The organism is Leptolyngbya sp. FACHB-261 (assembly GCF_014696065.1).
GTDB lineage: Bacteria > Cyanobacteriota > Cyanobacteriia > FACHB-261 > FACHB-261 > FACHB-261.
In genome coordinates this window covers 1-55,121 of sequence record NZ_JACJPL010000036.1, presented here as the reverse complement: position 1 = coordinate 55,121, position 55,121 = coordinate 1, and the positions used below count along the sequence as shown (strand labels likewise).

Below are 55,121 nucleotides of genomic sequence, written 5' to 3'. Positions count from 1 at the left end.
CAACACCCAATCCAGTCATTCAGAATCCTGATGCCATTGATGAAGAATTAATTGATAATACAAATCGCGTTCTGAGCAACGCAGTTGAGCTGATCCGGGTTCTGGTGGGAGCCCATCAATCGGCAATCGCGATTGTGGTACAGGAGGACTGGAATTCAATTCGCAAATTCTTTTCGCTTTCCGAAAAGTATGAATCCTGGGCGGACTATAAGACACCTGCTACTGGCTATGGCACTCATGGCTGGTTATTGCGCCACAATAAGCCAGTACGCATGACCCAAGCGGAATTAGAAGCGCACCCTGAGTGGAAGGGCTTTGGTAATGAAGCAGGCAAGCACCCGCCCATGCGTGGTTGGCTTGCCGCACCGCTTGTAGGGCGAAATGGAACTAACTGGGGATTACCACAGCTCTCCGATAAGTACGAGGGTGACTTTACAGAGGAAGATGAGAAGCACTTTATCAAGTTTGCAGAACTAGTCTCATCAACTCTTGAAGCCTTATGGGAGGTTCGAAATCTCCGAAAGAGTACAACATCTATTGAGCAAAAGGTTGTCGGCTAAGCTCGACTAACACCATTTTTAGCTAAGCTTTCCCAGCCAAGTTTTCCATGTATCATTCCAGCACAATTAAACTTGCTGCGGTTGAGAGACTGGTAGCGAGAGACGGCTTTGCAGAGCATTATCACAGAGTCACATTTGAACTAATCTCCGAAGGGATTCCAAACAGCCAAATTGCCGTTTGGGTCCATCCATCCTGGCCGGAAAATGATTTCATTCGTGTTGCTCAAACCTTTGCTTGGCGTCGATTACTCGATTGGTCAGAAGCAGCCCAGGAAGGCGCATTCTCCGAAGAAGAAATTCAAGACCTTTGGGAACAGGTGAAGCCAGCCAGAGGGCTCTAGAGACTAATGCCTCTACTCCCTCAGCTACTGAGTGCCTCCAGGGATAGGCAAGCTAGAAACGGCAGCGTCGAGTCTCACCTGAAGTCACTAGACTGATCCAGTCGCCTGCGCTGCCGATTGCTGCCAAGATATTCAACGTGACTGAACCCATCCCTACCCCTAACCCCACCCGCCCCGTCATCCGGCTGGGCTGGAAGAAAATCTTGGCGCTAGTTGTTAGCCTGGTCTTGCTGGGCCTGATCTTTAAGAACCTGAATTTCGCTGCGTTTCAGGCTTACTTCGCCCGGCTCAACTGGGGCTTTTTGGGCTTGGCCTCCACCTTCTTTGTGATTACCGCTCTAGTTAGCGCTGAGCGCTGGCGCTGGATGCTACTGGGCCTGGTTGAGTTGCCACGCTGGACCGCTCTCAAGATTTTTCTGGCCGCCGGAGCTCTCAACATCATCACCAAGGCAGGCGATATGGTGAAAGCCTATTTCCTCAACGTGGAAGGCATCACCGGTCTAGGACAGGGGCTCAACAGCGTCATTGTTGAGAAACTGCTGGACATGGCAGGGCTGTGTGTGGTCTTCCTGTTGGGTGTCACGCTCATGGGTCGCTTCGACCCGCTGGTAGGCGCGGTCATGGTCTTTGCCTTTAGCGTGCTCACCGTGACCTTGCTCCTGCTAACCCTCGATAGTCCCAGCAATCGCCTGTTCGCTGCCCTGCTCAAGCTCACACAGGGCCTAGCCAAAGGCAAGATTACTCGTTCCTTGCTGGAAGCACAGAGCTTCATCGCACACCTCAAACGTAATCCCTGGCGCTTCTGGGGCATCATTGGGGCGTCCTTGGGAGTGTGGTTTCTGCACCTGACCCAGATCTATTTGTTCTTTCGCACCTTGAATCTAGACTTGCCAGTGCCCCTGGTGTTTGGGCTGGCCCCAATTGCCATTCTGGCTGGTCTGCTACCTGTCACTTTAGGTGGCATGGGCACCCGTGATGCTGCGCTCATTGCCATCTTTGCCCCCTATGCCCCTCCCGAACAACTAGCCGGTATTGGCCTGCTGATCTCCACCCGCTATTGGGTGCCCACCTTGATCGGGTTGCCATTTCTCCAGCGTTATTTAGTTCTAGGCCGGACTCAGGCATAGCCCAGAAACCTTGAGTCTCAGGCATCATGGAGGTACTGGCCCATTACCCATGATGTGCATGACCCTCTCACTTCCTCGCTCTGCTGCTCCGGCGCCAACTGTGCAGCAGCTTGATAACGGTGTCACGATCATCGCTGAACAGATGCCAGTGGACGCCGTCAACCTGAGCCTTTGGCTGAATGTTGGCTCTGCCCAGGAAAGTGATGACATCAACGGTATGGCTCACTATCTAGAGCACATGGTATTCAAAGGCACAGACCGCTTGGCCCTAGGCGAGTTTGAGCGTCTGATCGAGCAGCGCGGAGGAGCAACCAATGCTGCCACTAGCCAGGACTACACCCAGTACTACATCACTACTGCCCCAGCTGATTTTGCCGACCTAGCCCCACACCAGTTGGATGTTGTGCTCAATGCCAGCATTGATGATGAGGCTTTTGAGCGCGAACGCTCGGTCATCCTAGAAGAAATCCGCCGCTCTGAAGATAATCCCCGCCGTCGCCTGTTCTACCAGGCGATGGACTTGACCTTTGCTCAGTTGCCCTATCGTCGCCCCGTGCTTGGGCCCACGACCGTGATTGAGGAGTTGCAGGCTCAGCAGATGCGAGACTTTCACCAGCACTGGTACAATCCTGCCAACCTCACAGCGGTAGTCGTTGGCAATCTACCCACTGAGAAGCTCATAGGCATCCTGGAAGCGCAATTTGCCGCAGCGCCCAGTCGGCCTAGACCGCGCCATTCAAACTGGACACCTGAGACTCCATTCACCACGGTTGAGCGCCAGGAAGTCACAGATAGCAGCTTGAAGCAAGCCCGGCTGATGATGACCTGGCGGGTGCCCGGAGCCGATGATCTGAATGCCACCTATCCCCTAGATGTGATCGCCAGTATTCTGGCAACTGGGCGTACGTCGCGGCTGGTTCGAGACCTGCGCGAAGAGCGAGGCTTGGTCGATCAGATCTCAGTTAGCAACATGACCCAAGCGCTGCAAGGCACCTTCTATGTAGCGGCACAATGCCCAACCGAGAATATAGGGGCAGTTGAGACAGCGATCACCGAGCATTTACAGCGCTTGCAGGATGAATTAGTCTCGGAAACCGAAGTAGAGCGGGTACGGACTCAGGTTGCCAATCGCTTTATCTTCAGCAACGAAAGCCCCAGTAATCGCGCGGGCCTTTATGGCTACTACCATACCGTGATTGGCGATTTGGAGCCTGCCCTGGACTATCCAGAACGCATTCGCTCTGTGAGTGCGGCTCAGATGCGCCAAGCGGCTCAGGCTTTCTTGAATCCCCAAGCCTACGGCATTGTGGTCATGCGTCCTACGGAGGCTTAGCTAGTTCGGCTTCTCAAGCCTCCCTCAAACTAATGACCTGAAGCCTCTGAGGCTCCAGGTCATTAGTCAAAAGTTATTCAGTTGTCTCAGTATAAAATCCCTTCGGTGTCAGTAGCATCCATACCCTTGTAACGCTGGCTTAGGTCTACTGATTTGCGCCCTGTCCTTTCGGAGCAGGTTGCCATTTTCGGGGACTCTGGGCTATACGGGGGGATTAGGATAGCCCTTCCTAATGAGTACAGGTTAGACCAGCCTCCTTGGATGCGCAAGGGGGGACAACCTCAAATTTGCGGAGCTTTAACATCAAATCTTGACAAATAAGTCACTGTACGCAGGCTCGTTGGTGATTGCAGATTATTACAAAGCAGCTGGAGTAAGCACAATCTGCCCAGGACAAGCAGACCGTTACGGTAAGCTGAATGGGAACTTCTGCCTTTGCTCATTCACTTGATCTGACTTCGACAGTCAGTTTTGGATTTATCATGTCTCCGGTTTCCAGCCCTACCCGTGTGATTCGCATCGGTTCTCGCAAGAGCCAACTGGCCCTAGTTCAAACCTATTGGGTTCAGGAGCAGCTCCAGAAGGCTCACCCTGACATTCACTTTGAAGTTCACACCATGAGCACCCACGGCGATAAGGTGCTGGATGTGGCTCTGGCCAAGATTGGCGATAAGGGTCTCTTCACTAAAGAACTCGAAGTGGGGATGCTGAATCAAGAGATTGATTTTGCGGTGCATTCGCTCAAAGATTTGCCCACTCGCTTACCTGAGGGGCTGATGCTGGGGGCGGTTTCAGAGCGCGAAAACCCTGCAGATGCTCTGGTGCTCCATGAAAAGCATGCTGGCAAGCAAATCGATACGCTGCCCGAAGGGGCTGTGATCGGCACGTCCTCGCTGCGACGGTTGGCTCAGTTGCGCCATCACTTTCCTCACTTGAGCTTTAAGGATGTTCGGGGTAATCTCAACACCCGATTAGCCAAGCTAGATGCCGGGGAGTATGACGCTCTGATTCTGGCTGTGGCAGGTCTAGAACGGCTGGGAATGGCCGATCGTGTTCATCAAGTCCTGCCCTCTGAGATTTCCCTTCATGCGGTCGGCCAGGGTGCTTTGGGCATTGAGTGCCGATCGGGTGATAGCGAAGTCCTGTCAGTGATTCGAGCTATTGAGCACCTACCTACCACCCGCCGTTGTCTGGCTGAGCGAGCCTTCCTGCGCTCTTTAGAAGGTGGCTGTCAGGTGCCCATCGGCGTGAACACCGTTCTTGAGGGAGACAGCTTAATCCTGACCGGCGTTGTCGCTAGTCTAGATGGGAAAACCGTGGTCAAAGACCAAGTCAGCGGTCCTGCAGAAGATCCAGAAACCTTGGGCAACACCCTAGCAGCACGCCTACGTGAACAGGGCGCTCAAGAGATTCTCAATAGCATCTTCCAAGAGGTTGGCAGAGCCTAAGGGCACCCAGCTTGTGTGACCAATGGGGATAGGTACTAAAAAGGGAGTCTGAGTAGACTCCCTTTTTAAGCTTCTTAGGTTTTATGAGTCGACCTTTATGAGGCGGCTAGCTCAGGCGAAGCTAGCAGGGACTCAACAGTCTGCCGCAGATTGCCCAGGGCCTGTTGCTGATTCTGACTGGCCTGATCCAAGTGAAGCAGGGTCTCAGCAGTGGTTTGCAGCTGACTCCGCAAAGCATCTACCCCATCCTGGAGTGGGCGAAGCAGCTCTTGATAAGTATTGACCTTGCCCCAGAGTTCAGCAACTGAGCGCATCTGGTTGCGGTGTTGGTTCTCCAGTTCCTTCAACTCGTTGCGCCGATGCTCTTGGTCGGTTGCTTGCTGAGAGAGCGTACCCTGCATCTGTCCAATCGTGCTGCGCAACTGTTCTAGTTGACCCTCTAGCTTTTCAAGGGCCTGAGCTTGTTGCTGCTTTTGCCCTTCTAGTTGAGTTAGCACAGGACTCAGGTCAATTTGAGGTTTTTGGCTCTCCCCTGAGATCTTGCCTTGACGGCGTGCCAGGATATTTTGGTGCTGAGTCAGCAACTCCTCCCGCTCTCGTAGGCTGCGACGCTGGCCTACCAAAGTTTCTTCGAGCATTTGGTAACGCTGCTGCTCGAAGTCCATGTTGCTCTCAAGCTCGATTCGCTCGAAGCCTTCATGGTTCTCTAGCTGCTGCAGCAACTCATCAATCGCCTCTTGCTGTAGCTTTAGCTCCTCTTCTTGATCATTGACAAAGTGCGAGAGCTTGCGGAAGTCTCGCTCCAAATCATTGACCAGAGTTTGCAGCTCTTCGATTGACAGTTTCTCCAGGGCTTGACTATCAATAGACTGGCTAACCTTGGCGCCATCAGTGGATTCGGCTAGCTGGTAGGTCTGTTGATATAGCTCTTCATAGTTCTGGATCTGCAGCGTCAGCATCCGGGCTTGTTCTTCCTTCAGGTTCAAGCTGTGTTGCTGTACCTTAAGTTCCGCCTGGGCTTTCTCCAGTGATGCCTGCGCTTCATGCCACTGTTGCCAGCGCTGATGTAGGTCTTGGCCGCCTCGATCTACCTCACCTTGCTGCTGCTCAGCGTTAACCCGCAGGTGCTCTAATTCCTGCCAATGCTGCGTAAGTTCAGCCTGACGCTGCTCTAACAGACCGAAAGTATCATCAATTGAGCTACGGATTGGCTGACTGTTGATCAGCGCCGCTCCAATCTGATCGATCAGAGACTGAAGGTAATGAGCTTGTTCTGTGTCCAGCGCTGTTGTTTGTACGCTCTCCTGACGCTCTGCGAAGCGACGTTGCTCGCCGCGCAGATGCGCCCAGGCCCCTTCTAGCTCGGCCCGGTTGCGCTCCATTTCCTCGCGTAGCTGATTGATTTCAGTACGGCTCGACTCAACCTCTAAACGTTGCGCCTCCAGCTGCTCAAAGTCCTCTTCGAGTTGCTGAAGCTGTTCGCGACGCGCCTCCATCTCCATCTCGCGGCGGTTCAGCTCCTGACTTTGATAGGTCAAGGACTGCTTCCACTGCTCAATTTCTTCCTCTTGAGTCCGGAACTTCTCTTGGAGCCGAGAGAAGTTTTGCAGAATGCTCACAAGCTGACGTGAAGCTTCCTGCACGCGCTGGACCTGTCGATTGCCCGCGATATCTACCAGGACCAAGGCACCCGAGTTAAACGCACTGGCCTCCTCGGAGCTAAGCCACTCCTCACCAGTAATGGCCACCCAACTCTGCTCCGACTGCTGGCGCGCCAGCAGTCGTAACTCGGTTCTGGCGCCCATGAAACTGCCCTTCTTTTGTACTTCTGCTAGGTACAGCACGCTGTGTCCTCTTGATGGGTGCTAGGTACTTCTTGCTGGGGTCAACCAGTCTGTCCAGATGACCATTCAATTCACACTTTATTGTTTTGTATAGGGTTATCTAAGGATTGATGCAGCAGCTTGGTGCTGAAGCCGCCGATCATGACACTAGAAACTCTACTTAGGATAAATATACTGGGCCTACCCAAGCCCGGTTCTGTACCCTGATCTGTACTTAGACAGCCACAGACGCAACGCATCTGCACCCCACTCATGCATCCCACCTAGTTTACTCCCAGGCTATCCAAAGGCTACTCAGTGCGGCTCAACCATGTCTAGGCTTTCGGGGTAGATCTTCAAGGGGCTTAGAGCTTCGGCTGCGGCAGGACTCTTTATTTGACGCTGGCGGGTTCCGGAGTTAAATGGTGGTCAGGGATGCGGTCATTCTGCTCACCGGCCCGGTCATCATGCAGGGAAAACTTTACGAGATTGATATTCGCAGCATCCTGCAGTTGATTGAGCTGGGGCAACGCACTGGCGAACTGTTTGTGGAAGCAGGGTCTGGACAGTTTTGGTTCGTCTTCTTTTCTAACGGCCAACTGGTCTATGCGGCTGATACTGAGCGCAGCGTGACCCGGCTACAAGATTTCCTGCGCCGCTATCGCTTAGAAAACGCGCTTGAGCAGATTGAGTCTGACCTCAACGTGGCTTCCTTTAGCGCACCGGAATATGGTTATCTGTGGGCATTGCTCGAGCGTCGCATTCTAACCGCTGCCCAGGGTCGAGAAATTATTCAGGGCATGGTGCAGGAAGTTTTGTTCGACCTGCTTAGCCTGCATCAGGGGTCATTCATTTTTGAACTAGGACCGTCACTGGCACCGCAGTTGACGACCCTAGCGATTGATCCACTGGTTGCAGAAATCATGACCAAGGTTCAAGAGTGGAAGAAGTTTCATCCGCTCATTCATTCACCAGACCAGTGCCCATTGTTGACTGAGCCAGAACATCTGCGGGCGTTGCTACCTGAGACAGTGGCCGCAACTTTGGAGCGGTGGGCAGTAGGCAAGGCAAGCATTCGGCAACTGTCCCGTTATCTAGGACGAGATATTCTGTCCGTAGCCCGTGCCATCTATCCCTACGTTCAGAAGGGGTGGATTCAAATGATTTATCCACCTGGAGTTGCTGCGCATCATACCCCTCATGACCCTTGGTCTCAGGCGACGGAGCGTCCGCCTCGTGTGGTTTGTATTGACGATGGAGCTGCCATTCGCCGCACTGTGGAGTACATCCTGAGCCGTCATGGTTATGAAGTTACATCAATCGCCAATCCTCTTAAGGCATTGAGTTTAGTATTTGCCCTTAAGCCCGACCTCATACTCTGCGACATCGCTATGCCAGAGTTAGATGGCTATGAGCTTTGTGCAATGCTGCGCCGCTCTGCTGTTTTTCAGCGAACCCCCATCATCATGCTTACGGGCAAAGATGGTTTTATTGATCGGGTGAGAGCTCGTATGGTAGGCGCAACTGAATACCTGACCAAGCCATTTGGTGAAAGCGAATTGCTAACCGTTGTTGAGAAATACGTTGGCGTGGGGCACCTTGAAGGACGAAAATAGCACCGGACTGCTGTAAGTCTCTTGCTTTTCAGACAGGGAGGTTATCAGGAAGTCTCAGGAGTTCAAGCTCAGATTCGCCCAGGTTTTGTCCGGGATCTATAGAATCAATAGTAAGCGTGGCAGTAGAAATAGCAGGCGTCAATCGTAATGGCTCTTGTGGTTGCCCAACCAAATCGCCCATCGATAATCTACGCGTAATCCATGGAATATTGAGGAGTAGCCGCTTTAACAGCTATGCTCATTCGAAACTGGAGTTTCAAGCGAGGTTCTGACTAGATCCAGATAACCGGCACATTGACCAACGATGAGAAGTGGGTCAGAAGTGGGTAAGTTACGGTTTGAGGTTTCTCCGGTAGACCCGCAGCTTCAGTGCTTAGGTGTGCCGAGTGTAACCCTAAAAACCCGGATTTTGGCGCCCACTGTAGAAACCTGTAGGGGAACCATAAGCGATGGAAGGGCTACCGAGATGAGGATGGGCGAACCATGAGCAAAGTTTTGGTGGTAGAGGATAGTGTCACCCAGCGCGAGATGATCACTGACCTGCTTAAGGACAGTGGGCTGAGTGTCAGCGTCGCCACCGATGGCGTTGAAGCCCTTGAGCGGATCCAGGGACACCGACCGGATCTAGTGGTCCTCGATATTGTCATGCCCCGTATGAATGGGTATGAAGTCTGTCGACGCATTAAAGCTGACCCTAAAACGCAGAGTGTACCGGTAGTGATGTGTTCATCTAAGGGTGAGGAATTCGACCGTTACTGGGGCATGAAGCAGGGAGCCGATGCTTACATCGCTAAACCCTTTGAACCTCAGGAGCTAGTTGGTACCGTCAAACAGCTGCTCCGTGGCTAGACTAACGGTAGACTTGAAGCCCGTGACCACTTCAGGAGGATGCAGGAAGAGATATCCATGGTAGGTAACCCGGACTTTCTGACCCGCTCGGGTCAGGGTCAAGAGCCAGAGCTTCAGGAACTCGAATCCCCCGAGGGCGAACTCCATCTGCGCTTTTATGTCGCCTCGGGCAGTGAATTTGCCCTGCCCGCCACCGGAATTCGGGAAGTCATCGCTCATCCTCCCGACCGGATTACCCCTATGCCCAATGTTTCACCATTGTTATTGGGCACCTTAAATCTGCGCGGTCAAGTGGTGTGGGTAGCCGACTTAGGACAGTTTCTGGGGGACAGCGCCCCGCTCAACACAGATCGGGCTGAAATTCCTGTCATTGCTGTAGAGGACCAGAACCTAACCCTAGGATTGGCTGTCGACCGGATTGCCGATATGGATTGGCTAGACCCTGATGAGATTCGAGTTTCAACAGCAGCGCCAGACAGTATGGCGCCGTTTTTGCGTGGGGAGTGGCTTAGTGAACAGACAGGTAAGGCACTACGCCTGCTAGATCAGATTGCAATTTTGAGATCGGCCCGATGGGCCACCTAGCGAGCAGGTAAGCGATGATTTTGGTTCTGGCACATCAACAAGCAGCAAGCAGAGGCTCAGCTAACGGCAGCTGAGGCAGGCGGGTAGAGGAGACAACCCTATGGCATCAAGTACCCAGTACGAGCAGGATTATCAGAGGGCATTCCAGGCTTACATGCAGTCCAGTTATCAGGAGGCCGCAGACCTTACTGATCAACTGGTGCGAGACTATCCAGACGATCCGCACGTTCGCCTGCTGCGGGGTCACGTCTTCTGCTACGGTCTGGGTCAATACACTGCTGCGCGTGAGCAGTACGAGTGGGTGCTAGACCGTAGCACCAACCCGGAGTTAGTGGACTGCGTGAACAACGCTCTAGTAGATGTGTCAGCAGGGGAGAGTAGTGTAGGGTACACGACCAGCACTCAACAGAACTCTCGAGACTACCAGGACAGTAACAGCGCTTTTGGTTTCTCTAACGGTAACGGTAGCTCCGAGGCAGAGGATGTCTACGCCTCAGGTAGTTCTGGCGTTGGCTCAACTGAGACTGTCGACAACCATTTTGACCTGGACGACGGTTTAGATAGCGGTTTAAAGGATTTTGGGGATCAGAACTTTGGGGATCAAGATTTTGAAAATCCCTTTAGCTTAGATGACTACCTCAGCCAGCACTCTGACTCACCTCCAGTAGATGAAGCTTTTCAGAGTGAAAACTTCCAGGGCGATAACTTCGAAGACAGTGCCTTCGATGCTTTTTCATCTCCCTTTGAGGCTGGTTCTACCTCGGGGGAAAACGCTTTCTTTGAAGAGGAGATGGGGCCTGAGGCTGCCTTCGGAGCCGACTTTGGCACGGAAAATGCCTTTGCCGGCGGTTTAGATCAGTTCAGCTTCGATGATGAGACCGCAGTAATAAGGTCTCAGGACCCGCGTAGCACCCCAACATCAGCTGGAGCACCCACGGGCGGTGCCTTTGGCAGTAGCAACAGTAGCAGTGAAGATTTTACGTTTGTTGACTCCGCCTTCGCCGACAACTCTTTCCCTGAGATTGATTCGGCTTTTGGAGATGCGACAGACGATAGCTTCGACTTAAATGCTCTAGACAGTGCCCTGGACAGTGGTTTTGCCAATGGCTCAACCTCAGGTAATCCCAACCCTCCCGCCGACCTCTCCAGTGGCTTCGGCTCAAACAATCATCAGCGTCGGCCGAGGACCTCGGCTTACAGTGAGCAGGACATTACATTTCCAGAGGAAGCTCCCGCTCTTGATGAGCCGCCCACAGCGGGTTCAGGCAACCGGATGGGCTTTTTAGACGAGTTCGACGAGTTCGATGACTTTTCTGGTGAAATGCCAGACTTTGGGAGCAGCCTCAACAGTGGCGGTAGCCGAGAGCGCGACACGACCAGTGGAGCATCAGGTCAAACGGGGACCCTTGCCGAAAGTGGCTTTGTCACCGAGCCGGCCACTGCCGTTCATCCTCTAGTAAATGACGAGGACGAACTGTTTGGTCTGTCTAGCGCAGTGGAGAATCTCCCAGCCTTCACTCAGACTGATAGCAGTCCAGCAGAGGCTACTGCTTCGGTTGAGCAGGGGAGCTGGGGTTGGTTTGAGAACATGCCTTTTGGTAACAAGCAGTTGGTTACCTCAGCGGCAACCGGTGTGGCTGCGATGCTGGCAGTAGGTGTAGTCAGCTTTGTGAGCGCTAACCAAGCAGGGGATGCTGGCACGGTTAAAACCGTTCGCAACACGGGTTTGCTCATGGCACTGGTCTCCGGGGTGGCTGCGGCAGGAGGCAGTCTAGCCGTGGGCAAAGCGACGACCAACCACTTCAAGAAATCTACAGACAACCTCAAATCTCAGTTTGATGCTGTGACGCGAGGGGACCTCAGTGTCCGGGCAACGGTCTACGCCGAAGATGAACTGGGGCAGTTGGCTGCAGGCTTCAACCAGATGGCCCGTGTGATCTTCACCGCCACTACCGAAGCGCAACGCAAAGCGGAAGAGCAAGAGCAAGCCAAGGAAGATCTCCAGCGCCAAGTCATTCGTCTGCTTGACGACGTGGAAGGGGCAGCGCGAGGTGACCTCACAGTTCAGGCTGAAGTCACAGCCGACGTGCTGGGTGCTGTTGCCGACTCGTTCAACCTGACCATTCAAAATCTGCGCGAGATCGTGCAGCAGGTGAAAGCCGCAGCAACCCAGGTCAACCGGGGCGCGACCGAAAACGAGGTGTTTGCTCGTAGCCTTTCCTCTGATGCTCTGCGTCAAGCTGAGGAACTGGCCGTTACGCTCAACTCAGTGCAGATGATGACCGACTCTATTCAGCGAGTGGCGGAGAGCGCTCGTGAAGCGGAAGAGGTGGCTCGCACTGCATCTGAAACCGCGCTCAGAGGTGGTGAAGCCGTAGAGCGCACCGTGGCCGGTATTCTGGACATCCGGGAGACAGTGGCGGAGACAACGCGCAAAGTGAAGCGGTTAGCAGAGTCCTCACAGGAGATTTCCAAGATCGTCGCTTTGATTTCTCAAATTGCCTCGCGGACCAATTTGCTAGCGCTGAATGCCAGTATTGAGGCCGCCCGTGCTGGTGAGTCAGGACGAGGCTTCGCCATTGTGGCGGACGAGGTTCGCCAGCTAGCCGACCGAGCCGCTAAATCTTCTAAGGAAATTGAGCAGATTGTGCTCCAAATCCAGAGTGAGACAGGCTCGGTGATGACTGCTATGGAGGAAGGCACCCAGCAGGTCATCGAAGGCACTCGCCTCGCTGAGCAGGCCAAGCGCTCACTCGACGACATTATTCAGGTGTCTCAGCGCATTGATACTCTGGTCCGCTCCATCACCGCTGCCACCGTTGAGCAAACGGAGACCTCCCGAGCTGTTGCCCAGGTTATGCAATCAGTAGAGCTTACTGCTCAAGAGACTTCCCAAGAGTCGCAGCGAGTGTCGGGCTCTCTACAAAACCTGGTGTCCGTGGCCCGTGACCTTCAGTCCTCTGTGGAACGTTTCCGTGTTGAAGGCGGAAACAAGACGAAAGCCTAACTCACTTACCTTGATGGTTCCCCTGGCACATCGAGTTCCCCCTTGTGTCACCCCTGCTGCCCCGCCCGTTTTAGCCGAAGGACACGTTTGCTATGAACCCTGATCAGCAACAGCGCATTCTTGGCTACTTCATTGAAGAAGCAAAGGATCATCTCAATACGATGGAGCAGGGGTTGCTGAATCTCCAGAACACCCTAGCCGATCAAGAGCTAATCAACGAGCTATTTCGGGCAGCCCACTCGGTCAAGGGTGGGGCAGCAATGCTGGGGATCCGCAGCATCCAACACATTTCTCACCGCTTAGAGGATTTCTTCAAGGTCCTCAAGGATTCCCCCAATCTCCAGGTCGATCAGCAGCTGGAATCCTTGCTGTTGCGCTGCTTCGATCCCCTCAACGAGTTGCTCGAACATCTTCAGCAGCCGTTCGGCTTGACGGAAGATGCCTCCACTGCTGCCCTAACAGAAGTTGAGCCAGTCTTCAACGAGTTGCAGTCGCATCTGGATCGCTTGGTTGCTTCTAGTAGTGCTGAAGTTTTGGCCCCACCAGTGCCAGTAGCCACCCCCATCGCTGTTGTTGCTGCCACTAGTGCTCCTGTTGCTCAGCCCCAAGAGGAACTCAGTGCACTGCACTTGGTATTCCGTTCGGATATCACCCGCAAGTTGCGAGAGATGCTGGGGCTGTTCAAGCAACCCGACAGCCAGGAGAACCGCGCTCAGTTGCACAGCTTCTGTGAAGAGTTGCGGGCTTTGGGAGAACAGTTTGATTTGACAGGTTGGTGTGAGCTATGTGCTGCTTGTGCCGAAGCAGTTGCCAATACGGACAATGCCTATCGCAACTTGGCGATGGTGGTGATTAAAGAGCTCAAACTGGCTCAAGACCAAGTCCTAAACGGCTCACAAACCGAGGTCACTGTCTCTAGCCAAGTTCAAGCCCTCCTACCAGTGCCGGTTGAACCCGAACCTGAACTTGAACTAGCCGATCTTGACCGTGAGTTGCTGCTGGCGGCTGAGTTGGATCTCTCTATGAGTGAAGCCGAAGCGCTGATTGCAGGAGCTACTGAATTTACAGAGACCGAGCTAGAGCCAGGTTTTGCGGTAGTGCAAGACGAGCTTGAGTTCGCGGTTGAGGCAGGAGATGACCTAGCAGCATTTGAAATTGCGGAGAGTGTGCCCGAGTCAGCCGCCCGCGCCGAGTGGGAGAGCTTGTCCTTCGATGATGAGATTGTGGTTGCGGTTCCGCAGCGGCAAGAAGTGAACCGATACAGCCCACCGTCAACTCCTGAGGTTTTCGAAATCGACCTATCGGATGCTGTTGAGCCAGCGAGTGGCTCAACAGAACAGGCTATAGGTGACGATGAGCCTTGGAATCTTCTGGCTGGTCCCCGGGTTGGGGAAACCGAACTGAACTCTCTGGCTGAGCTATTTGGCAGCGACAATCTGGAGTTGGGAGATGTTTGGGGCAATAGTGGCGCTAGTACAACGGAGAACCAAGCAGCAGACGAGGAGCTGGCCGATTTCTCCGACCTCCTTGAGTCCGATTTACTGGATACTGATCCCAGCCTAGACCGACAGACGAGCGGGGATAACATTCTCGATCAGCAACTGGATGCCGAAGCACTTCAGGCTGAGGCTCTCTCAGCGTTATTTGAGAATGCAGATCCAGATCTAGAAAGCCTTTTTGCCTTCGAGGACACTGGCTCTGTAGGTGCCTCTTCAACCGATGATTTGGATTACAGCTTGCTGGAGGACCTATCTGAAGCTCCTTCCGACGATCCGTTCACAGGCCCTGACTTCTTCGAAGAGACTCAGAACCAGGAAGCTGCTGGGGCGACCCGGTCTACGGTTGACATTGCTCCAGATAGCTTGCCGCCTGACATTGATACCGAGTTTGATTCTCTATTTGATGCTGAGCCTGAGGCAGAGACTATCTATGAAGGCTGGGACCTTGAAGAAGTTGATCCTTGGACTGGCGCCAATGACCTGAGTTCGATACCTCCTGAAGCCTTCACGCCGACAGCCGGAAGCGATCCGGTGGAGGTCGATAACTTTAGTGATTTTGAAGCTGCAGGTGGTTTTGAAACTGCATTGGAAGGGCCAGAACAATCGTCAGTAGATGAGCCTGCAGATGAGCCAGCGGATGAGGAGGCTGAGTGGCTTGACTTGCTTTCCTCAGAAGCGAATGCAACTAGCGTAGAACCTTTCGCTGAGGCAGGGGCTGATGAGCTAGTCAATGAGGAAACAGAACCCGTATCTGTTCCTGAAGCTGACTTCAGTGCTTTTCTCGACGCAGAGACAGAACTTGATGCAGAGACAGTTCAAGAAGACTGGAACCGAGAAGATTGGAACGTAGAAGAAGCCGATCTATGGTCCAACCAACTTGAAGCTGAAATAGACCAGCCAGAGGCTGAAATAGACCAGCTAGAGGTAGCAGTCTCAGAGTTGACAAACCCTCTGGGAACGGTCCTAGAAGAAAACGAATTGGCCGAGGTTGCCCCTGGGGAGTTTTCTGGGGACGATGATTCGGAATGGCTGGACTTGCTCTCCGCAGATACAGTTCTTGAACCGCTCAATGAGGAAACATCGCCCTTCGGAGAGAACGAGTTCAGCAGTTCAGAAGGACTGGATGAGGTTTTTCTAGAAGATGGCGACAGTAGTGAAGCATGGCTCGATCTGCTGTCCTCCGATAACTCAGAAGATCCGTTTGAGGCAGCATCGACGACTGAGATGACGGACGAGAGCGGCGCCTCAAATGGGTTAGACGAGCTAGGCGGTGAAGTTCTAACCGAGGGCGACGATTCAGAATGGCTCAGCCTTCTGTCCCCTGAGTTTAGCGAAGAGGTAGGTCCGGAGGTTACTAGCTTCGGCGTTGAGGCGAATAGCCTGACTGAGGCCAGCGATGACGCTATGTTCTTGGCGGACGACAGTGATGTCGAGGAGGTCGAGGAGATAGAAGGACTCGACTTACTGTTTGAAGCCACCCCAGACGTTGATTCAGTGCAAGAGTTCGATCCCTTCTTGGGCCTTGAAGCAAGCGAGCAGGACCTATCCTCGCTAGAGGACAGTTCACTAGCTAGCGATGATTCAGAATGGCTGGACTTGCTAACGCCACAGACCGCCTTTGAGGAGCAGGACACGGCCTCTATAGAGGAAAGCACTGAAGGTAACGAGGCAGCCATAGAGGAACTCGACTTACTGTTAGAGCCCGTATCAGGCTTTGAACAAGAGCAAGAGCCTGATGCCTTCTTGGATCTCGAATCCAGCGATCAAGATACAGCCTCTATGGAGGAGAGTTCCGAGGGTAGCGAGGCAGGTGTAGAAGGGCTTGATCTACTGTTTGCCACGACGCCGAACTTAGAGGAAGTGCCAGAGCCAGAGCTGGAACCCCTATTTGGTCTTGAAACCAGCGAGCAGACTAGTGCCTCAGCAGTAAGCAGCTCGGAGAGCCGCGATGATTCTGAGTGGTTGGACTTGCTAATCTCAGATGAGTCAGACGCAGCAGCGATTGCAGGACTTACCGAAGCTAGTACAGAAGCTAGTACGGCCGATCCCGGTCCAGATGAACTGGACTTCGACGACTTATTTAACGATCAACCCTCAGAATCGGATGCCGAGAACACCGAAGCCGAGCTAGATTTAGCAGACTTCATGGGCGAGTTGGAAGCATCAGCAGCCAACCAAGACCTGATGCTGCTACTGGAGGAACCTGCAGGCTCGGATGAACTAGACACTGACACCGACCCCTTTGGTTTTGATGCAAGTGCTCCAGACTGGTCCAGCGGGGCAACTGACCAGGAACAGCCAGATAACGCTTCCCCTGATTTGCTGCTAACAGATGAGGAAGAGGACGCCTCAGAGTTTGAGTCAGCCTTCGAGACAGAAGCGTCCACTGCATTCCCCGACTTCGAAGTAGACACTAACCTAGCTGAGGAAGAAGCTTCGGACAGTGTTGAGACCATTGCTGGTCTAGTAGACTTTTTCGGGGGTGCAGGGGATGAATTTGAGGCAGAATTCCCTGAAGCTGAGACTGAGTTGGACTTGGGGGGCACAGAAGACTTCCAATTAACTGACAGCCCGTTCGATCTGGTTGAGAACTTAGCCCAAGACCAACAAGAGTTTGTCGAGGAAAGCTCAGCCGATGAATTAGACAGCCCGCTAGAAGAATTGGACGAGCTCTTGGCCGGTGACAGTGAAGAAGCTAGTGATGCTCTGGCACTGATGGACGCCAACAGCTCCATGGTTGACACTTCCCTAGATGTTTCTCTGGACGATCTAGGTGAGTTAGACGCCTTGCTAGAGGACGTGCCAGAAGACAGCTTGCCAGATTTCGTAGAGCCAGAGCCGGATTTCCAAGAGTTAGAAGCTTTATTGGGTGAAGTCGAGCAGCCAGACATAACAAGATTCGCAGCTGCCATCCCGTTGATGTCAATGCCAGTTGCCTCAACCCCAGTTTCGGTTCCTCAGCCTGACGCTCAGGATGAGGGTGAATTTGCAGACCTTGAGAAGATGCTGGAGGAGGCTGACCAAACAATCGGTGGGCCACCAACCGTTACAGGCACAGCTTGGACCCGTCCTGGCCCTGCCTCTCGGATGACCACCCGGCGGCAGACTGCGGGTTATGGCAACCAAACCATGCGAGTTGAGGTCAAACACCTTGACAACCTCAACAACCTCGTCGGCGAACTAGTTGTCAATCGCAACAGCCTAGAGCAGGACCAAGATCGCCTGCGTCAGTCCCTGGATAACCTACTGCACCAGGTTCAGCAACTCAGTGATGTCGGCCAGCGCCTTCAAGATCAGTATGAGCGCTCTCTGCTGGAAAGTTCTCTGTTGGCTAGCCGTCAGGGCCAGCCTTCGGTTCCAAGCTTCAGTGAGCGCTTAGGCCGGGAGGTGCTACCTCAGAGCAATCACTCAATGGGGGCTAACTTTGACGCCCTGGAGATGGACCGCTTTACCAGCTTCCACACCCTATCCCAGGAAATCATTGAGCTGATTGTACGGGTACGGGAGTCTGCCTCCGATATTGAGTTCATCGTTGACGAAACTGAGGTGGTAACCCGGCAGTTCCGTCAAGTCACTACGCAGTTGCAAGAGGGGCTGACCCGTTCACGCATGGTGCCCTTTGCGCAGATTGCAGATCGGCTGCCCCGTGCAGTTCGAGACATCGCAATCAAAGCAGGCAAGAAGGCCAACATCGAGATCGAAGGACGCGAGACTCTAATTGACAAAGCAATTTTGGAGCAGCTCTACGATCCGATGACCCACTTGGTCAACAATGCTCTTACCCACGGGATTGAGGATCCGCAAACGCGGCAGGCCGCTGGGAAGTCTCCTACGGGCCGGATTATGGTGCGTGCTTTCCACCAAGGCAACCAGACTGTGATTTCTGTCTCTGACGATGGGGCAGGCATTGACGCTAAACGCGTCAAAGACAAGGCCGTTGAGAAGCGGCTGCTGAATTCAGCCCAAGCAGCCAGCATGACGGACCTAGATGTGTATGACCTGCTCTTCCACCCTGGCTTCAGCACCGCCGACAAGGTAGATGACCTCAAGGGCCGAGGCGTTGGTATGGATGTGGTACGGACTAGCCTCAATGACATTCGGGGCAGCATTGGTACCGACTCTAGCCTTAACAAGGGCACTACCTTTACCATCCGCCTGCCTCTGACTCTAAGCATTTCCAAAGCAATGGTCTGCGTCAGCAACCATGCCCGGATTGCTTTCCCGATGGATGGGGTTGAGGACATGTTGGATGTGCCTAGAGAGCGGGTACAAACCGATCTAGAGGGCCGTCCCACGATTATCTGGCGTGACGCCCCGCTACCCTTCTGTCCACTCTCTGACCTACTAAGCTATAACCGCTATCTCAGCCGAGGCAGCATCTACGGGGCCGGTCAGGAAGAAGACATTATCTCGGTCGTGATTCTGCGCAGTGCCGGTAATTTCGTGGCAATCGCTGTTGACCAAGTAGTGGGTGAGCAGGAGATCGTGATCAAGCAGCTGGAGGGACCAGTTCCCAAACCCATTGGTATCGCTGGTGCAACGGTGCTTGGGGATGGTCGGGTGATGCCGATTGCCGATGTTCTAGAACTGATTGACTTGGCGACCGGTCGGGTCCGCCGCGAAACCAGTCAGCTCTGGGACAACAACGTGATAGTTGAGGAGCCCAAGAGCGTTAGCGAACCTACCGTATTGATCGTCGATGACTCAATTACGGTACGGGAACTCCTGTCTATGACCTTTAACAAGGTTGGTTATCGAGTGGAGCAAGCTCGTGACGGTCAGGAAGCCTGGGAGAAATTACGAGGCGGTATGCCCTGTAATTTAGTCTTCTGCGACATCGAGATGCCTCGCATGGATGGCCTGGAGTTGCTCTCACGCCTACAAAAGGATGAAACCCTGAGTCAGCTCCCGATAGCCATGCTGACCTCGCGCGGCGCCGACCGGCACCGGCAAATGGCAGTGCAGCTGGGAGCCAGTGGTTACTTCACGAAACCCTACCTGGAAGAAGAACTGCTCCATGCCGCTTCTCGGATGCTCAACGGTGAACGGCTAGTGTCCTAGGGTTGGAGCGTTTAAAGTAAAGAAGTATATCGCTGGCAACTCTCCTGTGATGACTTCTCCTGCTAGCTGCCCGGAAGCAAGTGCAGTCTCTCTGCCTGCAACCTTCCGGGTCTCGCCCTTGATTCGCTACACACTGTTGCTGCTATTTGTGGCTCTAACCCTACCGCTACCAGTATTCTCTGTACTGCAGGGAGAGCCAATGCCCCTGTGGCTGTTGTTAGGGGGGCTGGCAATTGGTCTATCAGCTCTACTGGGCGCCTTAAGTGAGCAGGTCACACTCGATCAAGTGGGTATCCAGGTAACCTACGCAGGCTGGGTACCCGCTTGGTTTCGCTCTGGCTGGAGTTTAGCTTGGTCATCGATTACAGCTTTGAAACCACGCTCTACAGGGCAGGGGGGGCTTGTGTACTATTTAGTGGCGCAGAGCGAACAAGGCGACCAGGGCTATTTGCTACCGATGCGAGTTGTAGGTTTTGCTCGCATGCTACGGCTAATTGAAGCCTGTAGCGGTATCGACACTAGTGCTGTCAAGCCCCTAGCACAGCCCTGGATGTATTCTGTGCTGCTTGGCTGTACGCTGCTGTTGCTCTTGGTCGATGCTTGGGTGTTGTGGACAGCTCTCAACCTACAGAGTTTGGCGTGAGTTCTGAGCTGCTACGTCTGGAGCAAGTGAGCCTCAGCACTCGCTATGGTTCAGTCTTACAGGACCTTTCCGGTTCAGTTCAAGTAGGTGCCCGCGTGGCATTGGTGGGTCGTTCTGGGGCTGGCAAGACTTCACTGCTTCGCTTACTTAACCGGCTGGCTGATCCCTCAAGCGGAGCAATCTATTTGGGAGGTCAGGAGCTACGTCAGTTACCGATCCCTCAAGTTCGACGACAGGTCATTCTGGTGCAGCAGGAGACCCGGCTGTTGGGCATGACAGTGCGCGAGGCAATTACTTACCCCCTGCGTCTACGCAACCTCACAGCCAAAGAGAGTGAGCACCAACTACAGACTTGGGTCGAGCGACTGAGCTTAGAAACAGATTTGCTGGAGAGAACCGAAGTTCAACTTTCTTTGGGAGAACGGCAGCGAGTAAGTTGGCTGCGGGCATTAGTTAGCCAGCCCAGTCTGTTACTGCTCGACGAACCTTTCTCCGCTCAAGACGCTGGGCAAATCCAACAACTACTTTATTGGTTGCAGAAGTTGAGTTGCGATGAGGGGATGACCGTAATCTTGGTGAGTCACCAGCTTGAAGTGGCTCATCAGTTCTGTAATCACCTTTTAGAGCTTCAAAATGGCAGGTTAGTTCAGAATGCTATTGCCCCTGAGATCGACTGGAACAGGGCAAAGGAGCGTTTAGAAAACGCTAGCGCCGTAGGGGATTGGGGGGAGTTTGAAGATTAGCGGTGCTGTGATTGAGCAGTGAGGGGAGAATAGTAGGTTGGATTGCGATTGAGTCCACCATTGAGGGTACTGCTCTGGCTGTTGCTGCTTGGATCCGTTAGCCGTAGGTTCTGAGCTGAGTTTGCAGCACCGTCTTGACGAGCTTGAAACTGCTTAAACCCTTCTAGATTGAAGCAGTAACCAACGTTACGCACAGTTTGAATCAAGCTGGGCTGACGTGGATTGGTTTCAATCTTTTTGCGTAACGACAGGATGTGGGTATCTACAGTACGGGGGTTGTCGATCTCATCCGGCCAAGCCCGTTGCAGCAATTCTGTACGGCTTAGAGCCTGCCCTGCTGCTTGTGCCAGAACATAGAGCAAGCTGAATTCTTGAGGAGTCAAGTCAATAAGAGCACCATTGAAGCGAACCCGACGCTGAACTAGATCAATCTTGAGATTGCCATAGTCCAAGAAGGCTGGAGGCGAGGTGTTTTTAGTGCGACGAGAGAGCGCTTCAACTCGAGCTAGAAACTCCTGCATGCCGAAGGGCTTGGTCAAATAATCGTCAGCTCCAGCCCGGAGCCCCTCAACGATATCTGCCTCCATATTGCGAGCTGAGAGAACAAAAATCAGTGTCTTTTGCTGCCGATGCAACCAACTACAAAACTCCAAACCGTTACCATCCGGCAATTCTGAGTCCAGAATCACTAGGCTGGGGTGATGTTGCTGAAAAACAGCCTTGGCTTGCTGAATCCCAGCTGATTGGTAAACGGTGTAGCCGACCTGCTGCAGGTGCCAGGCAAGCAGGGAGCGCAGATGAGGATTGCCTTCGATGATCTGAAGATGAACAGGTCCCACTCAGAGCCATCCCACTGTCAAAGTGATGACAATGTAACAAACCCTCCCGCATAGGTTTTGTAACTGGGACTACCCGAAGTCTTGACAAGGGTGAGAAGGTCTCATTGCAGCCCAAACAAAAGCTCATCAGCGCTGAGCAAAGTCCGGATCTACCGATAGTGAGATGCACCTGCTGCCAAGATCTACCTGAGGTGACAGCTTCAAGCTCTAAGAGATTAGCCACAGGAAGGACGGTTAATTTGTCAATTCCTTGTTATCTTTTGTAATGTAGAGTAGATGGCCAAGCCTACTTGTAGGTTAGGCTCTAAACAAGACCCCTCTAAACACCAGACCTAGTGCTGTTGGAACCGAGGTCAGTCTTACACCAACCGGTATTCATCGGTGAGTGTGAATCCCCTACAGTTCATCCCGGAGTGAATCATGAACGATCCCATCGAGTTGTCTCTAGAACAGCAGTTCAGTCTCCGCTCTTTCGAAACTCAGGTCGAGATGATGAGCCGTGAGCAAGCTCAAGAGTTCCTAGTCAAGCTCTACCAGCAAATGATGATGAAGGAAAAGCTGTACCAGCACTTCCTGCGTCAACATTGGGGGATTGGCCAGTCGGAGTCGCCTTGGGCACCCGAGCTAGGCAGCTGACCTAAAGTTGCCAGCTGAAGCTCAGAGGGCGGCCTCCATCTCTTGTTTGATTCTCCAAGACGGGGAAGAGCAGGGGAAGCGGGGCGTCACCTGAACTCCAGACTTAAGGCTTTTACTGCAATTTAAATTGTTTCAAGATTTGCTTGCGTTTAAAGACTTGCTCACATAGAAACCTTTCACAGATTCACTTTCACAAACTCGTTGGTATTGAAATCAACCTACTGAAAACTTCTAAAGACATCAAAAATCCTACTTAGATTGACCCAGGCCCTATACAGGCTTGGGTCAATTTCAAAAGCTAGATTTTAAGGCTTGTTCAACTGCATTGGCGCGCATTTAAGCCAATGCACTAAGGTCTAGCGCTGGCGTGACTCAGTGAAGTAGAGACGATAAGGATTACCAGAGCTATTGCCTTGATGGTCACCAACATACACCCTATATGTCCCCACAGGCCAAGGGCCAGTGAGCTGAGGGTTCTTGCCGTTGTAGTTATCAGAGCAGTAGCGACCGTCAGGTCCTTCAATGAGTAAAGTTGTGTCTCCTGAACTCTCAACATAGACCCGCATGTAAGGAATGCTGCCCTGAGCGACGTTCAAGGTGTGATTAGGTTGACGGCTGATAAAGCCGCAGTCACTGCTGGCGACAGCTCCGCCCGATTGCCCCGAGACTGAAGTGCCCTCTGAAAAGCCAGGACGTAGCGTTAAAGCCTCACTGTGTGCAACTTCAGCGCCGGTTAACAACAGACCGGCAGCTAAAGGCAGTGCCGCTACCCAACGTGCTAGTGTCAGCCCGGTTTTCAATCTGTTCATTTTCTTTTCTGCCTCAAGTCACGACATTCGGCAGACTCGCTCACTAGAGGTCTTGAAGATCTGTGAGTTGTGTACCTCCGATGTTTCCAGTATGAGTCGGTAAAGCAGAGCTAGGGGACTCCAAGAGACAGTTTCGAGAGTGTCTCGCTACTCTTGATATTGAGCTAGCAAAACGCTCAGATGCTCGTAACCTTCTGGGCCAATAACGGCTTGAATTTGGGGTTGATTTTGGGCTAGGAGAGCCTGAAATTGGTCCATGCCCAATTTACCTTCCAGAACGGTAAGCAGCCCAGCTGGTTGCCGCCAATCTCGAGAGCCTGCCTGCTCAAGTAGGTACATGCCCAAGCTCGCGTAACGGATGGCTTTTTCAGGTTGCTCAAGGCGGTAGTAAGCCTCTCCCAAGTTGGCAAGGTTGAGACTGTACAGGTAGAGATCGCCAGCAAACTGTGCAGCCTGCATCCCTCCCTCTAGGTACGCGAGTGCTGCCTGGGGGTCCTCCAAAGCCAGCTGGGCAAGCCCCAGGCTACTCAAGCAGATTGCTTGAATTTGTCGGTCTCCCAAGCGCTCTGTGATCTTCAACCCTTGTTGCAGGTAAGCAATCGCACTCTCTAGTGTTTCAGGCTCTGAACGTTCTAGGAAACGGGCGTTGAGGACTTCCGCGTAGCCAAGATTTGCTAGAGCATTTGCTTCACCAGGACGGTCGCCATACTGGCGGCTCAGAACTAGAGCACGTTGACTGGATTGAATGGCGCTGCCATACTCCTGCCGACTCAGAGCGAGACGGCTGAGGTGGTTGAGATTAGCGATCTGGCAAGCAAAATCTCCTACACTCGTGGCCAAGCTCAGAGATTGTTGGTGTAAGTCATGGGAGCGCTCATACTGACCCTGAGCACGAGCAGAGAAACCTAATAGGTTGAGGATGCGGCCCTTCTCACGATTGCCTTCAGATTGTTTCAGCGGTTCATCGAGATAGGTCAGAGCATCCCGTAGCGCGGCTCCAGTGAAGGAAGCAAACAAGCCTCCGTACAACGGAAAGTAATCCCGACCAGCAAAGGTGCGTAAAGTTTGCAGTGAGGCCCGAAAAGAACCGTTCACAAACTGAGAGCGCCGACTCAGTGGGAGCAAGTTAGCGCGCGCGAAACCATCGGCTAGCTGGGACCACAGCACAGCGAACATCAAGAATGTAGAAACTGAGAGCCGAGAGCCGACGCGTGAGTCGTAGACCAGTTGATCGAACCAGGCGACCAAGCCCTGTTCGAGATAGACCAGCAGCACCGCTAACTCAGCCCAACCGGCTAGGTCCAACTCGTGCCCCCGAGCTTGAGCAACTGTTGTTCCTGCCTCGCCTGTAGCTAGAGTTTTAAACAAAGTTTGCACAAACGGACTCGTGACCTGTTTAGACCAGAGTTGCCAGGGTCCCTTACTACCAGGTGTACTTTCAAAGCCAATAGCCTGGTCTTGGTCATAAACCCAGCTCACTAAGCAGTCTTCTAGTCGAGCCCAAGTTTGCAGACCCCTTTCAATACCCACTGCTAAGTCTTGTAACTCTGCCTGACGTACCTCCGGCCAGCTTGTCTGAACAGCCTTGAGGTTTTTGGCCAACTGGCGAAGCTGTTTCCGGCTTTGTGGGCCATTCACCTCACTTGGATCGAGGGTAGCCAGCAAACTGCTCAGGAGTTCGGAATCAGGTGCGGTTGCTAAGCTCTGAACCTGTTGATTCACTGCATCACTGGCTTGGTGCTGCTCTTGAATTCGCTTCCATTCACTGTCTATGGTGTTTAGGGCTCGCAGCCTGCGCATCACCTTAGCTAAACCTAACTCGTCGGTTTCTATCTCCTTGCGGCGGTTCTCGACTGCTAGTTGATCACTCAAGCAGCGCTCGAAGATCTCGCCGGTACCAGGAGCAACCTGTTGTTTGAGAGTTTCACCGACCTGTTCCTTAGCTCGAATTTTGCCCTGCAACGTGTCTTGAATAATTTGTTGAACCAGGTTGGCGTACTGGTCACGCAGAATAGAGGAGTCAGTCATTGCGAGTCGGCTACAGGGCTAATTACAGTTCTACAGATCTAGGCAAATTTCAGCTATCTTCAGCCACACAGGATCCAGTCCCTCCAACATCCAGAAATTATGAGTGATTTTAACGACCCAAAATTGCAGGAACGCCTCCGCCAGCTTGAAGCCGAACTGCCACAAACCCCTCAATCCTCTTTGCAAGCGCAGTCACAAACCCCATCTCCCTCAGCTTCTAGCAGATCCTCAGCTTCTAGCAAGTTCAGCATTCAGAAGCTAGGGCAATGGTTTAATGGCCTAAGCGGCGGCGCTCGCACCGTCGTTGCTTTGGGCGGTGTCGTGGCTGGGTTAATGGTTCTAGGGGCTCTTCTGAAGCTAGTAACCCAGGCAGTTTCGCTTGCCCTACTATTGGGTGGACTTTATCTGGTCTACCAACTGTTCTTTCGACGCGATCAGACCCCTCAGTGATCTGGCGCACTCACCAATGTCGGCTATCAATGTTCTTGCTCTGAGCAATGAAAGATACCACCGCATCCTTGGTGTCTAAGGCAGCTTAGAGTAGTCAAAATCCCCTACTTCTGGCGTACGGGGGAGCTTATGCGCTACTGTATCCAAAGTTAAGTTGATAAGTTTTTTGCGCTTGCGCTTTGACTACTGGTAAGCCTAATGTCAGCTAATTTGGGTAAGGTTTATGCACCAAGTTCACAGAATTTTGCACCAGCCACTCTGTCCAGTATTCTTGGGCAGCACTTTAATAGCACTTGGAGTCACAGCTATCTCCCAACCTGCTCAGGCACAGGCAGCCTACGGTAGTTACATCGGTGGAGGTGCTGCCTTTGGAGTTACTAGTGGTGAGGGCGGAGCGGAGGACAACGCAACTTACGGCTTGGTTACGGCTCGCTATCGCTTTCTCCAGATCCCCATTTCCCTACGCACACAGGTATTGATCGGCCGTAACACAGCGATTGTGCCGACTGTTTCCTACGATTTCCCCTTAAGCTGGAATGCTGATGCTTATGTCGGCGTTGGCGCATCCTTATCTGATGGCGACATCGCTTCCCCTCTGGGCAACAAGAACAGCTTTGCCATTCAACCCGGAATTGACTATTCCTTACCAAACAGCAACCTAGTCCTGTTTGGTAACGCCATTTTCGCCCTAGACGCTTACCGTAATGATGGCGGCGCAGCTATATCCCTGCAAACAGGCGTCGGCCTTCGCTTCTAGATTTCTAGAAGTAGATGTCCTTAAACTGTTGCTGCTTCAGGGCCGGACTCAGCTAGCTCTTGCAGACGCTCTCTCTGGTCCTGAGCAATACAAGCTTGAACTACATCATCAATGCCACCCTCCAAAACGGAGTTTAGAGGGAAGTTCTGGTTCAAGCGGTGGTCGGTTAGGCGGTTATCTTTGTAGTTGTAAGTACGAATTTTTTCTGAGCGAGAGCCGCTGCCAATTTGTCCACGACGAGCCGAGGAAATCTCTTCCTGCTGTTTACGCAGCTCCATCTCGTAGAGTTTGGCACGCAAAATTTGCATGGCTCGCTCCTTGTTCTGAAGCTGTGAGCGTTCTTCAGTACAAAAAATGCGAATGCCAGTAGGCTTGTGGATTAGATCCACTGCAGTCTCTACCTTGTTGACATTTTGACCACCCGCTCCCCCAGACCGGGCAGTAGTCATTTCAATGTCTTTGGGGTCAATGTAAATTTCAACCTCATCCACTTCAGGCATCACTGCAACTGTAGCGGTGGATGTATGAACACGACCCTGAGCTTCGGTCGCGGGCACACGCTGCACCCGGTGTACTCCTGCTTCAAACTTGAGTTGGCTGTAGACCCGATCTCCCTGAATCTCCAGCACCACTTCCCGGAAACCACCGAGATCAGCGACGGACTCACTTACTAGCTTGACTCGCCAACCTTTGCGCTCGGCATAGCGGGAGTAAAGGCGCAATAGATCCCCTGCCCAAATGGCAGCCTCATCTCCTCCTGTACCTGCACGAATTTCCAGCATGATGTTTTTATCATCATTAGGATCGCGAGGTAGCAGCAGGAGCTTGAGTTGATCCTCCAAGAACCCCAATCGTTGGGAGAGAGATTCGACTTCTGAGGTTGCCATGCCCTGCAACTCTGGGTCACTTGTCTCCTTCAGGATCAGCCTTGCTTCCTCTAACTCATCCTGAACTGAGCGCCACTCCACAAAAGTCTGGACCGTTTCCTCTAAAGAGGAACGTGCCATGGCAATACGTTGAAATTCTGACGGGTCGGTAGCCACGTCAGGATCGGCCATCCGACGCGTCAGTTCGTTGAAGGTCTGCTCAACGGTTTTCAGTTTTTCAACCAGGTAGGGAGCGGCCATAAAGAAAGACAGGGAGACAAGTTAGATTCAGACGGCCTAGCAACCAACGGCTACTATTTCTTTTTCTGGTTGCCGTCTTGCTGGTCGGCGCCTTCCTCCAGCATGCCGTATTTGCGGAGAAAGCGTTCGACCCGACCTTCGGTGTCAATGATCTTTTGGGTGCCCGTAAAGTAGGGATGGTTCCCTGACCAGACATCTACGTGAAGCTCCGGCTTAGTAGAACCGACGGTCATCACTACTTCACCGTTGCAGTAAACCTTGGCTTCAGGGTACCAAGTGGGATGAATTTCTGGTTTAGCCATGATTTTAAAACGTGATAAGGGTTAACGCTTGGAGTATTGAGGAGCCTTACGAGCTTTACGCAGACCGTATTTCTTACGCTCTTTGGCTCGTGGGTCGCGGGTTAGATACCCCTCAATCTTCAGGGGCTTACGATTCTCGGGATCAAGCTGGCACAGCGCACGGGCAACACCTAGGCGAATTGCATCTGCTTGAGCAGATAGGCCACCACCGTGGACGTTGACCAACACGTCGTACTCTGCTTCTAAACCCAAGGTTTCTAAAGGAGCCTTGGCACTGATTAGACGCTCAGGAATAAATTGCAGATACAGATCACCAGGATGACCATTAATTTGGAGTGTACCGGTGCCTGGTACCAGACGAACCCGGGCAACAGCAGTTTTACGACGGCCTGTACCAAGGTACACAGCTTTGCCATCTTGCTGGGCGCGAACGGGAGATTCAGTTGCTTGCATAGTTAGCCTTCACTTCCAGGAATCGTGTTCAGCACTAAAGGTTCAGGTCTCTGGGCCTGATGGGGATGGTCGTTGCCTGCGTAAACCTTGAGCTTAGTAAAGAGCTGGCGCCCTAAGCTATTCTTCGGCAGCATACCCTTCACAGCCTGTTCAATGATGCGTTCTGGCATCCGCGCCTGAAGCTTGCTAAAAGTCTCAGTCTTCATACCACCAGGACGCCCAGAATGTCTGCGGTAGACCTTTTGCTCCCGCTTTTTCCCAGTGACAACAATCTTCTCAGCATTGACAATCACAACAAAGTCACCCGTATCCATGTGAGGTGTGAAAGTCGGCTTATTTTTGCCTCGCAACACCTGAGCGACCTCACTAGCGAGGCGCCCTAAACGTTGTCCCTCGGCATCTACGAGGTACCAACGACGATCGAGTGAGGCAACAGAAGGGACGTGAGTTTTTTCCATGATCTTGGATCTACAGTTCAGAAACAGTAATGGCAGCAAATTGCCATTTAGGCAGCAAAGGTTGGCTTAGGCATCGCGCCCTCTACCACATCCGACGCGAAGGGATTTTCAGGATACCCTACACTGAGCAGGCACAAACCTCGGGCAGGAGCGGCATACTTAACTTCTGACTTGCGCTCTTCTCGCCAAATGCGCCTAAAGTCTTCTGAGCTCAAGTTGCCACGGCCTAGCTCTACAAGCAAGCCAACCAGAAGGCGCATCATGCCATATAGAAAACCGCTGGCTTGAACTTCAATGTGGATGAATGGTCCTTCTTGTTGGCAGTGGACTTTTTGAATATCTACCCAGGAGTGGGGGCGACTAGATCCACTGCGCCGGAAAGCGCTCAGATGGTGGTATCCTAGCAATTCCTCTAGAGCAACCCGTATCGCTATCACATCCAGGGTTTTGTGATAGTGGTGCCAGACCCAAGGACTGACGAACAGGTTGGGAACCGGATCGGTATAAAGGGTGTAGCGGTAGCGACGCCAGCTAGCTGAAAAGCGAGCGTGCCAGTCAAGACCAACTGGAGCTGAGGCCCGAACCAAGATGTCTTCCGGCAAACGAGTGTTGAGTACGCTTGCCCATCGATTGCCTGGGATCCGGGTGACAGCAGTAAAGTGAGCAACCTGACCCGCGGCATGGACTCCTGTGTCTGTTCTACCAGCACCATGTAAAATCACAGGTTGCCCCAGGACTTTTGCCAACGTATCTTCAACATCCTGCTGGACACTACGCTCGCGGGGTTGCCGTTGCCAGCCATGGAAGCCTTCCCCCCGGTACTGGAGGAGAAGGGCAACGCGCTGAGGCTGACTAGCAACAACTGAGGTCATAGCTGAATCCAATCGTTAGACCAGCTCAATAATTGCCATCTGAGCGTTATCCCCTCGACGGCTAACCGTACGCAGAATACGGGTATAGCCTCCTTGCCGACCACCATACCGATCACCCACCTGCTCGAACAAGGCGTGAACTAGCTGTTTGTCATACAGATAGCCGATAGCTTGACGACGGGCAGCAAGAGAGCCATCCTTGGCCAGGGCAATCATTTTCTCAGCTTCAGACCGAATCGCCTTGGCACGGGCCTTAGTTGTAGTGATTCGACCATTACGGATCAACTCAGTTGTAAGAGCCCGCATCAACGCTTTACGTTGATCGGCAGGCAGGCTCAATTGCGGAACACGGCAACGGTGACGCATGATCGGTTTTTCTCACTAACCTCTTAGATTCAGATGCAAACGAAATACGGTTAGCCTGCCTTGGGCATCTAACCGTTCTTAGAAGGCTTTTCCTGAGGCAGGGTGATGCCTAGATGCTTCTGTAATGCCTCAATAACTTCTTCAGCGGATTTCTGGCCAAAGTTTTTGATCTCTAGTAAATCTTCTTCGGTGTAATCCAATAAGTCAGCCACTGAGTTGATTTGAGCACGCTTCAGGCAGTTGTAAGCCCGAACTGACAGTTGAAGCTCTTCGATGGGGATTTGATTCTGCTCACCACTAGAACCGCTGCCATCATCAAGATCAGTTGGTTCAATAACAATGTTTTGCAGTGGGCTGAACAGGTTCACCAGAATATGAGCAGCCTGACTCAGAGATTCTTGAGGAGTCAGACTACCATTAGTCCAAACATCCATAATCAGCCGATCCTTTTCAGTAAGGCCGCCAATTCTGGCTTCTTCCACTGTGTAGCTGACCTTGATGACCGGCATGAAAACCGCATCAATTTGAAGAAAATCTACAGCTGTGCCGTCATCCCGGCTTCGGTCGACAGAGCGATAGCCTTTCCCACGCTCTATCTTGAACTCCATCTCCAGGGTGGCATTGGGCGAAACAGTCGCAATGTACTGATTCGGATCAATAACCTCGACCCCAGTCGGCAGTTCAAAGTGAGCAGCTGTAACTGTTGTTGGCCCCTGAACTAATAATCTGCCAATCTGAGGGTCTGAAGCATAGCTCTTCAGCACAACCTCTTTCATGTTGAGCAGGATATCTAAAACATCCTCTCTTACCCCTGGAACCGTAGCAAATTCGTGGCTCACTCCGGCAAGACGAACCGCAGTGATCGAAGATCCCTCTAGGTTTGAGAGTAACACCCGTCTGAGTGCGTTGCCGACGGTCACCCCCTGCCCACGATCTAATGGCCCCAGAACGAACTGGCTGTACTGGCTATAGTTCTTCTCTGTACGAGATTCAACGCATTCAATCTGAAATTGTGCCATATGAGTTCCCTCTTTCCAGTGCCTTACAGTGTTCTCTAGCCCTCCTAGAGGATGGATACCAAAACCATCCTCGGTAGAGAAAAGCTAAACCCGACGACGCTTGGGAGGCCGGCAGCCATTGTGAGGGATTGGAGTTACATCGCGAATCAGGGTTATTTCTAAGCCAGCTGCTTGGAGTGCTCGGATAGCCGTTTCCCGACCAGAGCCAGGCCCATTGACCATAACCTCAACCTGGCGCATACCCTGATCGATAGCTCGACGAGCAGCACCTTCAGCAGCTGTTTGTGCAGCAAAGGGAGTACCTTTCTTTGCGCCCTTGAAACCACTAGAGCCTGCTGATGCCCAAGAGATTACATCGCCACTCACATCGGCAATGGTTACGATAGTGTTGTTGAAGGTGGACTGAATATAGGCCACCCCATTAGGCACGTTTCGCTTGGGCTTGCGGGGACCCGTACGACGAGTAGGCTGTCGAGTTGCCATAAAGTCAATATCCTAGCAATTCTAAACTTGAAACTTTCACGCCAAAAAACCTGGGCGTTCCAGGTTTGTGTACTGAGGAGCAGACCGAAGAAATGACTACTTCTTACCTGGAGCCTTCTTCTTACCTGCAACGGTCCGACGACCTCCTCGTCGAGTACGAGCATTAGTACGAGTGCGTTGTCCCCTGACAGGCAATCCCAGCCGATGGCGCCGACCTCGGTAAGTACCAATGTCCATCAACCGTTTGATGTTCATGCCCTCAAGACGCCGCAGGTCACCTTCAACCTGGTAATTCGCCTCAAGTTCTGCTCGCAGAGCAGAGACATCAGTGTCTGAAAGGTCTTTCACCCGCGTATCCGGGCTAACACCCGTAGCGGCTAGAATCTGCTGAGATCGGGTTAAACCAATACCGTAAATGTAGGTAAGCCCGATCTCTACTCGTTTGTCCCTGGGGAGGTCTACCCCTGCAATCCGTGCCACTTCCGCTCTCCCTACTCTTTGTCCCTTGTCGATTCTCTAGTTCTAGCGCTATGGTTGTTTTCAACCAGCGAAGGAGCCATCCCGATCCAGCCGCTTAGCCCTGCCGCTGCTTGTGCTTTGGATTGGAACAGATGACCATAACCCGACCGTGTCGACGGATAACACGGCACTTCTCACAGATTTTCTTGACCGAAGCTCGTACCTTCATGCCTTTCCCGGCAATACTGCAAAAACAATAGTATACAAAAATGCGAGGGATAAGTCAAGAATCCCTAATTACTTTTTGCGTAGACGGTAGGTAATGCGTCCCTTGGTGAGATCATAAGGAGTCAGTTCAACCTTAACTCTGTCACCTGGCAAAATCTTGATGTAGTTACGGCGGATTTTGCCCGAAATGTGCGCAAGCACATTAAAGCCATTATCCAAATCAACCCGGAACATAGCATTAGGCAGGGACTCCGTAACCACCCCCTCCATCTCGATCACATCTTGCTTAGCCAACCATCTACTCCTTACTACTCGCGCACAAAGTCTTTTAGGAAACTTCCTTATACATCTAGGGTAACAATATCGAGACCCTAGGGTTCAGGTTGTGCCTGAATAGCCTGCCACAACGAAGCCTCAACCTCCTCGACCGATGCGTTGCCATTGATAGTCTCAAGCTGGTCCCGCGTCTTGTAAAACTCAAGAAGGGGAGTTGTCTGTGACTGATATACGCTCAAGCGATTGCGTATAACCTCTTCAGTGTCATCCGCTCGACCTCGTTCAAGCAAACGTTGAACGATGACATCTACTGGCACATCTAGATTGATAACCTGCTTGCCGTGTTGCCGCATACGGTCTAGCAGCTGCTCCAAGACGTTCGCCTGAGCGACATTTCGGGGAAAACCATCTAGAATCCAGCCTATCTGGGCACCTGGTTCCTGGATGCGCTCCTCAATCAGGGATACCACTAGCTCGTCAGGGACGAGCTGACCCTGATCCATGTAAGCCTTTGCCTTACTTCCTAAAGGAGTTTGCTGGCTAACAGCTGTTCTCAAGAGGTCACCTGTTGAGATATGAGGTACCCCAACTTTTTGCGCAAGACGGCTGGCTTGAGTTCCCTTACCAACACCAGGTGCTCCCAAAAAAATCAGCCTAGTCACTACTGCTTCACCATTCCTTCGTAGCGCTGAGAAATCACATAGGTTTGAATCTGCTTTGCAGTGTCAATCGCAACGCCTACCAGGATTAGTAGCGACGTTGCACCAATTCCCTGAAAGGTTGTGATGTTGGTAGCCCGTTCAACAACAGTTGGAATGACTGCAACTGCCCCTAGGAAGACTGCACCCAACAGAGTGAGACGATTGAGAACCCGCTCAATATACTCAGTGGTGTTCTTGCCCGGGCGAATCCCAGGAACACTAGCTCCCATCTTCTTAAGGTTTTGAGATAGGTCAACCGGGTTAATTACTAGCGAAGAGTAAAAGTAGCTAAAGGCCAAAATCAACACCAAATACAGCCCTACATAGAACCAACTATTAGGCCGTAAGTAATCCTCTGCAATGCGAGCTAACAGGGGATTACGGGTCGAATTGGCTAGAAAAGCTGGCAATACAAGAAAAGAGGAGGCAAAGATAATAGGCATGACACCGCCCGAATTCAAGCGCAGAGGCAGATAGCTCGTTTGCTCTCGGTAAAGACGGCGACCAACCTGACGCCTGGCCGAAATAATCGGGATCCGACGGGTTCCTTCCTGAACAAAAACAATCCCAACAATCATGGCTAGGAAGACAAGCATCAGAATAACTACACCCCCCACCAAGGAGCTGTCATTCTTTGCTAGCTGGAAGGTCTGACCTAGAGACTTGGGTAAGCCTGAAACAATACTAATAAAAATGAGCAGAGAAGCACCGTTGCCAACCCCCCTCTCGGTAATCAGCTCGCCTACCCACATTACGAACATCGAGCCAGCGGTGAGAGCTAGAGTTGTGTTCCAGAAAAACAGAGGTCCACTGCTTTCAGCATATTTCTGCACCCAGAAACATATACCGATGCTCTGGATTACAGCCCAAACTAAAGCTACGTACCGAGTGATTTGGGAGATTTTGCGTCGCCCGGCCTCACCCTCATTCTTCTGCAAATCCTCTAGAGCAGGGACTGCTGCCGTTAATAACTGCAGAATAATTGAAGCGTTGATGTAGGGCAGGATTCCTAGAGCAAATACCCCGAGAGCCGATAGGCCGCCTCCAGAGAAAATATCCAGGAAACCAACGACTGGATTGCTGGCAATCTCTGCTGCAAAACGTTGCCGGTCAATACCAGGTACTGGAATAAAGATGCCTAGACGCACCAAGATCAGCATCCCAATTGTCAGAAACAAACGGCCCCGCAGACCAGCTGCTTGGGCCATTTGTGCAAAAGTCTCCTGAGCACTGGGCGCTTTGCCCCGACTGACCACCATAACCGTTGGCTCCTCGCTAACTACTGCTCAAAGCTTCTACTTAGCCTTAACTGATCAGGGTGTAACTACCACCCGCTGCCTCAATCTTGGCTCGTGCGCTGCTTGTGAAAGCAGCAGCATGAACATTTAAGGCAACACTTAGGTCACCGTCTCCCAGAATTTTGAGCGGACCATCATCAGTGGTAACAATGCCCGCCTCGATTAATGATTGAAGCGTTACTTCTGTACCCGAGGCCAAGACGCTCAACTTGCTAACGTTGATCGTAGTGTACTGCTGCCGGTTGATAACCGTAAAATGCTTGAGCTTCGGCAAGCGGCGGTACAGTGGCATTTGACCACCTTCAAAGCCGGGACGGGTACCACTACCAGAACGGGCTTTCTGGCCGCGCATACCGAGACCAGCACTAGCACCTTGACCTGCAGCAATACCACGAGCCACACGACGGCGACGATGTTTGGATTTGGGATTAGGAACCGCGTCAGATAGTCTCATAGCGTGTCAATCAATCTTGCTCGTCGTTTGTGTTCACTTGCTGTAGAGCCGCTCAACGGCAATACCACGCTCTTCAGCGACACCAGCCAAGGTTCGCAGAGAGGACAGAGCTGTGACAGCAGCTCTAGCGTTGTTTAAAGGGTTATCAGAGCCTAGTTGCTTGGCTAAAATATTGCGGACACCAGCCAATTCCAGCACTGTACGTACAGCACCACCTGCAATTACCCCGGTCCCTGGAGCAGCTGGACGGATCATGACTTTAGCTCCTCCGCCTTCACCAGTAGCAGGGTGAGGCACGGAGCTGGTGCGAGTGAGAGGCACCTCAATTAGATGCTTTTTGCCATCGGCAACGCCCTTTTTAACTGCGCCAATTACATCACTGGCTTTACCAACCCCAACCCCGACTTGGCCCTTCTCGTTACCCACAATGACAATGGCTCGGAAGCTGAGCTTTTTACCGCCCTTAACAACCTTGGTAACGCGTCGAATTTGGACTACACGTTCCTGCCACTCGGACTTCTCCTCATTATTGCGGTTACGATCACGCTCGCTGTTACGCCCACCGCGACGTCCACCACGGTCATTGCTACGATCACTGTCGCGGTCGCTACCACCCCCAGGACCAGTACCGCCGCCGCGATTGCCTCTATCTCGTTGTGCCATACCTGCTTCTCCTGGATGTTCGGTTCTACGTTAGAAGTTCAATCCGGCCTCACGGGCAGCATCAGCCAGAGCTTTCACGCGGCCATGGTAGAGATTACCGCCGCGGTCAAACACAACTTGTTCGATCCCTTGAGCTTTCGCCCGCTCAGCAATGAGAGCGCCAATTCGGGTGGAAGCTTCACAGGTTGCGGTAGACTCTAGAGCTTGGCGTAAATCAGACTCTACAGTCGAGGCCGCTGCCAAAGTGCGCTGAGCAACATCATCGATCAGCTGGGCATAAATGTGTTGGTTTGAGCGAAACACTGCCAGACGGGGACGCTCAGCAGTACCAAAAACCTTGCGACGGATACGAACGTGCCTGCTGCGAGCTGCTTGTTTGCGACTGACTTTCATAAGTTACTTCTTCCCTGCCTTACCAGCCTTCAGGCGCAGTATTTCATAGGCATAACGGATGCCTTTGCCCTTGTAAGGCTCCAGAGGTCGAACAGCACGGATTTCAGCAGCAATATCGCCTACGGCCTGCTTGTCAATCCCCTTGACACTGAAGTTGAAGCCTTGTTGATTCTTAGTGTTACCTATTGGAGTTGCTCTTTGGTCAACATCAATGGTTACACCCTTGGGCAACTCAATCTCGATTGGATGACTGTAGCCAGCAGTGATCGTTAATTTGCTACCTACCACTTGCAGGCGATAGCCAACACCCGCAATCTTCATGTCTTTTTTGAAGCCCTCGGTCACTCCAGTAACCATATTGGCAACCAGAGTGCGAGCAAGACCGTGTCGCTCACGGGCTGGGCGAGAGTCATCTCGACGGGTGACAACCAGTGTGCCATCCTGCTGCTCTACACTAACCTCATCAGGCAGAACTTGGCTAAGTTCTCCACTGGGACCGTTGACCGTCACTTTTTGACCGTCCACAGTCACAGTTACTTTGTTAGGAATCGGAATCGGACGCTTGCCAATCCGGGACATGGTAATTCTCCTGTTGCTCGATTACCAGATGTAGCAGAGGACTTCGCCGCCAATGCCTTCTTTTCTGGCTTCGCGGTCTGTCATAATGCCTCGAGAAGTCGAGATAATGGCAATGCCAATACCTCCTAGAACCCGAGGTAAGTCTTTGTGGTTGGAATAAACCCGAAGTCCCGGTCGGCTGACTCGCTTGAGCGCTGTGATGATCGGTTTGCGAGTCTTGCCTCTGTATTTCAGCGAGACCACCAGCTTCCGGTTCACACCTTCGCCGACTTCCTCAAATTGCTGAATAAAGCCTTCTTCCTGCAGAACCCGAGCAATACTCAAAGTCATGCGAGTGGCCGGGATGTTAGTGGTCGGGTGCTTCGCAAGAGTCGCGTTCCGGATCCGCGTCAGCATATCCGAAATGGTGTCGTTCGCCGCCATAGTTCTCTCCTTATTAACCGCGACCAGTCCTAACTCTCTCGGAAAGGCATTCCCATTTCCCTGAGTAGGGCGCGGCCTTCCTCGTCCGTATTTGCTGTAGTGATGATCGAAATGTCCATGCCCCGAATGGCATCAATGCGGTCATACTCAATTTCGGGAAAAATGAGCTGTTCACGGATGCCTAGGGTGTAGTTACCGCGTCCATCAAAGCTTTTAGCGCTGACGCCTCGAAAATCCCGAATACGCGGCAGGGCTAAATTGATCAAACGATCGAGGAATGCATACATCCGTTCTTGGCGCAGGGTAACCATAATACCAACTGGCATACCCTGGCGAATTTTGAAGCCAGCAATAGCTTTTTTTGCACGGGTAACTACCGGCTTTTGACCTGTAATAGTTGCAATTTCTGCCAATGACGCCTCTAAGGACTTAGCATTTTGAGCAGCTTCTCCCATGCCTCGGTTGACAACAACCTTGTCAAGCTTGGGAACTTGCATGATATTTTTGTACTTAAACTCATCAACGAGTTTAGGGACAACTTTGTCCTGGTACAAAGCCTTGAACCGATCGGGCATGGTCTGAAACTCCTGTAGTTCCCTGGGCTGGGTCAGGGTGAATTTAGTCAATAATCTCGCCAGTCTTTTTAAGAATCCGTACCTTACGTCCGTCTTCTGTAAAGGTGTAACCTACTCGGCTAGCTACGTTTTGCTTCTTGGAGTAGAGCATTACGTTAGAGCTATGAATTGGCCCCTCAAAAGTGGTGATCTGGCCAGATTCCCCTTCTGCCTGAGGCTTAACATGCTTGGTTTTGACGTTGACACCCTTAACAGTTACTTTGCCAATTTTGGGGAGCACGGTTAGAATTTCACCAACTTTGCCCTTATCCTTACCAGCAATGACCTGTACGGTATCGCCCTTCTTGACATGTACCTGGTAACGAATAACTTTACCGTTGTCGTTAAGCTTAGGTTTACGGTTAGCCATCTTTAAAGCACCTCCGGAGCCAAGGAGACGATTTTAGTGAAGTTCTTGTCTCGTAGTTCGCGGGCGACTGGGCCAAATACGCGAGTGCCTCGAGGGTTGCCGTCTTGGTTGATGATTACAGCTGCGTTGTCGTCGAAGTGAATGCTCATGCCACTGTCTCGACGCAGTGCCTTTCTAGTACGGACGATGACCGCTCGGACTACATCAGATTTTTTGACCGGCATGTTGGGGGTCGCATCCTTGACAACGGCAATGATTACATCGCCGACGCCACCGTAACGTCGATTACCCCCACCTAGCACACGAATACACATGAGCTTACGAGCTCCGCTGTTATCCGCCACGTTGAGATAGGTTTCCTGCTGAATCATGGCGTTCTCCTAAACCTTTTGAGCCCGACTGAGGATATCAGCAACTTCCCAACGTTTGGTGCGACTTAAAGGACGGGTTTCTCGGATGCGGACCCGGTCGCCAGCCTTGCACTCGTTCTTCTCGTCGTGGGCTTTGAACCGCTTGGTGTAAACGACAATCTTGCCGTACTTAGGATGGGAAGATCGGTTCTCGACCGCTACCACCACGGTTTTATCCATTTTGTCGCTGACCACTAGGCCAACTGTTTCCTTAACTGCCATTGTCGATTACTCCTTAGCAGCGGCCTTCGCTCGCTCATTTTCTACGGTCATCAATTGAGCTAGCCGGTGCCGCGCGTGCTTAAACAAATGAGACTTTTCCAGTTTTCGAGTTGCCTTCTGGAAGCGCAGCTGAAACAGCTCTTTTTTGACGGCGATGATTTGCTCTGCCAGTTCACCATCGGAGAGGTCTCTGGCTTCTTTAATCGTGGAAAGGGCCATTTACTCTTCTCCCTCGACCTTCTGTCGCATGATGAACTTGGTCTTGATCGGCATCTTAAAGGCAGCTAGTCGCATCGCTTCGCGTGCGATCTCTTCACTTACACCGCCAATTTCAAATAAAATCCGACCTGGTTTCACAACAGCTACCCAAAACTCAGGTGCCCCTTTACCAGAGCCCATCCGAGTTTCAGCAGGACGCATAGTGACAGGCTTATCTGGAAAAATGCGGATCCAGATCTTGCCGCCTCTACGGATATAGCGAGTCATGGCCCGTCGCCCTGCCTCGATTTGGCGTGACGTAATCCAGGCAGGCTCCAAGGCTTGGAGAGCAAATTCACCAAAGTTAAGGTCGTTGCCGCGGGTTGCGAGGCCACCCATGCGACCTCGCTGTTGCTTGCGGAATTTAGTACGTCTGGGACTGAGCATGGCTGATCCTATGGAGTGTCAAGCGTGGGGTCAGCTATCGCTGGCACCTGAGCGATCTTCAAACTGCGGGCGACGGCGCTGTCCCCCTGGACGACGGCGAGGCTGCTGAGCATTGGCGGTATCTGGTTGCTGCTCCTGGCTGGGCAGAATCTCGCCTTTGAAAATCCAAACCTTAACGCCGAGTACTCCATAGATGGTTCGAGCACTCTTGTAGGCGTAGTCAATATCTGCTCTCAGAGTATGTAGGGGGACACTACCCTCACGAGTTGCCTCAGAGCGTGCAATTTCAGCCCCGTTAAGACGCCCACCGACTTGAATCTTGATGCCTTGGATACCAGCCCGCTGAGCACGTTGAATAGCTTGGCGTACCACGCGACGGAATGAGACCCGACGCTCTAGCTGTTGAGCAATGTATTCTGCAATCAAAGGAGCTTCGGCATCGACCCGGGCCACTTCAACAACGTTGACCTGGATCTGACGCTCACCACTGCCTAGCTCTTTGCGCAAACCATTACGCAGATCTTCAATCCCCTTACCGCCTCGACCAACCACAACACCCGGTCGGGCAGTCCGGATCTCCAGGGCGATTTGATCAGCTTTGCGCTCGATGTAAATCTCAGAGACACCAGCGTTATCGAGAACTTTGTTAATGTACTTCCGGATCTTGAAATCCTCCTGCACCAGTTCCGGGTAGCGCTTTGGCTCAGCGAACCAGCGGGAACGGTGGGATTGGGTGATCCCAAGACGAAGACCGGTTGGGTTGATTTTCTGTCCCATGGGTAAGTCCAAAAAGTGCGGCAATCAAGAGATGGGCTTAGCTGGCCTTAGCCGCTTCGACCTCGGTCATAGACCGAACAGCAACGGTGATGGTGCAGGTAGGTTTGCGGATTTGGTAAGCGCGACCCTGAGCCCGAGGGCGAAAACGCTTCAACGACGGTCCTCCATCGGAGAAGGCAGTCGAAACGACCAGAGTTGCAGGGTCCATGCCATTGTTATGCTCTGCGTTAGCGACTGCACTGCGCAGGACCTTGAGAATTGGCTCACAAGCCCGATAGGGCATGAACTCTAGAATGATGAGAGCTTCCCGGTAGCTACGGCCCCGAATCTGATCGAGAACCCGACGCACCTTATGGGGAGACATGCGGATGTAGCGGGCAATTGCCTTTACTTCGGTTACAGCTTCAGCGGCCATAGTTTCAAGTCCTGCAAAATCTCGTTTGGATAAGGCCTTAACGACGGGCCTTCTTGTCACCGCTCTTGGCGTGACCTCGGAATGTGCGAGTGGGGGCAAACTCACCTAGCTTGTGGCCCACCATCTGCTCACTCACATAGACTGGAACGTGCTGCTTACCGTTGTGAACAGCAATCGTATGACCGATCATCTGGGGCAGAATCGTAGAAGCTCGTGACCAGGTTTTGATGACCTGCTTCTCACCCTTCACATTGAGGGCCTCGATTTTACTCAGTAGATGGTCAGCAACGAAGGGACCTTTTTTCAGTGAACGGGGCATAAGTGCTGACTCTGAATGGGTTTAGCTGGAGCCAAAGCAAGATGGGAATAACCGTTAGGTGTTCCGTCCACCCTTACCGCGCCGAGAACCACGACGACGACGGCGGACAATAAGAGAGTCACTTTGCTTGTTCTTTTTACGGGTTTTGTAGCCTAAGGTTGGCTTACCCCAAGGGGTTACAGGGGTGCTGCGGCCAATTGGAGCACGACCCTCACCACCACCATGGGGGTGATCAACCGGGTTCATCACCACGCCTCGCACCTTAGGACGGCGTCCACGCCAACGGTTACGGCCAGCTTTGCCGGTGCTGAGGTTGCTATGTTCTGTGTTGCCTACCTGACCAATAGTGGCGTAGCAGTCGCGACGAATCATCCGCACTTCGCCAGAGGGAAGCTTTAAGGTGACAAAGTTGCCTTCCTTAGCAACGATTTGAGCGGTAGCGCCTGCAGCGCGAACAATCTGACCACCTTTGCCAGGGACTAACTCAACGTTATGGACCCCGGTACCCAGTGGAATATTGCTTAGCGGCAAAGCGTTGCCAGTCTCAATCGGCGCGGCTTCACCTGCCGTGACTATGGCCCCGACTTTAAGATCCCGAGGATGCAGAATGTATCGTTTCTCACCATCTGTATAAAACAGCAGTGCGATACGAGCATTGCGATTGGGATCATATTCAATCGCTGCGACCCGAGCAGGGACGTTACGTTTATCCCGACGGAAATCAATCTCACGATAGAGACGCTTATGACCACCACCGCGACGGCGACTGGTAATTACCCCTCGGTTATTGCGGCCCTTCGGGTTGTGTTTGAATTTAACTAATGATTTTTCAGGTTCTGAACGCGTAATTTCCGCGAAATCAGAATCGGTGCGCTGACGCGTTCCTGGAGTGTAAGGTCTGTAGGCACGAATTCCCATAACTTTAATCTCGGTTCAGGTTTACTTACACTTCCGGGAAGAGCGTAATCTTGTCTCCTTCTGCCAGAGTGACAACAGCCCGCTTGTAATGAGGGCGCTCCCCGGCAAATTTGCCAACCCGTCGCTTTTTCGCGGGTGGGTTCTGAGTGTTGACCTTTACTACCTTGACGTCAAATAGGTCTTCGATCGCTGCCTTAATTTCAGGCTTAGTCGCATTGGGGGCAACCTCAAAGGTGTACTTGTTGTCACCTAAAACAATGGTTGCCTTCTCAGTTACAAGGGGACGGCGTACTAGATCAGCTAAACGCCGGGGATCAAATTCAGCTGTCACTGTAAACCTCCTGAATCTTCTCAAGGGCCGGGGCGGTTATGACGATGCGGTCAGCGGCCAGCAGGTCATAAACGTTGAGGTTCGTTGCCAGGATCAGCTTTAGATTGCCGATGTTGCGAGCCGATAAATAGGTATTTTCCTGCTTCTCGGCAGTGATTAGGAGGACCTTGTCCTCTAAACCAATGCCCCATCGAGTTAAGGCACTAACCAGGTCTCTGGTTTTAGGGCGGGGAAGCTGATCGTTAAAATCTTCGACCACAATCAAATCTTGGACCCGACTTTGCAAGGCCGTCCGTAAGGCAAGACGACGCTCTTTGCGATTCATCTTGACTTCGAAGTCCCGTGGCTTTGGTCCAAAAATCACCCCGCCACCCCGCCATAGCGGGGAACGGCTGGAGCCAGCGCGAGCCCGACCAGTTCCCTTCTGCCGCCAAGGCTTACGACCACCACCACTCACTTCAGAGCGGGTCTTAGCACTGGCCGTTCCTTGACGGGAATTGACCAGCTGACGCCGCAAAGCGCGGTGAACAATATGAGGAGCGTTTTGCTCGTTAGCAACTCTCAGGTCAAGGCTGGCCTCACCCGTATCTGTGCCTGTCCAATCTTTTATCGTGCAGCTAACCATTGCTTCTAACCCAGCCTCCTATTTGACGCGACCAACGATTGTGGCCGGAACAATACTGACTAGGGCTCCTGGCTTACCGGGTACAGCGCCCTGAATCAGAATCAAGTTGCGCTCGGCATCCACTCGGATCACTGTCAACTTGCGAATCGTAACCCGCTCAGCGCCCATACGCCCTGCCATGCGCTTACCTGGATAAACGCGACCTGGCGTTGTACCAGCACCCGTTGAACCCGGCTGACGATGGTTCTTAGAACCGTGCGCCATCGGTCCTCGCTTAAAGTTGTGACGCCGCTGGTAACCAGCAAAACCCTTCCCGATGCTGGTGCCAGCAACATCAACCAGTTGACCCGCGCTAAAGAGGTCTGGGCCTAGGGTTTGTCCTAGTTCGTAGGTATCCGTACTATCTACCCGATATTCCTGAAGATGCCGGAGAGGAGCAGCGCCAGATTTCTGGAGATGACCTAGTTCAGGCCGGGTCAGCGCTTTTTCTTTAACTGATTCAAAGCCTAGCTGCACTGCTGTATAGCCATCAGTTTGAACAGTCTTGAGCTGAGTCACCGTGCAGGGACCTGCTTGGATGACCGTAACGGGGATCGCCCGCTTTTGCTCGTCGAAGATCTGGGTCATGCCCAGTTTGGTGCCAAGAATACCGATTGCCACAGCGCAGGATCTCCCATTGCTACACGCCACGAGCCCAGGACGATAGAAGGAGGTAACCTCCCCATGCATCCAGCTCACCTTCTCCAAAGCTCTGTTCTAGAATTTCTAGACCAGAGCACCCCAACTCAAGAAAATGGGGAAGAGCCTTACGAAACCGTAGAACTCAAGTCGGGATCCAGAGCATCAAGCTCAATCCCACTGTGTCGCGCTTGTTGAGACTTAAGAGGTAGACTCTACCTTTCAGTATCTCCCGGGCTCAAGGCCTAATTCGATCAGTCTCACCCACGGAGCCTGAAGTTTGCAGGTGCACTCATGGCTTTGAGGCCAGCGAGCAGTACCGCAAAAGCTGGAGGGTGACCTTACCCGTATTTTGGCGACAATTAATCATGATAGATGAGAAGTCCTCATCTGTCTAGCAAGAAACAAATTACTTCCGCCACTTCTGGAAAATCCGGATGTGGCCAGTAAAAGTATGACAGACCTACTGCTGCTGAGACTGCTGGACGTCTAGCTGCTCTAAAGTCTGTCGGAGTTGGGTTTGGAGCTTACCGTACTCGGCCCAGTCTCCCCGCTGAAGAGCATCTTGGGCCTGCTGCCACTGCTGTAGGGCTCGGCGGGTGAGGGGCCGTTGTTGAGATTGGGGTACTGAGCGAGCCGAAGGGGTAGCAACTTGATTCTCTTCAGTAGTCATTAAATCTTCTGCTAGGTTGGGCTGGTCGAGCACAGCACCTTGCTGTGGGCTAAACAGCTCCCGCAGAGATTCATCTAAGGTCGAGTTCACTACTACATGGTCCTCGTAAGCAGCAATCACACGAGTCAACTGAGGCAAGCGGCTCTGCTCGGCTTCCAGGTAGAGAGGCTCAATGTATAGAAGGGAGTTTTCCACTGGAATCACCAGTAGGTTACCCCGGTTCACGCGCGAACCATGCTGGTTCCAGAGAGAAATCTGCTCTGAGATCTCTGGGGCTTGATTAATACAAGCCTCAACTTGGCGAGGCCCAAAAATTGACTTTGCTTGGAGAACTCATAGACTAGGAGCTTGCCATACTCCTCAGCATCGCAACGGGCGGCCATCCAAGCAATTAGGTTGTCTTTGTTGGATGGCGTAAAGGGAGATAACAGCGCAAACTCTTCGGGGAGGCTATTGTCCTTCTGGTTCTGCTGATTAGGCAACTTTAGGATCAGGTAGTTGGGCCGCATCGGCTGTGTGATCCCCTGTCGCGTCTCCGGGGGAATGTGCCATTGGTCTTCTTTGTTGTAGAAAACCTGAGAGTCATCCATATGATATGTAGCGTACTGCTGTGCCTGAACCTGAAAGAGGTCTTCGGGATAGCGCAGATGACGCCGTAAGCTCTGAGGCAGTTTTTCTAGAGGCTGAAGCAGAGCCGGAAAACTGCGTTGATAGGTTCTGATGAGTGGGTCTTGAGGGTCAGAAACGTAAAAATCAACACTGACGTTATAGGCATCAATAACAACTTTGACTGCGTTACGAATGTAGTTGAAGTCGAAGGGAGCGTCGCTAGGTTCTGAGTAGGGATAGTGCGTACTCGTGGTGTAAGCGTCTAAAAACCAATAAAGGCGACCATCCTCGATCACCATATAGGGATCACGGTCGTAACGCAGGAAAGGCGCGATTGTTTGTACTCGCTCCTGAATATTACGTCGAAACATGAATCTACTTTGGTCAGTAAATTCATTGGCTGGCAACATTCGTGGATCTCTGAAGTGCCAAGCGTAAAGCAGACGTTGCCAGAATCGCGCAACGGGAACTCCACCCGTACCCGTGTAACTGGCATAAACATTTTGATTGCCTTGAGGATAATCTAGTTCCTTATCTGTAGTAGAGACAAATACATTTGTGCGAGTCAACTCGCCATAATAAATAGAAGGGTTATCAACGGGAATAGCGGTTTCAATCGCTGGGCTAGTGGCCTGAGGTGGAATATCTTTAATAAAAAAATCTGGTAAGCCTTCGTGGGTCACAATGTTGACCGGGCTAAGGGTGAAACCGTAACCGTGGGTATAAAAGAAATGCTGGTTGACCCAGGTTCTAGCCCGTCGCGGCACCTGACTATAATCTAATTCCCGCGCAGAGTGCATCACTTGACGCAGCTCTCCATCAATTGAATAGCGATCTACATCAACGGTGGGAAATTGGTAGTAGGGCCGGATCTCTTGCAACTGCCGATAGGTTTCCAGTAAAGGCTGACTGTCCCAAAGTCGGATGTTTCTAATCGTACCAGGGTTGTTTTGAATATCCTTGTAGGTAAGGTTATCTTTCAGTGTGAAAGCTTGAGTTTCAACATTCGTTAGATTATAACCCTGGCGAGTGAACTGAATATTGCGTTCGATGTAAGGAAGTTCTCGTTCTAGTTCGTTAGGCAGAACGACAAAGGCTTGAATGACTTGCGGATATAGGACGCCAATTAGAAGGAAGCTCAAAACATAACCACCGACTAGCAGCAACAGGGTTTTAGTGGGTGCGTTTTTGAGACTATGCCATCCTAGCCAGAAGCAAGCAACAGCACTTAATAAACTAATTCCTGCTAAGAACCAATTAGCTGGGAGCTGAGCATGAACATCTGCATAGTTTGCCCCAAAGATAACGCCCCTAGAAGAATAGAGCAGATCATAGCGGCTAAGCCAGTGTGTCAGGGCAACATGCAGCCAGAGAACTCCAACTAACCAAAGGAGGTGCTGTGAAGCTGCTAGAGGCAATCTTTGGGCTGTTGCCTTGACTATTGTCTTAGCTGACTCTGAGCTATCAGGCTGTGTGGTCAGTCTCTGCCGTAAGCCATAAAGCAAAGCGCTGCTGCCTAAAACTAGGAGCCACAGCAGCAGGCTCCAAAACAGCAGTGCTTGCCAGACTGGGAGGCTGTACATGTAAAACGCGAGATCCTGGTGGAAGAGAGGATCTTGCGTTTCAAAGCGCACCTGGTTGAGCCAAGTCAGAACCGGCAGCCAGTCCTTTGAGAAAAACTCCGCCATTACGGCGCTCAGCCCGAGGACGCTGACAATGAGTAATCGCTTCAGCCAGGAGCCTAGCTCTTGGTCTCTGAATTTTGCTCTAGGTAAAACTGTTCGGCGCCAGACATAGCTGAGATCGCTTCCTAGAATCAGGAGCGCCAAGACAAACCCTGCCAGCCAGAGCAAAAGACGGACCCCAAGGCTGGTGGCAAAAACGCTTAGGTAGTCAACTTCTGCAAACCAAAAACTTTCGACTGCTAAGGTGATCGCTTGGTCTACCAAAAAGCCAAAGCCAATGAGGGCAAGACCAAGAACCCACGACCATCGAGACAGTAGAAAGGACATAACATTAGCCGCGAGGTAGGCTTTGGCTCAGGACCAGGGCCATTACGAATACAAAGATAGCGAATCCTTCTACAATGCCAGCAGGGGCTAGAGATTTACCAAATATTTCTGGCTTACTTTTGGAAACATTGATGGCCATGGCGCAGCAATTGCCCTGATAAATGCCACTAACAAGCAGGGCAACGCCTGCTAATGTGCCGATAGCAAAGATGCCCCAGCCGCTCGTTGCTGTGATGTTCTGTTTCAGAATAAACATCAACACAATACCCAGGACTGCTTGCGTGGAGGGCAAGGCCGCAACACCCAGAAATTTTCCGTGGCCTGTTTCAGGCTCTAACATGGCCCCGTCAGCTGCTATCCCTGCTCAAGCACAGCCTACCGCGCTACCACAGGCGCTCAGTGCGACGACAGCAAACAAACCGATGTAACCTAAACCTAAGGCTAGTGCCTCCACTGTATGTCTCTCCTATTTGTGTTGCAATGCCAGGGATTAATCTCTGACCAAAAGTGATCAAGAGTCGCCATTGAGCCTATAAGGTCTTGAACTAAGTATGTTTCTTAGAAGGATTGAACCGATATCCTTCTCCCTCTTGGCTCCAACGATAGAATTCGATGAAATTTAAACGAAGACCGTGGATGGTTCCAGCCATGATACACAGCACGAAATTGAGTGTGTGGCCAACTACGATTAGAACGAAGGCCCCTAAAATACCCAGCTCGCCGGTAGAAGCCACTTGATGGGCTAAATCATTGAAGGTGATCGCTAGATAGGCACTGCCCCTTACGCAATGCTGACCAGCATTGGGAGACAGCAATGGCATTAGCGATTAAGACATGCAAGCAACCAATGCTGACCGAAAAGGCCATCAATTCTGGAATATTCTCCAAATCAGGCTTAAAAATAGCGATGCGTGCTAAGAGACTGCCCTCTGGTGGATCTACCGCAAAGTATTCACCTGATAGAAGTCCATAAGCGCTGGCACTTACGCCTAAGGCAGCAAATAAGTAGAACAAGCGACGCTGACTGTTAGCCAGTAGTTTTCCACGCAGCAGCCAGGCAATCCCCAGTAGCAAAAAGCCGTAGCCTGCATCAGCAATGATGATCCCGAAGAACAGGACAAAGCTGACGTAGATTAGGGCCGACGGACCCCAACTGCGATAGGACGGTGTGCCGTAAACGCTAATCAGAGTCTCGCCAGGAGCCAGCAAATCTGAATTTTGCACCAGCGTTGGTGGTTGCTCCTGTGGACCTGGATCCTCCACAGTTAGAGCTAGAGAGAACTCCTTAACCAGATCATCTAGAGCAGAAATCTGATTGACAGGACACCAGGCCTGGATAACAAAAAGACCAATTTCGTCGTGGGTTAAGTGGGTAGCCTGGTTGAGTTTGGAGGTACTGAGCGCTTGGTTCAAGTAGTCTCGCAGAGACTCAATAAAGCGAGTTGCACCAATGCGGCGGGTCTCGGAATTTTCTAGAGTATCCTCTACATCCTCTAAGCGATTCTGAATTTGCGCTTCTGAAAGCGACGGCATCTCTAGAGGAGTAAAAGGTAACTTCATTTTTCATTAAGTAGCCTTGCTCTAGCTCAATGGTCGCAATGTTGCCATTCACACCAATGACCCGAGCAGTGCTCTTGGCCCCTGACTCCGTTGCCCCTGCCTGTCCGTTGAGTTGACTAACCATTAGGCTTTTTCCAGAACTTGATCGATTAATTCATTAAATCGCTGCAGTCCGGCAGCTTCACCGGTTTGGCTCCAGCGGTAAAGAATGTCCCATTTACCCACATAGGCCACAACGGCTTCAAAGGTGAAGGGATTCATCTGACTAGCCGAATCAGCAAACTTCCACCGAATTTGGTCGATCTGCCTTTCCAGTTCCAGAACCCTTCCCTGCTCCAACAACTCACGCAGTTCACCTAACCAGGGGAAGCGCCCACCCAGGTTAAAGTCAGGCTGATTCCAATAGCGACGTAAGTGACCACCTACGCCTAGACCTCCGATTGGTAAGACAGGCGTTTTGCCTTGTTGTCGGTGACGCAGAGCAGAAACAACCAGCAGGAGGTTAACCTCCTGCTGAAATAGAGCCGAGATTTTCACGTCCTGCAATTTGCGAGCTGTATCTTCTAGCAGCTGCATCACCAAAGCTGCTGGTGAAACTCAATAATCGCGTTAATTTGCTCTTGATCTGTCAGAGACAACGCCTTCAAGCGCAGTTTTAACGCCTGACGGCTAATCGGCAGACGCCTTAAGCTAAGGTCCCTAGGCAGATACGGCAGACTAGCGATCAGACCATAGTAGCTACCGCTCATTGCAGATATCCTTCTAGCACTGCCCGGAAGCGAGGCAACAAATACTGGCTAAGCAGTGCCGCAATTGCGTGGTCAGTTAAGTCGATCATCAATTGCTGATCTACAAGCGCAACCTTAAATTCCTTCGAACTGCTCATTGGTTCTGCCGAAGGCCACACCCTCGCGTAGAGGACCGCCAAACAAACTGGCAAAAATTGAGCTAACAGTTCTTCCTCAGGGGTGTCATTGACTCGACGCAGGTCTTCTAGGTTGACCAACCGCTCAGGGAGCAGAACTCGCATTTCCTGGCCGGGTTCAAGCTCGGGTATCTGTCGCTTACAAACTTGAAGCAGCAAATCGCGCAAAAACGCTTCCTGCTGAGACTGGGCACTGACTTGCTTGCGCAGCTCATTGCGGAATACCTGAGCTGCTTCATTCTTCAGGGTCAGCAGCGTGTCTCGGGCAGCGATTCGTAGTGCTTCCTGACCTGCTGCTTTCGTAGCTGCTTCCTCGCGAGCTTGGGCAAGAATCAAGTCCGCCTCTTGCCGGGCATCGGCGACCAGACGACGGGCCTTCTCCTGAGATGCTCCTTCTACCTGCTTGGCCTTGACCTGTCCGGCTTCAAACCCTCCTGCTTCAGTCGCTCGACCAACTCCTGAATGCCTCGAGAAAGGCTAGGAGCTTCTGTTGTGGTCTCAACATCCACAACAAACCTTCTCCTAGTGGTACCCGCACTCTGGAAGACAGGTGGATTGTGGTGGCAATGTGTCAATAACCTCTCGAAGGTCCTGAATCAAGCCTTCAATGCTCTGCCTTCTTGGATTAGCCCCTTAAGCGTCCAAATTTCGGAGTACTCTGAGTTCAAGACGCATTAAGGCAAGAGAGTAATCACCATGAGCCTGATCATTACGGGCAGAAAGATGATTCAAGATTTAGAAAGCAATGGAGCACTGGCTCTCTGTGTTCCTCCTGAGGGTGGGTTTGAAGGGCGCTATCAGCGGCGCCTACGAGGAGCAGGCTACGGAGTTCTGACGTTAACGGCCCGAGGTTTAGGTGACTTATCCGCTTATCTCACAAGCGTGCATGGCGTGCGACCAGCCCACTTGGGCAAGAAAGAGATTCGCACCTACTTCTACCCGCCGCTGTTGCAATACCAGCTCGACAACTTGCCACCCAACGCTAAAGGGCTAGTGCTGTGGTTAATTGAGGGCAAGGTTTTATCACGCCAAGAGCTGCAATTCCTGGTCACCTTACCCACGCTTCAACCTAAGGTCAAGGTTGTTGTAGAAGTGGCGAGTGCCCGGGAAATATCTTGGCAGCCGCTTCGACAGGCTGTTGCTGCCGCCTGAGCGCCTACTTCGTTTGAACCTGAGGCAATTCTGGCAGCTGCCAGAATTGCCTCAGGTTTGGGAGTGGCTAGTGTCGAGGGCAAATAGGGCAGATAGGAAAGATCCCAGGGGAATCCTCTACCCGGTAGCATTTTCAGGGCATGCACACTAGCATGAAGAGGTGATGCTCCAAAGCCTTTCCCTGAGCGCTCTGCAAGAGGGAAGCTGGTTCAAGCTGATCTGTGGAGCCAGCTTCCAGCATTTACCCTCAGTTCGTAGTCTCTCCCTGGTCTATGCCCTAGCCGGAGCTGACTGCATCGATGTAGCTGCCGATGAAGCTACGGTGGCATCGGCCCAAGAGGGCCTGGCAGTGGCAGAACGTCTAGGGGGGCGGCGTCCCTGGCTCATGGTTAGCCTGAATGATGCAGAGGATCCCCACTTTCGCAAGGCTAAGTTTGACTCAGTTGCCTGTCCACAATCTTGTCCCCGCCCTTGTGAACAAATCTGCCCTGCTGATGCGATTACCTTCAAGGCAGAATTTTCTGGTGTCCTAGAACCCCGCTGTTATGGCTGTGGGCGCTGTTTACCAGTGTGTCCGTCAGCACTTATCACAGCCCAGGCTTACGTGTACGCTCCAGACCAGATTGTGCAAGTCTTACTGGGGTTGGCGATCGATGCAGTGGAGATTCATACACAGCCAGGGCAGCTGGTTCAGTTTCGGCGTCTGTGGCAGGCGTTGACCCCGCTTATCCCTCGATTAAAGCTGGTAGCTGTAAGCTGTCCAGATGGTGAAGATCTGCGGGAGTACCTCCAAGCCTTGTGGACGCACATGCAACCTCAACTAGAGCAGTGGAAGTGTGATTTGTTGTGGCAGACCGACGGTAGACCTATGAGTGGTGATATTGGTGATGGTGCGACTCGGGCTGCTGTGCGCTTGGGTCAGAAAGTTTCGAGTTTTGATTTGCCTGGATACGTCCAGCTCGCAGGAGGCACTAATGCCCATACGGTTGCCAAGGCGAAGGCAGCGGGTTTAGATGCTCTTGCTGGTGTTGCCTATGGCAGCTATGCCCGAGCGCTTGTGGCTCCCTGGCTAGAGGTGGCAGGAGCCCGCTTAGAAGAACACCCTCAGTTGTTGCAGCAAGCTGTCCAGCAGGCCAGGAGTTTGGTGCAGCAACTCAAGCCTCTGGACAAGGGCCGCCCTGTGGCAGTCTTTTGCCAACCTTCCTGATACACAAGCCTATTGCATTGCCGGCAGAGTGCCGGAGCCCTACTGTGATTCACGAGAATATCGAGAACGCTCAGATTCAAAACGTTCAAGTTACAGATGATTTGGAGAAGCTCTTAGCAATTCTTCCAGAGAACCTGCGGTTGTTGCTCAATCAGCATGCACAGCGAGACCAACTGGTTGAAGTAGTGATGGATCTGGGCCGTCGTCCGGAAGCCCGCTTCCCTGATCGGGCCGAGTACCTGACAGAGCAGGTGATTAGCCGGGAAGAGCTGGATTACGTAGTTGAGCACGTTGGCCTATTTAGTGGGGACAATCGTGCTGGTATTGAGCGTACCCTGCACCGCATCAGCGCCATTCGCAACCGGACCGGCACGATTATTGGCCTCACTTGCCGCGTTGGTCGGGCCATCTTCGGCACGATCGGCATGATCCGAGACTTAGTTGAAACTGGCAAATCGATTTTGATGCTGGGTCGACCAGGCGTGGGTAAAACGACGGCTCTGCGTGAGATCGCGCGGGTTTTGGCGGATGACTTAGACAAGCGTGTTGTCATTATCGACACCTCTAATGAGATTGCTGGCGATGGCGATGTTCCCCATCCAGCCATTGGTCGGGCTCGCCGCATGCAGGTTGCCACGCCTGAACTGCAACACCAGGTAATGATTGAAGCGGTTGAAAATCACATGCCGCAGGTGATTGTCATCGACGAGATCGGCACGGAGCTGGAGGCGCAAGCAGCGCGTACGATTGCGGAACGAGGGGTTCAACTGGTGGGTACTGCCCACGGCAATCAACTCGAAAACCTGATGAAGAACCCCACCCTCTCGGATCTAGTGGGTGGCATCCAGTCAGTCACGCTGGGGGACGAAGAGGCACGGCGACGCGGCTCTCAAAAGAGCGTCTTAGAGCGCAAAGCACCGCCTACCTTTGAGATCGCCATTGAGATGCAAGAGCGTCAGCGTTGGGTTGTCCATGAGGATGTAGCCCAAACGGTTGATAGCCTGCTACGCCGCCGTGAGCCCACGCCCCAAGTTCGCACGGTTAGCGACTCGGGCAAAGTCACCGTTAGTCGTGAGCTATCGAAGCTGCCGTTGACCAATAACTCCCTCAGTCGAGCTCCCCTTAGTGCTGACGTGGTAGGCTGGCGAGCCTCTGGCCAAATGCTTCCCCTACCTATATTGTCGGAGCCGGAGCCGGCAGACCTCTACAGCGGCGCTGAAGACAGTCGTGTTTTCTCTGAGACTGGGGAAGAAATCCTCCAGGTCTACCCCTATGCGGTCAGCCGTCAACAAATGGAACAGGTGATTCGAGCCTTGAACCTGCCCGTTGCGCTGACCAAGGACATGGACAATGCTGACGTCGTGTTAGCCCTGCGCTCTCATATCAAAGGGCACTCTAAGCTGCGTCACATCGCTCAAGCCCGCCAAATTCCGATCCACACGGTCAAAGCCAGCACCATTCCCCAGATCACTCGGGCTTTGCGCCGGGTCTTGCAGATCGATGAGCCAGGCATGCCAGTCCCGGAACTGAGTCTGTTCTCTCAGGCTGATTCTGAAGATGAGATGGAGGCTTTAGAGGAAGCTCGTCTAGCGGTTGAACAGATTGTGATACCTAAGAGCCAACAGGTGGAGTTGTTGCCCCGATCTGCGTCAGTTCGTAAGATCCAGCATGAGCTAGTGGAACACTATCGCCTGCGCTCCCGCAGCTTCGGCGAGGAACCTAATCGCCGCTTGCGCATCTACCCAGACTGAGGATCTGCCCAGATTGAGTAGACCGGCCCTCAAAGGATAGTAGAACAGTAGCCCTAGTAACAGCGCAAGAAATTGCGAGTTTCCCAGAGTGTCAAATTATGTGAAGATAGAGGTTCATAAAACTCGATACCAACCTGGGGCTTATGGCAAGCATTCAATTCGCGCGCGGTGTTGATGAAGAAGTAACTAATGTGCGTCTGACGCGGTCCAAGGATGGCTTGAGAGGGACTGCAACCTTCTTCTTTGAGAAACCTCGTGTGATGAATGATGCCGATGTCGACAATCGGGACATCACGGGCATGTGGATGATTGACGACGAAGGCGAGTTAGTAACTCGCACAGTTAATGCCAAGTTCGTGAATGGTCAGCCAGCGGGTGTTGAGGCAATCTATCGGATGGATGGCAGCGACGAGTGGGAGCGCTTTATGCGCTTCATGGAGCGTTATGCTGCCTCCAATGATTTGGGTTTCAGTCAATCCTAATTGGCTTAAAGCTGAGCAGAGACGTTCTTGCAGAACGTCTCTATTTTTTGTGTCTAAATTCGTGGTGCCTTCAGCATGACCTCACTGCCTTGCTCTGACCCCACACCTGCATTTGTCTCCTGTGCGATTGTGACGGTCAGTGATACCCGCACTGTTGAAACTGACAAAAGTGGTCAGCTTCTAAAGTCCTTGTTGCAAGAAGCAGGCCATCGCATTGTTGCTTACGGCATTATCCAAGACGAGCCAGACCAGATCTGTGAACAGCTCGCTCAGCTTGCTCAGGAGCCTAATATTGAGGCGATTATCTTCAATGGTGGTACAGGCATTGCACCGAGAGATACTACCTACGATGCACTGGAAGCACTACTGGAAAAAGTTCTACCTGGATTCGGCGAGGTGTTTCGAGCGCTGAGCTATCAAGAGATTGGCTCTCGTGCCATTGCCTCCCGCGCTGTGGCTGGCGTTTATCGCGGCCGAATTCTATTCTCGCTGCCCGGTTCTACAGGCGCAGTCAAACTGGCCACTGAGCAGTTAATTCTGCCTGAGTTAGTGCATCTGGTTCGTCAACTTCAAGGCAAGCATTGAGAGACAGAGTGGGTGATCCACTTAAGAGTTAACTGAAGAACCTATTACTGTCCCTGCTGACGATAGGCAACCCGCAAGCTTTTCAACAGAATCAGAAACGACCCTGCTGCCATTAGCAACCCCCAGAACCAATAGGGCAATAGCAATTGCTGGGCAATTTGAGCTGAGTCTGAGCGCATCAATTGGCCACCAATTACAGCCTGGTTCATAAATAAATAGTCCAACTGGTGGTAAGTGCTGATGCAAGCTTGCACTCCTAAAAACTGCACAGCAAAGCCTTGAAGCCAGCCTGAAGTCTTCAAACCCAGCCAGAGGATGCCAGCCCCTAAACTCGCCACCATTGCTAAGCCAAATAGCGACCGGACCCAAATTAAGCCTGATAGCAGTAGTACACTGCCTAAGATGAGCAGAGCCCAACGGGCGGTCCGCAATTGTGTCGAAGCTACAATCAAACCCGCCCCTGCCACCGGTGGTCCCATTGGGCCAGCAGCAGCCACCAGAGCCCGGCCAAGCGGTCCTAGAAATAACGCGCCGCTGTGTTGAGCGACGCCAGAACCATTTGCAAAAATTTGTAACTGTCGAAACTCCCCGCCTAGCAGCACAGCCATAAGACCGTGGCCCATCTCATGAAACCAGGTCGCCAGAATCGTAAAGGGGTAAAGGATGTAGTTACCGTAGGGCATTTGCCACAAAGCAAAGGTGAGAACTCCAGCACCTAGCAGCCAGATGAGTTCCATACGGTCGGAAGGCTTTTCTCCAGGGTGAAACATAGGATCAGCTTGCAAGCGTTTGTGATGTTGATTCATGCGTTTCACCCTGGAGAAGTGGTAGCAAAACCAGACTAACCAACGGTTCCAGAAACTGCCAAAAATTGGCAAAAATAAGGCATCAACTCATCAAAAATCAGCGCATAAAAAGAGTGAGGAAGCCTTGAAGCTTCCTCACTCTCTCAATTTACCTAGGAACTATCGCAGAACCTAAGAGCTTGACCAATTAACCGTTGATGGCGGGAGCGGTCAGAGCAACCGGGGTTGCTTCGCCAGCAGCCAAGTCAAGCGGGAAGTTGTGAGCGTTGCGCTCGTGCATCACTTCCATCCCCAGGTTCGCCCGGTTCAACACGTCTGCCCAGGTCG

At 52.3% G+C, this 55,121-nt stretch carries 63 protein-coding genes, 1 pseudogene and 1 riboswitch (1 of these 65 running past the window's edge); of the genes and pseudogenes, 20 read left to right on the top strand and 44 right to left on the bottom strand.

The features are described 5' to 3' along the window. The 5 genes from H6F94_RS31135 to hemC all read left to right on the top strand — a co-directional run. Positions 1–560: the 3' portion of a GAF domain-containing protein gene (locus H6F94_RS31135; protein WP_190806181.1), read on the top strand. The gene continues 58 nt to the left of window position 1, outside the view; only the last 560 of its 618 coding nucleotides appear in the window; the start codon falls outside the window, past its left edge; the stop codon is at positions 558–560. A 47-nt stretch (positions 561–607) separates the two neighbouring features. Beyond that, on the top strand, positions 608–901 hold the full coding sequence (locus H6F94_RS31130) for a hypothetical protein (protein ID WP_190806180.1): 294 nt from the start codon (positions 608–610) through the stop codon (positions 899–901). 137 nt (positions 902–1,038) lie between these two features. Beyond that, a complete protein-coding gene (locus H6F94_RS31125) occupies positions 1,039–2,028 on the top strand; it encodes a lysylphosphatidylglycerol synthase transmembrane domain-containing protein (RefSeq protein WP_190806179.1) in 990 nt (329 codons plus the stop codon). Positions 2,029–2,086: 58 nt separating this feature from the next. Beyond that, positions 2,087–3,361 carry a M16 family metallopeptidase gene (locus tag H6F94_RS31120; RefSeq protein WP_190806178.1) on the top strand — a complete coding sequence of 425 codons (1,275 nt, stop codon included), beginning with the start codon at positions 2,087–2,089 and terminating at the stop codon, positions 3,359–3,361. A gap of 101 nt (positions 3,362–3,462) precedes the next feature. Then, positions 3,463–3,554: riboswitch (cyclic di-GMP riboswitch) on the bottom strand. 289 nt (positions 3,555–3,843) lie between these two features. Continuing rightward, complete coding sequence (gene hemC, locus H6F94_RS31115) at positions 3,844–4,809, top strand: hydroxymethylbilane synthase (RefSeq protein WP_190806177.1); 966 nt, start codon at positions 3,844–3,846, stop codon at positions 4,807–4,809. Positions 4,810–4,904: 95 nt separating this feature from the next. On the opposite strand, the gene hmpF is transcribed toward hemC, so the two are convergent. Continuing rightward, on the bottom strand, positions 4,905–6,653 hold the full coding sequence (gene hmpF, locus H6F94_RS31110; RefSeq protein ID WP_190806176.1) for a pilus motility taxis protein HmpF: 1,749 nt from the start codon (positions 6,651–6,653) through the stop codon (positions 4,905–4,907). Between the two features lie 401 nt (positions 6,654–7,054). Here hmpF and H6F94_RS31105 point away from each other — a divergent pair, with 401 nt between their 5' ends. From H6F94_RS31105 to H6F94_RS31075, 7 genes are all read left to right on the top strand, one after another. Continuing rightward, positions 7,055–8,248: a response regulator gene (locus tag H6F94_RS31105; protein WP_242041538.1), complete on the top strand. Its 1,194-nt coding sequence runs from the start codon at positions 7,055–7,057 to the stop codon at positions 8,246–8,248. A gap of 483 nt (positions 8,249–8,731) precedes the next feature. Beyond that, the gene (locus tag H6F94_RS31100; RefSeq protein ID WP_190806175.1) at positions 8,732–9,097 is read left to right on the top strand and encodes a response regulator transcription factor; all 366 of its coding nucleotides are present in this window, start codon (positions 8,732–8,734) and stop codon (positions 9,095–9,097) included. Positions 9,098–9,154: 57 nt separating this feature from the next. Continuing rightward, positions 9,155–9,682 carry a chemotaxis protein CheW gene (locus H6F94_RS31095; protein ID WP_190806174.1) on the top strand — a complete coding sequence of 176 codons (528 nt, stop codon included), beginning with the start codon at positions 9,155–9,157 and terminating at the stop codon, positions 9,680–9,682. Between the two features lie 100 nt (positions 9,683–9,782). Beyond that, positions 9,783–12,689, top strand: coding sequence for a methyl-accepting chemotaxis protein (locus H6F94_RS31090; RefSeq protein WP_190806173.1), 2,907 nt, complete (start codon positions 9,783–9,785; stop codon positions 12,687–12,689). 92 nt (positions 12,690–12,781) lie between these two features. After that, positions 12,782–19,249: a response regulator gene (locus tag H6F94_RS31085; RefSeq protein ID WP_190806172.1), complete on the top strand. Its 6,468-nt coding sequence runs from the start codon at positions 12,782–12,784 to the stop codon at positions 19,247–19,249. A gap of 49 nt (positions 19,250–19,298) precedes the next feature. Then, complete coding sequence (locus H6F94_RS31080) at positions 19,299–19,892, top strand: hypothetical protein (protein WP_190806171.1); 594 nt, start codon at positions 19,299–19,301, stop codon at positions 19,890–19,892. After that, a complete protein-coding gene (locus H6F94_RS31075; RefSeq protein WP_190806170.1) occupies positions 19,889–20,635 on the top strand; it encodes an ABC transporter ATP-binding protein in 747 nt (248 codons plus the stop codon). Before H6F94_RS31080 ends, H6F94_RS31075 begins: the two co-directional genes overlap by 4 nt. Here H6F94_RS31075 and H6F94_RS31070 read toward each other — a convergent pair. After that, positions 20,632–21,474 (bottom strand): response regulator transcription factor, encoded by an 843-nt coding sequence (locus H6F94_RS31070; protein WP_190806169.1) that lies wholly within the window; start codon positions 21,472–21,474, stop codon positions 20,632–20,634. The genes H6F94_RS31075 and H6F94_RS31070 overlap by 4 nt on opposite strands. Before the next feature lie 420 nt (positions 21,475–21,894). Here H6F94_RS31070 and H6F94_RS31065 point away from each other — a divergent pair, with 420 nt between their 5' ends. Next, entirely contained in the window at positions 21,895–22,110 is a 216-nt protein-coding gene (locus H6F94_RS31065; protein WP_190806168.1) for an NblA/ycf18 family protein, read from the top strand. A 356-nt stretch (positions 22,111–22,466) separates the two neighbouring features. Here H6F94_RS31065 and H6F94_RS31060 read toward each other — a convergent pair whose 3' ends face one another. Together H6F94_RS31060 and H6F94_RS31055 are read right to left on the bottom strand one after the other, a co-directional pair. Beyond that, positions 22,467–22,919: a hypothetical protein gene (locus H6F94_RS31060; protein ID WP_190806167.1), complete on the bottom strand. Its 453-nt coding sequence runs from the start codon at positions 22,917–22,919 to the stop codon at positions 22,467–22,469. A gap of 147 nt (positions 22,920–23,066) precedes the next feature. Next, the gene (locus H6F94_RS31055) at positions 23,067–24,947 is read right to left on the bottom strand and encodes a tetratricopeptide repeat protein (protein WP_190806166.1); all 1,881 of its coding nucleotides are present in this window, start codon (positions 24,945–24,947) and stop codon (positions 23,067–23,069) included. Between the two features lie 99 nt (positions 24,948–25,046). On the opposite strand from H6F94_RS31055, the gene H6F94_RS31050 reads away from it, so the two are divergent. Continuing rightward, entirely contained in the window at positions 25,047–25,397 is a 351-nt protein-coding gene (locus H6F94_RS31050) for a hypothetical protein (protein WP_190806165.1), read from the top strand. A gap of 223 nt (positions 25,398–25,620) precedes the next feature. Continuing rightward, the gene (locus tag H6F94_RS31045; protein WP_190806164.1) at positions 25,621–26,154 is read left to right on the top strand and encodes a putative outer membrane beta-barrel protein; all 534 of its coding nucleotides are present in this window, start codon (positions 25,621–25,623) and stop codon (positions 26,152–26,154) included. A 20-nt stretch (positions 26,155–26,174) separates the two neighbouring features. Here H6F94_RS31045 and prfA read toward each other — a convergent pair whose 3' ends face one another. The 38 genes from prfA to H6F94_RS30860 form a co-directional block, all read right to left on the bottom strand. Then, positions 26,175–27,281, bottom strand: a complete 1,107-nt coding sequence (gene prfA / locus H6F94_RS31040) for a peptide chain release factor 1 (protein ID WP_190806163.1) — start codon at positions 27,279–27,281, stop codon at positions 26,175–26,177. A 53-nt stretch (positions 27,282–27,334) separates the two neighbouring features. Continuing rightward, positions 27,335–27,583, bottom strand: a complete 249-nt coding sequence (gene rpmE, locus H6F94_RS31035) for a 50S ribosomal protein L31 (RefSeq protein ID WP_190806162.1) — start codon at positions 27,581–27,583, stop codon at positions 27,335–27,337. Positions 27,584–27,604: 21 nt separating this feature from the next. Beyond that, complete coding sequence (gene rpsI / locus H6F94_RS31030; RefSeq protein ID WP_190806161.1) at positions 27,605–28,036, bottom strand: 30S ribosomal protein S9; 432 nt, start codon at positions 28,034–28,036, stop codon at positions 27,605–27,607. Positions 28,037–28,038: 2 nt separating this feature from the next. After that, the gene (rplM, locus tag H6F94_RS31025) at positions 28,039–28,494 is read right to left on the bottom strand and encodes a 50S ribosomal protein L13 (protein ID WP_190806160.1); all 456 of its coding nucleotides are present in this window, start codon (positions 28,492–28,494) and stop codon (positions 28,039–28,041) included. Between the two features lie 47 nt (positions 28,495–28,541). Then, on the bottom strand, positions 28,542–29,366 hold the full coding sequence (truA, locus tag H6F94_RS31020; RefSeq protein ID WP_190806159.1) for a tRNA pseudouridine(38-40) synthase TruA: 825 nt from the start codon (positions 29,364–29,366) through the stop codon (positions 28,542–28,544). A gap of 15 nt (positions 29,367–29,381) precedes the next feature. Next, complete coding sequence (gene rplQ, locus H6F94_RS31015; protein WP_190806158.1) at positions 29,382–29,732, bottom strand: 50S ribosomal protein L17; 351 nt, start codon at positions 29,730–29,732, stop codon at positions 29,382–29,384. Positions 29,733–29,800: 68 nt separating this feature from the next. Next, a complete protein-coding gene (locus tag H6F94_RS31010; protein ID WP_190806157.1) occupies positions 29,801–30,751 on the bottom strand; it encodes a DNA-directed RNA polymerase subunit alpha in 951 nt (316 codons plus the stop codon). Between the two features lie 84 nt (positions 30,752–30,835). Next, complete coding sequence (gene rpsK / locus H6F94_RS31005) at positions 30,836–31,234, bottom strand: 30S ribosomal protein S11 (protein WP_190806156.1); 399 nt, start codon at positions 31,232–31,234, stop codon at positions 30,836–30,838. 96 nt (positions 31,235–31,330) lie between these two features. Beyond that, positions 31,331–31,714, bottom strand: a complete 384-nt coding sequence (rpsM, locus tag H6F94_RS31000; protein WP_190806155.1) for a 30S ribosomal protein S13 — start codon at positions 31,712–31,714, stop codon at positions 31,331–31,333. 94 nt (positions 31,715–31,808) lie between these two features. Beyond that, positions 31,809–31,922 (bottom strand): 50S ribosomal protein L36, encoded by a 114-nt coding sequence (gene rpmJ / locus H6F94_RS30995; RefSeq protein ID WP_190806154.1) that lies wholly within the window; start codon positions 31,920–31,922, stop codon positions 31,809–31,811. A gap of 68 nt (positions 31,923–31,990) precedes the next feature. Then, positions 31,991–32,215 (bottom strand): translation initiation factor IF-1, encoded by a 225-nt coding sequence (gene infA / locus H6F94_RS30990; protein WP_190806153.1) that lies wholly within the window; start codon positions 32,213–32,215, stop codon positions 31,991–31,993. 77 nt (positions 32,216–32,292) lie between these two features. After that, entirely contained in the window at positions 32,293–32,859 is a 567-nt protein-coding gene (locus H6F94_RS30985; protein ID WP_190806152.1) for an adenylate kinase, read from the bottom strand. Next, positions 32,859–34,157, bottom strand: a complete 1,299-nt coding sequence (secY, locus tag H6F94_RS30980; protein WP_190806151.1) for a preprotein translocase subunit SecY — start codon at positions 34,155–34,157, stop codon at positions 32,859–32,861. Before secY ends, H6F94_RS30985 begins: the two co-directional genes overlap by 1 nt. 46 nt (positions 34,158–34,203) lie before the next feature. Next, entirely contained in the window at positions 34,204–34,650 is a 447-nt protein-coding gene (gene rplO / locus H6F94_RS30975) for a 50S ribosomal protein L15 (RefSeq protein ID WP_190806150.1), read from the bottom strand. Positions 34,651–34,683: 33 nt separating this feature from the next. Further along, a complete protein-coding gene (gene rpsE / locus H6F94_RS30970) occupies positions 34,684–35,313 on the bottom strand; it encodes a 30S ribosomal protein S5 (protein WP_190806149.1) in 630 nt (209 codons plus the stop codon). Between the two features lie 30 nt (positions 35,314–35,343). Next, positions 35,344–35,706 carry a 50S ribosomal protein L18 gene (rplR, locus tag H6F94_RS30965; protein WP_190806148.1) on the bottom strand — a complete coding sequence of 121 codons (363 nt, stop codon included), beginning with the start codon at positions 35,704–35,706 and terminating at the stop codon, positions 35,344–35,346. Positions 35,707–35,709: 3 nt separating this feature from the next. After that, on the bottom strand, positions 35,710–36,285 hold the full coding sequence (gene rplF / locus H6F94_RS30960) for a 50S ribosomal protein L6 (RefSeq protein WP_190806147.1): 576 nt from the start codon (positions 36,283–36,285) through the stop codon (positions 35,710–35,712). Between the two features lie 21 nt (positions 36,286–36,306). Further along, the gene (gene rpsH / locus H6F94_RS30955) at positions 36,307–36,708 is read right to left on the bottom strand and encodes a 30S ribosomal protein S8 (protein ID WP_190806146.1); all 402 of its coding nucleotides are present in this window, start codon (positions 36,706–36,708) and stop codon (positions 36,307–36,309) included. Positions 36,709–36,737: 29 nt separating this feature from the next. Beyond that, entirely contained in the window at positions 36,738–37,283 is a 546-nt protein-coding gene (gene rplE, locus H6F94_RS30950; RefSeq protein ID WP_190806145.1) for a 50S ribosomal protein L5, read from the bottom strand. 43 nt (positions 37,284–37,326) lie between these two features. Continuing rightward, positions 37,327–37,692, bottom strand: coding sequence for a 50S ribosomal protein L24 (rplX, locus tag H6F94_RS30945; RefSeq protein WP_190806144.1), 366 nt, complete (start codon positions 37,690–37,692; stop codon positions 37,327–37,329). Positions 37,693–37,694: 2 nt separating this feature from the next. Continuing rightward, on the bottom strand, positions 37,695–38,063 hold the full coding sequence (rplN, locus tag H6F94_RS30940; protein ID WP_190806143.1) for a 50S ribosomal protein L14: 369 nt from the start codon (positions 38,061–38,063) through the stop codon (positions 37,695–37,697). Between the two features lie 9 nt (positions 38,064–38,072). Further along, the gene (gene rpsQ, locus H6F94_RS30935; RefSeq protein WP_190806142.1) at positions 38,073–38,324 is read right to left on the bottom strand and encodes a 30S ribosomal protein S17; all 252 of its coding nucleotides are present in this window, start codon (positions 38,322–38,324) and stop codon (positions 38,073–38,075) included. A gap of 6 nt (positions 38,325–38,330) precedes the next feature. Beyond that, complete coding sequence (gene rpmC / locus H6F94_RS30930; protein ID WP_190806141.1) at positions 38,331–38,543, bottom strand: 50S ribosomal protein L29; 213 nt, start codon at positions 38,541–38,543, stop codon at positions 38,331–38,333. Next, positions 38,544–38,969 (bottom strand): 50S ribosomal protein L16, encoded by a 426-nt coding sequence (gene rplP, locus H6F94_RS30925; protein WP_190806140.1) that lies wholly within the window; start codon positions 38,967–38,969, stop codon positions 38,544–38,546. It abuts the gene before it with no gap. A gap of 30 nt (positions 38,970–38,999) precedes the next feature. After that, positions 39,000–39,746: a 30S ribosomal protein S3 gene (gene rpsC, locus H6F94_RS30920; RefSeq protein WP_190806139.1), complete on the bottom strand. Its 747-nt coding sequence runs from the start codon at positions 39,744–39,746 to the stop codon at positions 39,000–39,002. Between the two features lie 37 nt (positions 39,747–39,783). Continuing rightward, positions 39,784–40,161, bottom strand: a complete 378-nt coding sequence (rplV, locus tag H6F94_RS30915; protein ID WP_190806138.1) for a 50S ribosomal protein L22 — start codon at positions 40,159–40,161, stop codon at positions 39,784–39,786. A gap of 37 nt (positions 40,162–40,198) precedes the next feature. Then, on the bottom strand, positions 40,199–40,480 hold the full coding sequence (gene rpsS, locus H6F94_RS30910) for a 30S ribosomal protein S19 (protein WP_190806137.1): 282 nt from the start codon (positions 40,478–40,480) through the stop codon (positions 40,199–40,201). 54 nt (positions 40,481–40,534) lie between these two features. Continuing rightward, positions 40,535–41,398, bottom strand: coding sequence for a 50S ribosomal protein L2 (rplB, locus tag H6F94_RS30905; protein ID WP_190806136.1), 864 nt, complete (start codon positions 41,396–41,398; stop codon positions 40,535–40,537). A 25-nt stretch (positions 41,399–41,423) separates the two neighbouring features. Beyond that, on the bottom strand, positions 41,424–41,729 hold the full coding sequence (locus H6F94_RS30900) for a 50S ribosomal protein L23 (RefSeq protein ID WP_190806135.1): 306 nt from the start codon (positions 41,727–41,729) through the stop codon (positions 41,424–41,426). Further along, the gene (gene rplD / locus H6F94_RS30895) at positions 41,719–42,354 is read right to left on the bottom strand and encodes a 50S ribosomal protein L4 (protein ID WP_190806134.1); all 636 of its coding nucleotides are present in this window, start codon (positions 42,352–42,354) and stop codon (positions 41,719–41,721) included. The genes H6F94_RS30900 and rplD overlap by 11 nt, the downstream gene beginning before the upstream one ends. Positions 42,355–42,372: 18 nt before the next feature. Further along, on the bottom strand, positions 42,373–43,014 hold the full coding sequence (rplC, locus tag H6F94_RS30890; protein WP_190806133.1) for a 50S ribosomal protein L3: 642 nt from the start codon (positions 43,012–43,014) through the stop codon (positions 42,373–42,375). Positions 43,015–43,495: 481 nt separating this feature from the next. Beyond that, positions 43,496–43,930, bottom strand: a complete 435-nt coding sequence (locus H6F94_RS32750; RefSeq protein WP_242041537.1) for a hypothetical protein — start codon at positions 43,928–43,930, stop codon at positions 43,496–43,498. Continuing rightward, complete coding sequence (locus H6F94_RS30885) at positions 43,927–46,326, bottom strand: UPF0182 family protein (protein WP_242041536.1); 2,400 nt, start codon at positions 46,324–46,326, stop codon at positions 43,927–43,929. Before H6F94_RS30885 ends, H6F94_RS32750 begins: the two co-directional genes overlap by 4 nt. A gap of 4 nt (positions 46,327–46,330) precedes the next feature. Then, positions 46,331–46,684 carry an ATP synthase subunit C gene (locus H6F94_RS30880; protein WP_313949411.1) on the bottom strand — a complete coding sequence of 118 codons (354 nt, stop codon included), beginning with the start codon at positions 46,682–46,684 and terminating at the stop codon, positions 46,331–46,333. Between the two features lie 389 nt (positions 46,685–47,073). Continuing rightward, positions 47,074–47,886, bottom strand: a complete 813-nt coding sequence (locus H6F94_RS30875) for a V-type ATPase 116kDa subunit family protein (protein WP_190806132.1) — start codon at positions 47,884–47,886, stop codon at positions 47,074–47,076. A 123-nt stretch (positions 47,887–48,009) separates the two neighbouring features. Next, on the bottom strand, positions 48,010–48,462 hold the full coding sequence (locus H6F94_RS30870; protein ID WP_190806131.1) for a DUF2764 family protein: 453 nt from the start codon (positions 48,460–48,462) through the stop codon (positions 48,010–48,012). Continuing rightward, entirely contained in the window at positions 48,462–48,635 is a 174-nt protein-coding gene (locus H6F94_RS30865; protein WP_190806130.1) for a hypothetical protein, read from the bottom strand. Before H6F94_RS30865 ends, H6F94_RS30870 begins: the two co-directional genes overlap by 1 nt. After that, positions 48,632–49,147: a hypothetical protein gene (locus H6F94_RS30860; protein ID WP_190806129.1), complete on the bottom strand. Its 516-nt coding sequence runs from the start codon at positions 49,145–49,147 to the stop codon at positions 48,632–48,634. Before H6F94_RS30860 ends, H6F94_RS30865 begins: the two co-directional genes overlap by 4 nt. Positions 49,148–49,507: 360 nt before the next feature. On the opposite strand from H6F94_RS30860, the gene ndhN reads away from it, so the two are divergent. The 5 genes from ndhN to H6F94_RS30835 all read left to right on the top strand — a co-directional run bounded on the left by ndhN (position 49,508) and on the right by H6F94_RS30835 (position 53,988). Next, a complete protein-coding gene (gene ndhN, locus H6F94_RS30855) occupies positions 49,508–49,963 on the top strand; it encodes an NAD(P)H-quinone oxidoreductase subunit N (RefSeq protein ID WP_190806128.1) in 456 nt (151 codons plus the stop codon). A 163-nt stretch (positions 49,964–50,126) separates the two neighbouring features. Then, entirely contained in the window at positions 50,127–51,170 is a 1,044-nt protein-coding gene (gene ldpA / locus H6F94_RS30850; RefSeq protein ID WP_190806127.1) for a circadian clock protein LdpA, read from the top strand. A 44-nt stretch (positions 51,171–51,214) separates the two neighbouring features. Next, positions 51,215–52,921, top strand: coding sequence for a R3H domain-containing nucleic acid-binding protein (locus H6F94_RS30845; protein WP_313949409.1), 1,707 nt, complete (start codon positions 51,215–51,217; stop codon positions 52,919–52,921). 143 nt (positions 52,922–53,064) lie between these two features. Next, a complete protein-coding gene (gene psb28 / locus H6F94_RS30840; protein WP_190806125.1) occupies positions 53,065–53,403 on the top strand; it encodes a photosystem II reaction center protein Psb28 in 339 nt (112 codons plus the stop codon). A 75-nt stretch (positions 53,404–53,478) separates the two neighbouring features. Then, a complete protein-coding gene (locus H6F94_RS30835) occupies positions 53,479–53,988 on the top strand; it encodes a MogA/MoaB family molybdenum cofactor biosynthesis protein (RefSeq protein ID WP_190806124.1) in 510 nt (169 codons plus the stop codon). Positions 53,989–54,032: 44 nt separating this feature from the next. On the opposite strand, the gene H6F94_RS30830 is transcribed toward H6F94_RS30835, so the two are convergent. After that, complete coding sequence (locus H6F94_RS30830; protein WP_242041534.1) at positions 54,033–54,794, bottom strand: M50 family metallopeptidase; 762 nt, start codon at positions 54,792–54,794, stop codon at positions 54,033–54,035. 187 nt (positions 54,795–54,981) lie between these two features. Then, positions 54,982–55,121 (bottom strand): annotated as a pseudogene (locus H6F94_RS30825) (photosystem II q(b) protein); the annotation flags it as partial.

Excerpts from the sequence above, each read along its gene's own strand:
- H6F94_RS31130 (WP_190806180.1), top strand. The coding sequence starts at position 608 with ATGTATCATTCCAGCACAATTAAACTTGCTGCGGTTGAGAGACTGGTA.
- H6F94_RS31120 (WP_190806178.1), top strand. The coding sequence starts at position 2,087 with ATGACCCTCTCACTTCCTCGCTCTGCTGCTCCGGCGCCAACTGTGCAG.
- hemC (WP_190806177.1), top strand. The coding sequence starts at position 3,844 with ATGTCTCCGGTTTCCAGCCCTACCCGTGTGATTCGCATCGGTTCTCGC.
- H6F94_RS31105 (WP_242041538.1), top strand. The coding sequence starts at position 7,055 with ATGGTGGTCAGGGATGCGGTCATTCTGCTCACCGGCCCGGTCATCATG.
- H6F94_RS31100 (WP_190806175.1), top strand. The coding sequence starts at position 8,732 with ATGAGCAAAGTTTTGGTGGTAGAGGATAGTGTCACCCAGCGCGAGATG.
- H6F94_RS31095 (WP_190806174.1), top strand. The coding sequence starts at position 9,155 with ATGGTAGGTAACCCGGACTTTCTGACCCGCTCGGGTCAGGGTCAAGAG.
- H6F94_RS31090 (WP_190806173.1), top strand. The coding sequence starts at position 9,783 with ATGGCATCAAGTACCCAGTACGAGCAGGATTATCAGAGGGCATTCCAG.
- H6F94_RS31085 (WP_190806172.1), top strand. The coding sequence starts at position 12,782 with ATGAACCCTGATCAGCAACAGCGCATTCTTGGCTACTTCATTGAAGAA.
- H6F94_RS31080 (WP_190806171.1), top strand. The coding sequence starts at position 19,299 with ATGACTTCTCCTGCTAGCTGCCCGGAAGCAAGTGCAGTCTCTCTGCCT.
- H6F94_RS31065 (WP_190806168.1), top strand. The coding sequence starts at position 21,895 with ATGAACGATCCCATCGAGTTGTCTCTAGAACAGCAGTTCAGTCTCCGC.
- H6F94_RS31060 (WP_190806167.1), bottom strand. The coding sequence starts at position 22,919 with ATGAACAGATTGAAAACCGGGCTGACACTAGCACGTTGGGTAGCGGCA.
- H6F94_RS31055 (WP_190806166.1), bottom strand. The coding sequence starts at position 24,947 with ATGACTGACTCCTCTATTCTGCGTGACCAGTACGCCAACCTGGTTCAA.
- H6F94_RS31050 (WP_190806165.1), top strand. The coding sequence starts at position 25,047 with ATGAGTGATTTTAACGACCCAAAATTGCAGGAACGCCTCCGCCAGCTT.
- H6F94_RS31045 (WP_190806164.1), top strand. The coding sequence starts at position 25,621 with ATGCACCAAGTTCACAGAATTTTGCACCAGCCACTCTGTCCAGTATTC.
- prfA (WP_190806163.1), bottom strand. The coding sequence starts at position 27,281 with ATGGCCGCTCCCTACCTGGTTGAAAAACTGAAAACCGTTGAGCAGACC.
- rpmE (WP_190806162.1), bottom strand. The coding sequence starts at position 27,583 with ATGGCTAAACCAGAAATTCATCCCACTTGGTACCCTGAAGCCAAGGTT.
- rpsI (WP_190806161.1), bottom strand. The coding sequence starts at position 28,036 with ATGCAAGCAACTGAATCTCCCGTTCGCGCCCAGCAAGATGGCAAAGCT.
- rplM (WP_190806160.1), bottom strand. The coding sequence starts at position 28,494 with ATGGAAAAAACTCACGTCCCTTCTGTTGCCTCACTCGATCGTCGTTGG.
- truA (WP_190806159.1), bottom strand. The coding sequence starts at position 29,366 with ATGACCTCAGTTGTTGCTAGTCAGCCTCAGCGCGTTGCCCTTCTCCTC.
- rplQ (WP_190806158.1), bottom strand. The coding sequence starts at position 29,732 with ATGCGTCACCGTTGCCGTGTTCCGCAATTGAGCCTGCCTGCCGATCAA.
- H6F94_RS31010 (WP_190806157.1), bottom strand. The coding sequence starts at position 30,751 with ATGGCACAATTTCAGATTGAATGCGTTGAATCTCGTACAGAGAAGAAC.
- rpsK (WP_190806156.1), bottom strand. The coding sequence starts at position 31,234 with ATGGCAACTCGACAGCCTACTCGTCGTACGGGTCCCCGCAAGCCCAAG.
- rpmJ (WP_190806154.1), bottom strand. The coding sequence starts at position 31,922 with ATGAAGGTACGAGCTTCGGTCAAGAAAATCTGTGAGAAGTGCCGTGTT.
- secY (WP_190806151.1), bottom strand. The coding sequence starts at position 34,157 with ATGGTGGTCAGTCGGGGCAAAGCGCCCAGTGCTCAGGAGACTTTTGCA.
- rplO (WP_190806150.1), bottom strand. The coding sequence starts at position 34,650 with ATGAGACTATCTGACGCGGTTCCTAATCCCAAATCCAAACATCGTCGC.
- rpsE (WP_190806149.1), bottom strand. The coding sequence starts at position 35,313 with ATGGCACAACGAGATAGAGGCAATCGCGGCGGCGGTACTGGTCCTGGG.
- rplR (WP_190806148.1), bottom strand. The coding sequence starts at position 35,706 with ATGAAAGTCAGTCGCAAACAAGCAGCTCGCAGCAGGCACGTTCGTATC.
- rplF (WP_190806147.1), bottom strand. The coding sequence starts at position 36,285 with ATGTCCCGGATTGGCAAGCGTCCGATTCCGATTCCTAACAAAGTAACT.
- rpsH (WP_190806146.1), bottom strand. The coding sequence starts at position 36,708 with ATGGCGGCGAACGACACCATTTCGGATATGCTGACGCGGATCCGGAAC.
- rplE (WP_190806145.1), bottom strand. The coding sequence starts at position 37,283 with ATGCCCGATCGGTTCAAGGCTTTGTACCAGGACAAAGTTGTCCCTAAA.
- rplX (WP_190806144.1), bottom strand. The coding sequence starts at position 37,692 with ATGGCTAACCGTAAACCTAAGCTTAACGACAACGGTAAAGTTATTCGT.
- rplN (WP_190806143.1), bottom strand. The coding sequence starts at position 38,063 with ATGATTCAGCAGGAAACCTATCTCAACGTGGCGGATAACAGCGGAGCT.
- rpsQ (WP_190806142.1), bottom strand. The coding sequence starts at position 38,324 with ATGGCAGTTAAGGAAACAGTTGGCCTAGTGGTCAGCGACAAAATGGAT.
- rpmC (WP_190806141.1), bottom strand. The coding sequence starts at position 38,543 with ATGGCCCTTTCCACGATTAAAGAAGCCAGAGACCTCTCCGATGGTGAA.
- rplP (WP_190806140.1), bottom strand. The coding sequence starts at position 38,969 with ATGCTCAGTCCCAGACGTACTAAATTCCGCAAGCAACAGCGAGGTCGC.
- rpsC (WP_190806139.1), bottom strand. The coding sequence starts at position 39,746 with ATGGGACAGAAAATCAACCCAACCGGTCTTCGTCTTGGGATCACCCAA.
- rplV (WP_190806138.1), bottom strand. The coding sequence starts at position 40,161 with ATGGCCGCTGAAGCTGTAACCGAAGTAAAGGCAATTGCCCGCTACATC.
- rpsS (WP_190806137.1), bottom strand. The coding sequence starts at position 40,480 with ATGCCCCGTTCACTGAAAAAAGGTCCCTTCGTTGCTGACCATCTACTG.
- rplB (WP_190806136.1), bottom strand. The coding sequence starts at position 41,398 with ATGGGAATTCGTGCCTACAGACCTTACACTCCAGGAACGCGTCAGCGC.
- rplD (WP_190806134.1), bottom strand. The coding sequence starts at position 42,354 with ATGGTTAGCTGCACGATAAAAGATTGGACAGGCACAGATACGGGTGAG.
- H6F94_RS30885 (WP_242041536.1), bottom strand. The coding sequence starts at position 46,326 with ATGTCCTTTCTACTGTCTCGATGGTCGTGGGTTCTTGGTCTTGCCCTC.
- H6F94_RS30875 (WP_190806132.1), bottom strand. The coding sequence starts at position 47,886 with ATGAAGTTACCTTTTACTCCTCTAGAGATGCCGTCGCTTTCAGAAGCG.
- H6F94_RS30870 (WP_190806131.1), bottom strand. The coding sequence starts at position 48,462 with ATGCAGCTGCTAGAAGATACAGCTCGCAAATTGCAGGACGTGAAAATC.
- H6F94_RS30865 (WP_190806130.1), bottom strand. The coding sequence starts at position 48,635 with ATGAGCGGTAGCTACTATGGTCTGATCGCTAGTCTGCCGTATCTGCCT.
- ndhN (WP_190806128.1), top strand. The coding sequence starts at position 49,508 with ATGAGCCTGATCATTACGGGCAGAAAGATGATTCAAGATTTAGAAAGC.
- ldpA (WP_190806127.1), top strand. The coding sequence starts at position 50,127 with ATGCTCCAAAGCCTTTCCCTGAGCGCTCTGCAAGAGGGAAGCTGGTTC.
- psb28 (WP_190806125.1), top strand. The coding sequence starts at position 53,065 with ATGGCAAGCATTCAATTCGCGCGCGGTGTTGATGAAGAAGTAACTAAT.
- H6F94_RS30835 (WP_190806124.1), top strand. The coding sequence starts at position 53,479 with ATGACCTCACTGCCTTGCTCTGACCCCACACCTGCATTTGTCTCCTGT.
- H6F94_RS30830 (WP_242041534.1), bottom strand. The coding sequence starts at position 54,794 with ATGAATCAACATCACAAACGCTTGCAAGCTGATCCTATGTTTCACCCT.